Annotated in this window: 54 protein-coding genes (2 of these 54 running past the window's edge); 15 read left to right on the top strand and 39 right to left on the bottom strand. The window is 61.9% G+C overall.

Annotated elements, in window-relative coordinates; genetic code table 11:
• Window positions 1-23 carry the beginning of a tonB-system energizer ExbB gene (gene exbB / locus IB267_RS00900; RefSeq protein WP_246810524.1) on the bottom strand. It extends 1060 nt beyond the left edge of the window, so only the first 23 of its 1083 coding nucleotides appear in the window; the start codon lies at window positions 21-23; its stop codon lies off the left edge, out of view.
• A gap of 183 nt (window positions 24-206) precedes the next feature.
• Window positions 207-2681, bottom strand: a complete 2475-nt coding sequence (locus IB267_RS00895; protein ID WP_246810523.1) for a ComEC/Rec2 family competence protein — start codon at window positions 2679-2681, stop codon at window positions 207-209.
• 315 nt (window positions 2682-2996) lie between these two features.
• On the opposite strand from IB267_RS00895, the gene gltA reads away from it, so the two are divergent.
• Window positions 2997-4286, top strand: coding sequence for a citrate synthase (gltA, locus tag IB267_RS00890; protein ID WP_034796688.1), 1290 nt, complete (start codon window positions 2997-2999; stop codon window positions 4284-4286).
• 197 nt (window positions 4287-4483) lie between these two features.
• On the opposite strand, the gene lpxB is transcribed toward gltA, so the two are convergent.
• The 6 genes from lpxB to bamA are packed head-to-tail and all read right to left on the bottom strand — an operon-like array spanning window position 4484 to window position 11265.
• Window positions 4484-5659 carry a lipid-A-disaccharide synthase gene (gene lpxB, locus IB267_RS00885; protein WP_192446045.1) on the bottom strand — a complete coding sequence of 392 codons (1176 nt, stop codon included), beginning with the start codon at window positions 5657-5659 and terminating at the stop codon, window positions 4484-4486.
• Window positions 5656-6543: an LpxI family protein gene (locus tag IB267_RS00880; RefSeq protein WP_192446044.1), complete on the bottom strand. Its 888-nt coding sequence runs from the start codon at window positions 6541-6543 to the stop codon at window positions 5656-5658. Before IB267_RS00880 ends, lpxB begins: the two co-directional genes overlap by 4 nt.
• A gap of 5 nt (window positions 6544-6548) precedes the next feature.
• Complete coding sequence (gene lpxA, locus IB267_RS00875) at window positions 6549-7364, bottom strand: acyl-ACP--UDP-N-acetylglucosamine O-acyltransferase (protein WP_192447140.1); 816 nt, start codon at window positions 7362-7364, stop codon at window positions 6549-6551.
• Window positions 7361-7825, bottom strand: coding sequence for a 3-hydroxyacyl-ACP dehydratase FabZ (fabZ, locus tag IB267_RS00870; protein WP_034796695.1), 465 nt, complete (start codon window positions 7823-7825; stop codon window positions 7361-7363). The genes lpxA and fabZ overlap by 4 nt, the downstream gene beginning before the upstream one ends.
• On the bottom strand, window positions 7818-8885 hold the full coding sequence (gene lpxD, locus IB267_RS00865; protein ID WP_192446043.1) for a UDP-3-O-(3-hydroxymyristoyl)glucosamine N-acyltransferase: 1068 nt from the start codon (window positions 8883-8885) through the stop codon (window positions 7818-7820). Before lpxD ends, fabZ begins: the two co-directional genes overlap by 8 nt.
• A 46-nt stretch (window positions 8886-8931) precedes the next feature.
• Window positions 8932-11265: an outer membrane protein assembly factor BamA gene (gene bamA, locus IB267_RS00860; protein ID WP_192446042.1), complete on the bottom strand. Its 2334-nt coding sequence runs from the start codon at window positions 11263-11265 to the stop codon at window positions 8932-8934.
• Between bamA and IB267_RS00855 the strand changes: the two genes are divergently transcribed.
• Window positions 11207-11431 carry a hypothetical protein gene (locus IB267_RS00855; protein WP_192447221.1) on the top strand — a complete coding sequence of 75 codons (225 nt, stop codon included), beginning with the start codon at window positions 11207-11209 and terminating at the stop codon, window positions 11429-11431. The genes bamA and IB267_RS00855 overlap by 59 nt on opposite strands.
• Before the next feature lie 84 nt (window positions 11432-11515).
• Here the strand turns inward: IB267_RS00855 and rseP are convergent, their stop codons facing one another.
• The 8 genes from rseP to IB267_RS00815 all read right to left on the bottom strand — a co-directional run bounded on the left by rseP (window position 11516) and on the right by IB267_RS00815 (window position 18778).
• The gene (gene rseP, locus IB267_RS00850; RefSeq protein WP_192446041.1) at window positions 11516-12649 is read right to left on the bottom strand and encodes an RIP metalloprotease RseP; all 1134 of its coding nucleotides are present in this window, start codon (window positions 12647-12649) and stop codon (window positions 11516-11518) included.
• A gap of 31 nt (window positions 12650-12680) precedes the next feature.
• Window positions 12681-13514 carry a phosphatidate cytidylyltransferase gene (locus tag IB267_RS00845; RefSeq protein WP_192446040.1) on the bottom strand — a complete coding sequence of 278 codons (834 nt, stop codon included), beginning with the start codon at window positions 13512-13514 and terminating at the stop codon, window positions 12681-12683.
• Window positions 13514-14257, bottom strand: a complete 744-nt coding sequence (locus IB267_RS00840) for an isoprenyl transferase (protein WP_192446039.1) — start codon at window positions 14255-14257, stop codon at window positions 13514-13516. Before IB267_RS00840 ends, IB267_RS00845 begins: the two co-directional genes overlap by 1 nt.
• A gap of 37 nt (window positions 14258-14294) precedes the next feature.
• Complete coding sequence (gene frr, locus IB267_RS00835) at window positions 14295-14855, bottom strand: ribosome recycling factor (RefSeq protein ID WP_034796704.1); 561 nt, start codon at window positions 14853-14855, stop codon at window positions 14295-14297.
• A 53-nt stretch (window positions 14856-14908) separates the two neighbouring features.
• The gene (pyrH, locus tag IB267_RS00830) at window positions 14909-15631 is read right to left on the bottom strand and encodes a UMP kinase (protein ID WP_043622205.1); all 723 of its coding nucleotides are present in this window, start codon (window positions 15629-15631) and stop codon (window positions 14909-14911) included.
• 192 nt (window positions 15632-15823) lie between these two features.
• Window positions 15824-16747 (bottom strand): translation elongation factor Ts, encoded by a 924-nt coding sequence (gene tsf, locus IB267_RS00825; RefSeq protein ID WP_043622170.1) that lies wholly within the window; start codon window positions 16745-16747, stop codon window positions 15824-15826.
• Between the two features lie 253 nt (window positions 16748-17000).
• Window positions 17001-17768, bottom strand: coding sequence for a 30S ribosomal protein S2 (rpsB, locus tag IB267_RS00820; RefSeq protein ID WP_043622167.1), 768 nt, complete (start codon window positions 17766-17768; stop codon window positions 17001-17003).
• 182 nt (window positions 17769-17950) lie between these two features.
• Window positions 17951-18778: a cell envelope integrity EipB family protein gene (locus IB267_RS00815; RefSeq protein ID WP_192446038.1), complete on the bottom strand. Its 828-nt coding sequence runs from the start codon at window positions 18776-18778 to the stop codon at window positions 17951-17953.
• A gap of 144 nt (window positions 18779-18922) precedes the next feature.
• Here IB267_RS00815 and IB267_RS00810 point away from each other — a divergent pair, with 144 nt between their 5' ends.
• From IB267_RS00810 to IB267_RS00795, 4 genes are read left to right on the top strand one after another with little or no spacing between them, the layout of a single operon-like run.
• Window positions 18923-19390, top strand: coding sequence for a RidA family protein (locus tag IB267_RS00810; protein WP_043622203.1), 468 nt, complete (start codon window positions 18923-18925; stop codon window positions 19388-19390).
• A 13-nt stretch (window positions 19391-19403) separates the two neighbouring features.
• On the top strand, window positions 19404-20129 hold the full coding sequence (locus IB267_RS00805) for a glycerophosphodiester phosphodiesterase (RefSeq protein WP_192446037.1): 726 nt from the start codon (window positions 19404-19406) through the stop codon (window positions 20127-20129).
• Between the two features lie 4 nt (window positions 20130-20133).
• Entirely contained in the window at window positions 20134-21321 is a 1188-nt protein-coding gene (locus tag IB267_RS00800) for a GNAT family N-acetyltransferase (protein WP_192447139.1), read from the top strand.
• Window positions 21322-21364: 43 nt separating this feature from the next.
• On the top strand, window positions 21365-21781 hold the full coding sequence (locus tag IB267_RS00795; protein WP_043622157.1) for an HIT family protein: 417 nt from the start codon (window positions 21365-21367) through the stop codon (window positions 21779-21781).
• Window positions 21782-21867: 86 nt separating this feature from the next.
• On the opposite strand, the gene IB267_RS00790 is transcribed toward IB267_RS00795, so the two are convergent.
• The 8 genes from IB267_RS00790 to IB267_RS00755 all read right to left on the bottom strand — a co-directional run bounded on the left by IB267_RS00790 (window position 21868) and on the right by IB267_RS00755 (window position 28895).
• Window positions 21868-22212, bottom strand: coding sequence for an AzlD domain-containing protein (locus tag IB267_RS00790; RefSeq protein WP_192446036.1), 345 nt, complete (start codon window positions 22210-22212; stop codon window positions 21868-21870).
• Window positions 22209-22946 carry an AzlC family ABC transporter permease gene (locus IB267_RS00785; RefSeq protein WP_192446035.1) on the bottom strand — a complete coding sequence of 246 codons (738 nt, stop codon included), beginning with the start codon at window positions 22944-22946 and terminating at the stop codon, window positions 22209-22211. Before IB267_RS00785 ends, IB267_RS00790 begins: the two co-directional genes overlap by 4 nt.
• Window positions 22947-23136: 190 nt before the next feature.
• Window positions 23137-25653 carry an ATP-dependent Clp protease ATP-binding subunit ClpA gene (gene clpA / locus IB267_RS00780; RefSeq protein ID WP_192446034.1) on the bottom strand — a complete coding sequence of 839 codons (2517 nt, stop codon included), beginning with the start codon at window positions 25651-25653 and terminating at the stop codon, window positions 23137-23139.
• Window positions 25654-25662: 9 nt separating this feature from the next.
• Window positions 25663-26016 (bottom strand): ATP-dependent Clp protease adapter ClpS, encoded by a 354-nt coding sequence (clpS, locus tag IB267_RS00775; protein ID WP_043622145.1) that lies wholly within the window; start codon window positions 26014-26016, stop codon window positions 25663-25665.
• 238 nt (window positions 26017-26254) lie between these two features.
• Window positions 26255-26611 (bottom strand): phasin family protein, encoded by a 357-nt coding sequence (locus IB267_RS00770; RefSeq protein ID WP_192446033.1) that lies wholly within the window; start codon window positions 26609-26611, stop codon window positions 26255-26257.
• A gap of 279 nt (window positions 26612-26890) precedes the next feature.
• Complete coding sequence (locus IB267_RS00765; RefSeq protein WP_034796738.1) at window positions 26891-27094, bottom strand: DUF3126 family protein; 204 nt, start codon at window positions 27092-27094, stop codon at window positions 26891-26893.
• Between the two features lie 99 nt (window positions 27095-27193).
• Window positions 27194-28021: a serine O-acetyltransferase gene (gene cysE, locus IB267_RS00760; RefSeq protein WP_192446032.1), complete on the bottom strand. Its 828-nt coding sequence runs from the start codon at window positions 28019-28021 to the stop codon at window positions 27194-27196.
• Window positions 28022-28109: 88 nt separating this feature from the next.
• The gene (locus IB267_RS00755) at window positions 28110-28895 is read right to left on the bottom strand and encodes an alpha/beta fold hydrolase (protein WP_192446031.1); all 786 of its coding nucleotides are present in this window, start codon (window positions 28893-28895) and stop codon (window positions 28110-28112) included.
• A 174-nt stretch (window positions 28896-29069) separates the two neighbouring features.
• Between IB267_RS00755 and IB267_RS00750 the strand changes: the two genes are divergently transcribed.
• Both IB267_RS00750 and IB267_RS00745 read left to right on the top strand, forming a co-directional pair.
• The gene (locus tag IB267_RS00750; protein WP_043622135.1) at window positions 29070-29315 is read left to right on the top strand and encodes a zinc-finger domain-containing protein; all 246 of its coding nucleotides are present in this window, start codon (window positions 29070-29072) and stop codon (window positions 29313-29315) included.
• Between the two features lie 9 nt (window positions 29316-29324).
• Entirely contained in the window at window positions 29325-30491 is a 1167-nt protein-coding gene (locus IB267_RS00745) for an FAD-dependent monooxygenase (RefSeq protein ID WP_192446030.1), read from the top strand.
• A gap of 99 nt (window positions 30492-30590) precedes the next feature.
• Here the strand turns inward: IB267_RS00745 and IB267_RS00740 are convergent, their stop codons facing one another.
• Window positions 30591-31781, bottom strand: a complete 1191-nt coding sequence (locus IB267_RS00740) for a cystathionine beta-lyase (RefSeq protein WP_192446029.1) — start codon at window positions 31779-31781, stop codon at window positions 30591-30593.
• Between the two features lie 340 nt (window positions 31782-32121).
• On the opposite strand from IB267_RS00740, the gene IB267_RS00735 reads away from it, so the two are divergent.
• The 4 genes from IB267_RS00735 (at window position 32122) to IB267_RS00720 (ending at window position 36389) form a co-directional block, all read left to right on the top strand.
• Window positions 32122-33147, top strand: a complete 1026-nt coding sequence (locus IB267_RS00735; protein WP_034796750.1) for an amino acid ABC transporter substrate-binding protein — start codon at window positions 32122-32124, stop codon at window positions 33145-33147.
• Window positions 33148-33239: 92 nt separating this feature from the next.
• The gene (locus IB267_RS00730) at window positions 33240-34433 is read left to right on the top strand and encodes an amino acid ABC transporter permease (protein ID WP_034796751.1); all 1194 of its coding nucleotides are present in this window, start codon (window positions 33240-33242) and stop codon (window positions 34431-34433) included.
• A gap of 4 nt (window positions 34434-34437) precedes the next feature.
• Window positions 34438-35595, top strand: a complete 1158-nt coding sequence (locus IB267_RS00725; RefSeq protein WP_034796753.1) for an amino acid ABC transporter permease — start codon at window positions 34438-34440, stop codon at window positions 35593-35595.
• 17 nt (window positions 35596-35612) lie between these two features.
• The gene (locus IB267_RS00720; protein ID WP_064816988.1) at window positions 35613-36389 is read left to right on the top strand and encodes an amino acid ABC transporter ATP-binding protein; all 777 of its coding nucleotides are present in this window, start codon (window positions 35613-35615) and stop codon (window positions 36387-36389) included.
• Between the two features lie 72 nt (window positions 36390-36461).
• On the opposite strand, the gene IB267_RS00715 is transcribed toward IB267_RS00720, so the two are convergent.
• The 5 genes from IB267_RS00715 to IB267_RS00695 all read right to left on the bottom strand — a co-directional run bounded on the left by IB267_RS00715 (window position 36462) and on the right by IB267_RS00695 (window position 44982).
• The gene (locus IB267_RS00715) at window positions 36462-37991 is read right to left on the bottom strand and encodes a caspase family protein (RefSeq protein ID WP_192446028.1); all 1530 of its coding nucleotides are present in this window, start codon (window positions 37989-37991) and stop codon (window positions 36462-36464) included.
• Window positions 37988-39541 carry a caspase family protein gene (locus IB267_RS00710; protein ID WP_192446027.1) on the bottom strand — a complete coding sequence of 518 codons (1554 nt, stop codon included), beginning with the start codon at window positions 39539-39541 and terminating at the stop codon, window positions 37988-37990. Before IB267_RS00710 ends, IB267_RS00715 begins: the two co-directional genes overlap by 4 nt.
• Complete coding sequence (locus tag IB267_RS00705; RefSeq protein WP_192446026.1) at window positions 39538-40437, bottom strand: OmpA family protein; 900 nt, start codon at window positions 40435-40437, stop codon at window positions 39538-39540. Before IB267_RS00705 ends, IB267_RS00710 begins: the two co-directional genes overlap by 4 nt.
• 10 nt (window positions 40438-40447) lie before the next feature.
• Window positions 40448-43612, bottom strand: a complete 3165-nt coding sequence (locus IB267_RS00700) for a c-type cytochrome (RefSeq protein WP_192446025.1) — start codon at window positions 43610-43612, stop codon at window positions 40448-40450.
• A gap of 110 nt (window positions 43613-43722) precedes the next feature.
• Window positions 43723-44982, bottom strand: coding sequence for a ferric reductase-like transmembrane domain-containing protein (locus IB267_RS00695; protein WP_192446024.1), 1260 nt, complete (start codon window positions 44980-44982; stop codon window positions 43723-43725).
• A 369-nt stretch (window positions 44983-45351) separates the two neighbouring features.
• Between IB267_RS00695 and IB267_RS00690 the strand changes: the two genes are divergently transcribed.
• A complete protein-coding gene (locus tag IB267_RS00690) occupies window positions 45352-45969 on the top strand; it encodes a GntR family transcriptional regulator (RefSeq protein WP_192446023.1) in 618 nt (205 codons plus the stop codon).
• A 69-nt stretch (window positions 45970-46038) separates the two neighbouring features.
• Here IB267_RS00690 and IB267_RS00685 read toward each other — a convergent pair whose 3' ends face one another.
• From IB267_RS00685 to cysG, 6 genes are all read right to left on the bottom strand, one after another.
• On the bottom strand, window positions 46039-47559 hold the full coding sequence (locus IB267_RS00685) for an acetyl-CoA hydrolase/transferase family protein (RefSeq protein WP_192446022.1): 1521 nt from the start codon (window positions 47557-47559) through the stop codon (window positions 46039-46041).
• A 258-nt stretch (window positions 47560-47817) separates the two neighbouring features.
• Window positions 47818-48630 carry a ferredoxin--NADP reductase gene (locus IB267_RS00680; RefSeq protein ID WP_034795721.1) on the bottom strand — a complete coding sequence of 271 codons (813 nt, stop codon included), beginning with the start codon at window positions 48628-48630 and terminating at the stop codon, window positions 47818-47820.
• A gap of 147 nt (window positions 48631-48777) precedes the next feature.
• Entirely contained in the window at window positions 48778-49278 is a 501-nt protein-coding gene (locus tag IB267_RS00675) for a DUF934 domain-containing protein (RefSeq protein ID WP_192446021.1), read from the bottom strand.
• Between the two features lie 17 nt (window positions 49279-49295).
• Window positions 49296-50966 (bottom strand): nitrite/sulfite reductase, encoded by a 1671-nt coding sequence (locus IB267_RS00670; protein WP_192446020.1) that lies wholly within the window; start codon window positions 50964-50966, stop codon window positions 49296-49298.
• Window positions 50967-50980: 14 nt separating this feature from the next.
• Window positions 50981-51295, bottom strand: coding sequence for a DUF2849 domain-containing protein (locus IB267_RS00665; RefSeq protein WP_192446019.1), 315 nt, complete (start codon window positions 51293-51295; stop codon window positions 50981-50983).
• Between the two features lie 10 nt (window positions 51296-51305).
• Window positions 51306-52766 carry a siroheme synthase CysG gene (gene cysG, locus IB267_RS00660; protein WP_192446018.1) on the bottom strand — a complete coding sequence of 487 codons (1461 nt, stop codon included), beginning with the start codon at window positions 52764-52766 and terminating at the stop codon, window positions 51306-51308.
• Window positions 52767-52996: 230 nt separating this feature from the next.
• Between cysG and IB267_RS00655 the strand changes: the two genes are divergently transcribed.
• Both IB267_RS00655 and mazG read left to right on the top strand, forming a co-directional pair.
• Window positions 52997-53584, top strand: a complete 588-nt coding sequence (locus IB267_RS00655) for a deaminase (protein WP_192446017.1) — start codon at window positions 52997-52999, stop codon at window positions 53582-53584.
• 5 nt (window positions 53585-53589) lie between these two features.
• Window positions 53590-54423, top strand: a complete 834-nt coding sequence (gene mazG, locus IB267_RS00650) for a nucleoside triphosphate pyrophosphohydrolase (protein ID WP_192446016.1) — start codon at window positions 53590-53592, stop codon at window positions 54421-54423.
• A gap of 80 nt (window positions 54424-54503) precedes the next feature.
• On the opposite strand, the gene hflX is transcribed toward mazG, so the two are convergent.
• The 3 genes from hflX to IB267_RS00635 form a co-directional block, all read right to left on the bottom strand.
• A complete protein-coding gene (hflX, locus tag IB267_RS00645; protein WP_192447138.1) occupies window positions 54504-55829 on the bottom strand; it encodes a GTPase HflX in 1326 nt (441 codons plus the stop codon).
• Window positions 55830-55907: 78 nt separating this feature from the next.
• Window positions 55908-56150: an RNA chaperone Hfq gene (hfq, locus tag IB267_RS00640; protein ID WP_003535434.1), complete on the bottom strand. Its 243-nt coding sequence runs from the start codon at window positions 56148-56150 to the stop codon at window positions 55908-55910.
• Between the two features lie 109 nt (window positions 56151-56259).
• Window positions 56260-56595, bottom strand: the 3' portion of a protein-coding gene (locus IB267_RS00635; protein ID WP_192446015.1) for a D-amino-acid transaminase. 528 nt of this gene lie beyond the right edge of the window; the window shows 336 of its 864 coding nt (coding positions 529-864); its start codon lies off the right edge, out of view — the gene reads right to left on this strand; it ends in the stop codon at window positions 56260-56262.

Here is a 56595-nt window from a genome sequence, read left to right as displayed (position 1 = left end):
GTCGATCGGGCTCGTCTCGGCATCTCGTTCCTCACGTACTGGTCCATTTCGTCGTGTCGGGGCGAAGGGTTTGCCGTCATCCGCCACCACCCTTGCGCGCTTCCGAGGCTGTTTACGCAACGGAAAACCGAATGACAAGGATTTGTGGAGTTTATCAATCAAGAATAATTTCGCAACCGTCCATTGCCCAGGCTGGACCGACGTTTTCAGGGCGTCGGCTGGTCTTCGACGAAGGCGCCGCTGCGCCAATCATAGGTGCGATGCCGCTCCCAGGGACGGGCAAGCGTCGTGAAAGCCGGCTGGAATTGCATGACGGGTGAACTGAGCCCCTCCTGCTGTTCCGCCCGGATTTCGATTGCGCCGGTGCGGCGCAGCGTACCGACATCGACGATGCGGGCTCCGCGCACGGCGCACGCTTCGGTATCGACACGCACGGCGACCACGATCAGGTCCGCCTGATCACACAGGGCGGGAAAGAGGCGCGGATTTTCGAGAGTGACGATCGTCCAGCCGACCGCACTGCGCGCGGCGCACCATTGCTTGTCGCGGCAGACGAAACTGCCTGCCTTGCTTGCCGCGATCGCCGATGAAAAATCGGCGCGGATCGCGGCAGCCTTCTCTCCCTCAATCGGCGGCGCTCTTCTGACCGCCTGTTCCATAGCCGGATAAAGACCGTCGGCCGCAGGCGGAAGCGTGGCCGGCCGCTCATGTTTCGCGACGATGAGCGCCCGTTGCCATTGCGAGAATATGAAGTCCGGCGGACGCGGCCGGTTCGTTGCGATGGCATCATCCGTGACCAAGCCGACGAGACGGCCGTCCTCGGCGATCACAATATCGGGCCGGCTGCCGCCTTCGAATACCAGGCTGAGAAAGCCTGCGCAGATCAGCACGATGCCAGAGATTGCGAGCCAACTGCGCAGGACGCAAAGAAAGACACCGCCGATCGCGATCAGCACGAAGCCGATGGGGCCGATGCGGCCGGTCACGACCTCGCCGTCGAGCGACGTCACGAACCGCGCGACGTCGAGCATCCGATCGAGACCCCACGCCATCGCCATCAAAGGCAGATGCTCGAGCCCGAACGGCATCAGCAGCATGGCGAACAGCCCGAACGGCATGATCACGATGCTGATCAGCGGCATGGTGAGAATGTTTGCGATGAGGCCATAGGCCGGCAGCCTATGGAAGTAGGCGATCGAATAGACTGACGTTGCCAGACCGCCGATAAGCGAGGTGATCAGGATGCCCGCGGCGACGCCGGTGATGAGGCGCCCCTTGCTGCGGCTGCCGGGCGCTTCGGCCTTGCCCGTGCGCCGTTCGCGCCAGCGCCCGTAGCCGGCAACCAGCGCCAGTGTGGCGGCGAAGGACATCTGGAAGCCTGGCCCGGCCACGGCCGAGGGCATGAGCACGACGATGACGATTGCAGCGAGCGCGACGTTGCGCAGGCTGATCGACATGCGATCGAAGAACACCGCGACCAGCATGATCGAGATCATGATCCAGGCGCGCAGTGCCGATACGGCGCCGCCCGAGATGAGAATGTAGAAGCAGACCATCAGCAGCGCGCCGGCCGCCGCGACCTTCTTGATCGGCACGCGGTGCGCGAGCCCCGGCACCATGCTGAGAGCGGTGCGCGCGCCGATCAGAAAGGTGCCGGCTGCCAGCGCCATGTTGAGGCCGGAGATCGCCAGCACGTGCGCCAACCCAGCCTGTCGCAGCACCTCGACGGTCTCTCGGCTGATTGCCCTTTCCTCTGCGGTGACCAGTGCCGCCGCAAGCGCGCCAGTGTCGCCGCCGATCGACGAGCGGATCCTCTCGCCGACCGTTTCCCGCATCGCGGCCATCGTCTTTTTCGTCGCCGAAAGCAGCGCGGCCACAGTGCCACCCTCTTCGCTCGCGACCTTCTCGGATAGCTTCGGCGCGCCGTAGAAAAACCCGACGGCGCCAATTCCCTTGAAATAACTGTCGAAGGCGAAATCGTTCAGGCCGGGCAGCGCCGGGCCTGAGGGCGGAGACAGGCGCGCCCTGCCCTCGATCAGAGCGCCGAGCGGAAACGGCTCTCCGGAGCCCCGCGTCACCAGCGTCGCCTTCAGCGGCTGACGGCGCAGTTTTGGCCGGCTCGTTTCCTCGATTTCCAGCCCGTAACGCCACCGGCCGCGATCATCCTGCTCGCGTGAAAAGACCGTGCCCCGCAGGTTCGTGGTGACCGGAGCGTCGAGAACAACCGTGTCGGTGCGCCATGTCTCGATCGCGACCAGCAGCATGCCAGCGATGAACAGCGTCACGGCAACCAGCGGAGGACCCACGGGCGCCAGTTTCCACCGACAGACCAACGCTGCCATTCCAAAAATGCACAGCAGCACTGCAAGATTGGCAATCCGGATATCGAAGGGCAGCGCCAGCCAGGCGAGTACACCGAAGATCAAGAACACCGGGATCAACACAAAACCGTGACCGAATGCCCTTTCCTCTTCGATCGCTGCGAGGAACGCCGGGTTGACGGCGGCAGGCCGGAAACGGGCTGCGCGGCTCGCAATTGCCCGCCACGACGGCCGGAGAAACGGGGGTAGTCGCCCTGTTGCAGGCACGGTCGCCGCGATTACGGCGGCATCGGAACCGGGCACCCCGAAGCTGCCGCGTTCGACGTCGAGCGACGCTTGCCGCATTTCCGTTTCGCTCATTGCGCCCGCACTTTAGCCCCTGACTTCGCGGCCGATCATGCAACCAACGTCTCGCAACCGCAACCGAGGCGCTATCTGCCGAAAAAAGCGGCAAACCTATATAGAATGGTACCGCACCATCATCGGACGAGCTTATTGATCTCTTTGGACTTATTGCCGTAACATGCCATTATTGCGTCGCCATATGCACATTTTCGCATCGCACAATTTGCCTTTCGTACAGCTTGGCAGTCGAAAATAAATCATATAGCAAATTCGCAACGTTCATTGTCGTGGCACGTCTGTGTGCCACGTTGCCATAAGACGGAGGGTCCGATGACTGATAAAACCGCGGTTGTAACACTCGATGGAAAGTCGGCGGATCTTCCGGTGCGATCTGGGTCCATCGGCCCTGACGTCGTGGACATCGGCTCGCTCTACAAGCAGACGAAGATGTTCACTTACGACCCGGGCTTCACGTCGACGGCGTCGTGCGAATCCAAGATCACCTATATCGACGGCGACGAAGGTGTGCTGCTGCACCGCGGCTACCCGATCGAACAGCTTGCCGAGCACGGCGACTTCCTCGAAGTCTGCTACCTGCTGCTCTACGGTGAACTGCCGACCAAGGCGCAGAAGGCTGATTTCGACTACCGCGTCACGCACCACACCATGGTGCACGAGCAGATGTCGCGCTTCTTCACCGGCTTCCGCCGCGACGCACACCCGATGGCCGTCATGTGCGGATGCGTCGGCGCGCTCTCGGCCTTCTACCACGACTCGACCGACATTACCGATCCGCACCAGCGCATGGTTGCCTCGCTGCGCATGATCGCCAAGATGCCGACGATCGCGGCCATGGCCTATAAGTACCACATCGGCCAGCCCTTCGTTTACCCGAAGAACGACCTCGACTACGCCTCGAACTTCCTGCGCATGTGCTTTGCCGTTCCGTGCGAAGAATATGTCGTCAATCCGGTTCTGTCGCGCGCCATGGATCGTATCTTCATCCTGCACGCCGATCACGAACAGAACGCTTCGACCTCGACCGTTCGCCTCGCGGGCTCGTCGGGCGCCAACCCGTTCGCCTGCATCGCGGCCGGCATCGCCTGCCTCTGGGGCCCGGCGCACGGCGGCGCCAACGAAGCGGCGCTCAACATGCTTGCGGAAATCGGCACGGCCGACCGCATTCCGGAATTCATCGCCCGCGCCAAGGACAAGAACGACCCGTTCCGCCTGATGGGCTTCGGTCACCGCGTCTACAAGAACTACGACCCGCGCGCCAAGATCATGCAGAAGACCACGCATGAAGTGCTCGCCGAGCTCGGCCACAAGGACGATCCGCTCCTCGAAGTGGCGATGGAACTCGAGCGCATTGCGCTGACCGACGAGTACTTCATCGAGAAGAAGCTCTACCCGAACATCGACTTCTACTCCGGCATCACGCTGAAGGCGCTGGGCTTCCCCACCACCATGTTCACCGTTCTCTTCGCGCTCGCCCGCACCGTCGGCTGGATCGCCCAGTGGAACGAGATGATCGAAGATCCGGAACAGCGCATCGGCCGCCCGCGCCAGCTCTATGTCGGCGCTCCGCAGCGCGACTACGTGCCGGTCTCCAAGCGCTGAGACCGACAAAAGCATAGACAACAAAGGCCCGGTCAGCGATGACCGGGCCTTTTTTTCAGCGCTGGATCGACGGTTGCGACCGGTAGTGATCGGCCGCTATGAGCAGCAACACAATACTGCCCGAGCGCACGCTGCGCGCCAGGCGTCATCGTCAGTAAAGCGTCGATGAAGATTGCGCCCTCAGGCAGCGGTAGATCTTACGACTTCCTCTTGTCGAGGTAGCCGAGAACGACCTTGGCTGCCATGTCGCCCGGCGGATGGTCGGTCGCCATGCGCTGCTGCACAAGCGCGTAGCCGTCGAGCATCGAGGCCCGCTGCGCCGTTGCGCCGGAAAGCCGCTCCATCCAGCGCGTCAAAGCACCGGGACGGATCGATTCGCCGAAATATTCCGGGACGATCGGGAAATCCGCGATCAGGTTGGGCAATGCACCGCTCCAGATGCGGATGCGCTTGTGCAGGAATTTTACCAGGAAATCAGGCGCATAGGTCGAAACGACGGGCACGCCGGCCAAAGCGAGTTCCAGAATGACCGTACCCGAAGCTGCGATCGCGGCATCGGCCCGATCGAACGCCGCCCATTTGTCGGCCGCACCGACGGAAATCTCCGGCTGGATGGTCCAGGATGCGGTAATTTCCCGCACCAGTTTCTCCTGGCGCGGCACGGTCGGAAGCACGAAGCGGACGCCCGGATGGCGGGCAGCGAGTTCCTCGACCGTCGCGCGGAAGATAGGCAGCAGGCGACCGACTTCGCTCGAGCGCGAGCCCGGCAGCAGAAGGCAGGTCGAAACACGCCCGTCCTTGGCTCCTGCAAGGCGCGGCTGGCGGCTTGCGCGAACGGCAAGCACATTAGCGTCGCTTGCAAGCCGATGGCCGACATAGGTGGTCGGAGGCCCTTGCAACCGCTCCATCGCCTCCGGCTCGAAAGGCAATACGGCAAGCACGTGATCGACGTAGCTGCGCATGCGCGGCGCACGCTCAGGCTTCCAGGCCCAGACGCTCGGGCAGACGTAGTTGATGACGGGCAGGTCCGGCAATGCAGCACGGACTTTTCGCGCCACGCGGTGGGTGAAATCCGGGCTGTCAATGATCAGAAGCGCGTCGGGTCGGGCTGCAATGATGGCCTTTGCCGTCTGGCGGATGCGCATGATCAGCTTCGGTAGACGGGCGAGCACCTGGGTGAAACCCATGATCGACAGTTCGGAATAGTCGAACAGCGAGCGCAGCCCCTCGGCCTCCAGGGCCTCGCCGCCGACACCGACGAGTTCGACGTCGGAATGGCTTTGCGCCCGAAGCGCGCGAACGAGATCGGCGCCCAGAAGGTCTCCGGAAACTTCACCGGCGATCACAGCGAGCTTGTACCGTGGCGCAATCATCGCCTGTTGCCTCCGGATGCGCGCTCCACTCCGGCGACGAACAGCCCCGCTCGATCGGCGACACTGATCACGTCGTTCCGTTCCAGTACCAGCGCCCGCCCGGCTTCCACAGCAACGCCAGCAAGACCAGCTCGCTCGGCAAGGGCGATGGTGGATGGACCGATCGACGGGAGGTCGGCACGCAGGTCCTGTCCGGGCTTGCAAAGCTTGACGAGTACGCCGCGCCGGCGGGAGGAAACGCGCCCCTCCGCCTTCAACACGGCGACACGCTCCAGCATGGCGTCCGTGCCCTCGGCACCCTCGAGCGCGACGACACGCCCGCCGACCGCAACCGCCCCCTGCCCCACGTCGAGCGCGCCGAGCGCATTGGCCGCAGCAATACCCGCTTCTATGTCGCGTTGGTCGTCAGCGTCAGGGTTCACAGCACCGATGGGGCCTGAGTCGGCCAGGAGATTGGGAACCACCTCGTGCACGCCGATGACATGCGCGCCGCTTGCCTCGATCAGCTGCATCGCCATGCGCAGGACCGCATCGTCCCCGCCCGAGACAAGCGTCTTTAGAACTGACGGTATCTTTGCGAGGGTCCGCAATGTCGGGCGGATATCGCGCCATTCCGGCCGGCGCCGAACCCACCCGGACAAGACGACGCGGTCTATGCCCTCTTCCTTGAATGTCCGGCTGATATTGGCGAAATCGCCGATCGCCAGAACCGAGTGGTCGAAGTCGATCCAATCGGCTTCTTCGGCTTCACGCGTGAGTGCGATGATGTAGGGATCTTCGCCGCGCGCACGAACTGCTTCGGCGACATGGTGGGGCAGCGCGCCGCCACCAGCGATGATTGCGAGCCGGCCGCCAGTCGCCGCGCGGCTCGCAGCAGAAGACATCACGGTCAGGCCTTGCCGCGTTGCGGCGACGACAGTGCGCGGTCGCTCTCGGCGCCGATGAAGTCGAGGATTTCCATGACCGGCGCGCAATCCATATAGTCTTCGCGAATCGCTGCGGCATTGGCCCGGATCGATTCCGGCCCCTCGAAAATCTGCTTGTAGGCGCGGCGAACCACATGGATCGTTGCACGATCGATGCCAGCCCGGCTCATGCCGACAACGTTCAGGCCGCTGAGCAGGCCGGGATTGCCGTTGAGCATGCCATAGGGAATGACGTCGTAGCTGACAGCCGACAGACCGCCGACAAAGGCCTGGCGGCCGACGCGGGTGAACTGGTGCACCGCGCAGCCGCCGCCGAGAATAACACGGTCCTCGACCGTGACATGCCCCGCCAACATCACATTGTTGGACAGGATAATGTTGTTGCCGAGGCGGCAATCATGCGCCACGTGCGAGTTGGCGAGAAAGAGATTGTTATCGCCGACAACCGTCTTGCCGCCGTGCTCGACGGTTCCGGTGTTCATCGTCACGCCTTCGCGGATCGTGCAATTGGTACCGATCAGAAGTTCGGTATCGACAGCACTGTGATGAACACTCTGGGAATCGCCACCGACCACCGCGTTCGGGAAGATCTTTGTCCCCTTGCCGACCGTCGTCCGGCCGATCACTACGGCATGGCTGAGAATCTCGATATCGTCGCCCAGAACGACTTTCGGCCCGATGTAGCAAAACGGGCCGATCTTGACGTTCTCGCCGATTACAGCCCCGCTCTCGACGACCGAGGACGGGTGGATCTTCGCAGATGCTGCAATCATGTTCAGGCGTCTTCCTTGCTGACTATCATCGCGCCGATATCAGCTTCTGCGACAAGTTGCCCGTCAACTTTTGCGTCACAGTGAAATTTCCAGATATTGCCGCGCTGCTTCTGCTTCACGACATGGAATTCGACGCGATCGCCAGGTACGACCGGCTTGCGGAAACGGGCATTATCGATGGTCATGAAGTAGACCAGGTTTGTGCCGGTTCCCACCTTGCGGGCGCAGATCGCGCCAGCCGTCTGCGCCATGCCCTCGACGAGCAGGACGCCCGGCATGATCGGCTGCTCGGGGAAGTGACCGGTGAAATGCGGCTCGTTCGCCGAGACATTCTTGATACCGATCGCCGAATTGTCGCCGTCGATCTCGATGATGCGATCGACGAGCAGGAATGGGTAGCGATGGGGCAGCAGCTTCAGGATTTCCTGAATATCCGCCGTGCCGAGAACCGTTGCTGCTTCACTCATTCGCGCCGCCCTTCTTCTTTTTCTGTCTTTCCTCTGCCCGCATAGCCATTTCCGCGACGTCGCGCAGGAAATCACGCATCGGGCGCGCCGGAATACCACCGTACCGTTCGCCGGCAGGAACATCGGCGGCCACGCCGCTCATAGCGGCGATCTGGACGCCGTCACCAACCGTGATGTGGCCATTGACGCCGCTACCGCCGCCAATCATGACGCCATCGCCGATCTTCGTGCTACCGGCGATGCCGACCCCACTGACGATGCCGCAATAGCGACCGATACGGACGTTGTGACCGATCTGAACGAGGTTGTCGATCTTGGTGCCCTCGCCGATCACCGTGTCGTCCATCGTGCCACGGTCGATCGTCGTATTCGCGCCGATCTCGACGTGATCCTGGATGATCACTCGCCCGACCTGGACGATCTTGATCATCCCGCCTTTCGGGCCCGGCGCATAGCCGAAGCCATCCTGGCCAATGCGAGCACCTGGATGGATGATGACGCTGTTGCCGACGAGCGCGCAGAGCACGCTTGCCCCCGCAGATATCGTGCAATCGCGGCCGATGCGCACGCCCGGGCCGATCACCGCGCCGGCTGCAATGCGCGTGCCGCGGCCGATCTCGGCGCCGGCCCCAACGACTGCCGTCGGTTCAACTTCGACATCGTCTTCAAGCCGCGCGGTCGGGTCCACGAACGCGCTGGGCGCAATCCCGCTCAGGCTCGTATTGCGTGCCGGACGCATCGCAATCTCGTGCAACAACGTACCGGCAAGCGCAAAGGCCGTATGCGGCCGCGCTGTCAAAAGGACGGGAATATGGGCGGGGACGAGAGACGAAATCGTCTTGTCGCAAATGATCGCCGATGCCTCACAGGTCTCGAGCTCGGCGCGGCTCTTGCGAGACAACATATAGCAGACGTCACCGGGCTTTGCCCGATAGACCGGCGCCACGGAGCGGACAGCGCGGTCAGCGACCGCGACATCCACCAATTCCGCTCCAATTCGATCCGCCAGGTCACCCAGGCGGATCCCATCGTGGGGCGGAAAAAACCAGTTCTGTTCCATATACACTCCAGAACGATCTTTTCTGGCAGTTCTGGACTGCTTCTTATCAGAACGACGAGGAAATGCCGAACTTCAGGTTCTGAACCTTGTCGAAATCTTCCTTGGCGATCGGCCATGCGTAGTCGACACGCAGCGGACCGAAGGGCGAAGCCCAGATCAGACCAACACCGACCGATGCACGCAGCGACGAGTTGTTACCCTGCACGGTCTCGCCCGGGGCCATCTTGACCTGGTTGCTGTAGAGCGTGCCCGCATCAGCGAAGACCGCACCACGGAAGCCGCTGTCACGCGGGATACCCGGAAGCGGGAACGTCGCCTCGGCCGAAGCCGTGAAGTAGGTCGTACCGCCGAGCGCATCGCCCGTTGCCTTGTCCCGCGGACCGATACCGTTACGCTCGAAGCCGCGGATGTCGCTGGTGCCAAGCTGGAACTGGTCGAAAACCTGGAGATCGCTGCCGGTTTCGAAGATATGGCCGGCGCTACCGCCGAGCGACGCGATGATGTCGGCTTCGTCGTTGACCGTATAGTACCATTTGGCCTTACCGGTCATCTTGTAGAAGTCGGAGTCGCCACCGAGGCCAGCGAATTCATGCGTGAAGGTCGCAAGAATACCGTCATGCGGCAGCTGCGCATCGTCGAGCGTATTGTAGGTGATCGACTGCGACACCGACGAACGGACCCAGTTGCCACCCTCGACCGCACGAACGTAAGGCGACGACAGCTTCGCAACGTTACCGCTGTAGTCGAACTGCGTGAAGTTGTAGCGCAGCGTCGTCGACAGGTTCTCGGTGATCGGCGCGGTCACGCGCAGGCTGAAGCCCTGATCTTCGTAGCTGTAGTTGTCGTCATCGAAGTCGTTTTCGTTCTTGAAGACGTCGAAGCCTGCGGCCAGACGATAGCCAAGGAAATACGGCTCCGTGAACGAAACGTTGTACGTGCGGCTTTCGTCGCCACGACCCGCCGCAACACGGATGTACTGGCCACGACCCAGGAAGTTCTTTTCTTCGATCGAAGCTTCGACGAGGAAGCCACCGCCACTACCTGCAGAGTAACCTGCACCGATACCGAACGAACCGGTCGACTGGTCCTGCACATCGACGATCACGACAACACGGTCAGCGGCGCTGCCCGGAGCGGTCGAAACGTTGACGCTCGAGAAGTAGCCGAGAGCCTCGAGACGACGCTTGGCACGCGCAACCATTTCCTGGTTGAAGGCGTCGCCTTCACCCATGTCGAACTCGCGACGGATGACGTAATCGCGGGTACGGGTATTGCCGCGGATTTCGATACGCTCGACATAAGCACGTTCGCCCTGATCGACGAGGTAGTCGACCGAGATCGTGTGGTTGCCGAGATCGCGATTGCCGCGCGGCGTGACGCGAGCGAACGGGTAACCGGCCGAAGCGACGCGCTTCGAGATTTCGGTCATCGTCGCCTGGACGTCCTTGGCCTTGTAGACCGAACCCTCACGGCTCACGACGAGCCCCTTCAGTTCTTCGGCATTGACACCCTCAACGGTCGATTCGACGTTAACCGAACCAAAGTCGTAGCGCGGGCCTTCTTCGACGGTGATCGTCACCGTGTACTCGTTGGTCGCCTCATTCAGGGCCGCATCCGAGGAAACGACCTGGAAGTCGGCGTAACCGCGGTTGTAGTAGAACTGACGCAGCAACTCTTCGTCCGCACGCAGCTTGTCGGGATTGTAGACGTCCTTCCGCGTAATGAAGGAGAAAATGCCCGATTCCTTCGTCGCAATGACCGACTGCAGACGGCCGTCGCTGTAGGCTTCGTTGCCGACGAAGTTGATCTGCGAAATCTTGGTGCGCTCGCCTTCGTTGATGACGAATGCGAGGTTGACGCGACCTTCGGCGACCGGAACGACCTGCGTCGTCACCGTGATATCGCTACGACCGATCGCAGCATAGGCGTCCTTGATCGACTGGATGTCCGTCTCGACCGTCGCTTCGCTGTAAGGACCGAGCGGCTGCGTGCGCACGACGCCCTGCAGCTTGTCGTCCTTGATCTTGCGGTTGCCGTTGAAGACGACCTGGTTGACGAGCTGATTCTCGCTGACGCTGACGACCAGCGTGCCGCCAGAAACGTTGATGCTGACGTCGGAGAAGTAGCCGGTCGCATACAGGCGCTTCACGGAAGCGTCGATGTCGGTGTTGTTGAAGCTCTTGCCCGGGACGATCGTGATGTTCGCACGAACCGTCTCAGCGCTGACGCGCGTGGCGCCCCGCACTTCGACGCGGCTGATGGTGGCGGCCTCTGCAACGGACGTGCCTGCGAGCAACCCAACACCAGCGCCGGATACAACAATGCTTGTTGACAGCGCAGCCGCCGACACCGCGTTCAAAAACCTTGAACCAGCTTTCATGTTCAAATCTTACCTTTTCCAAACGTCGCGCGGCAGTTTCGTGCCGACTCCGGTCACGGTTGCCGTTTTAACCGCTTTTCCCATACAAGCAAGCCAGCTCGTTAATTTCTGTTTACTTCAATTCGAACCGTGGCTTAACGGCCACTACAGCCTCGATTTATCGTAAACAAAACCTTTCGTCGCAAGCCGTTGAAAACCAATCGTTCACAGTATCCGTCGAAATCCCCCTCGCCGTTTCCCCGGCCGAACGCTAGCCGAAGAACATCGATATGTCGTTCCAGGTGGCAAAGACCATGAGCATCAGCACCATGGCAAAGCCGATCCGATAGGCGACATCCTGCGCGGCCGGGCCCACCGGCCTTCCGCGCAAGGCCTCAACCGCATAGAACATCAAGTGGCCGCCATCAAGCACCGGAACGGGCATGAGGTTAAGCAATCCTATGGAAACAGACAGGATCGCGGCAATATTCAGCAAAAATGGAATTCCAAGCGTCGCCATCTGCCCCGAAACCTTGGCGACGCGGATCGGTCCACCGATCTGATCGGCCTTCATCCGCCCGGTCACGACATTGGAGAGATAGTCGAAGGTGCCGGTGACGACATGCCAGCTTTGCAGGACGCCCTGCCCGACGGCCTCGATCGGACCGTAGCTGACCGTACGGAAGTTACCGGCTTCCTGGTCGGTCAGGATACCAATGACGCCGATTTCCATCTTGTTGCCGAACTGGTCCGTGAGCTCGGTGCGCTGCGGCACCATGGACAGATCGAGCATCGCGCCGTTGCGTTCGATACGAATCGAAATCGGCATTTCCGGACGGACGCTGACATAGCGGCGGACGTCGTCGAAGGTGACGACCGGCGTGTTGTCGATCGAAATCAGACGGTCTCCAGGCACGACGCCGGCCTGCGCAGCCGCACTGTTTTCGTTCACCCGCGCAACCACCGGATCGGCGACCTGACGCCCGTAGACGGAAAACAGAACGGCAAAGATGGCGATGGCGAGAATGAAGTTTGCGATCGGACCGGCAGCGACCGTTGCCGCGCGCTTCCACAATTTGGCGCCGAGGAAGGTCTGGCTGCGCTCTTCCGGCGCCAGTGCCTCCAGGCGCTTGTAGTCCGGCACGCTCGCCGCATCCTCGTCGCCGTAGAACTTGACGTAACCGCCAAGGGGAATCGCCGCCAGTTTCCACCGCGTTCCGTGCCGGTCGGTCCAGCCGACGAGTTCGGGGCCAAAGCCGATCGAAAAAGCGAGGATGCGGATACCCGACCAGCGGCCGACGAGGTAGTGGCCCATCTCGTGTACGAAGACCAGCAACGTCAGCACCAGAAGAAATGGGATGACGTAGCCGGTCAGAATCTGAAGGGCATCAAACAGATATGTCATGAACGTTCCTCAAGCACCCATGGGCCTAAGCTCAAAGGCTATACAGGACTGATCCGAAAGCGATCTGGCGCCCATCGCTGACGAAATACTGAACCATGACCAGAATCAACGCCGCGACGCACGCGAAAATCAATCCATCGACCCGATCCATAACGCCGCCATGCCCCGGAATGAGACGGCTGGAATCCTTTACCCCAAAACGGCGCTTGATGAAGGATTCGAACAAGTCTCCCACTTGGCTGGCGACGGAAAGCACCAGCGCAATGATCGGAATTCGGAGATCTTGCAGCGAAAAATAAGCCATAAAGACGGCAACACCGGCGAGGATGCCGCAAATTGTGCCACCGATGGCGCCCGACCACGTCTTGCCGGGCGATATGCGCGGGGCAAGCTTCGGTCCCCCAATCGCGCGGCCGGTAAAATAGGCGAAGATGTCGGTCGCCCAGACGACGGCGAAGACGAACAGCGTCGCCATCAGGCCGAGATCGTCGGCGCCGCGAAGGGCGGCAAGCGAAATGCCGGTCAGTCCGGCATAGGCGATGCCGCCCGGAAGCCACCAACTGGTCTTTTGCAGGGCTACCCAAAGGACGGTGAGCGCGACGAAGGCGGCCAGGACCGGAAGGCTGTAGCCGATGTATCCGGTCACGATCAGGCCGGCGATGATGACAATGGCCAGCCAACCAACGGCGTTGCCCTGGAAATCCCCTTCCTGGAGGCCAGTGATCGTCGACCACTCGTAATACACCAGCAGCGCAATCAGCGCCGAGAGAAGCTGGAATGCCAGGCCGCCGAACCAGGTCGCCGCCAGTGTCACCGCTGCGAGGACCACGCCCGAAGCGATACGAAGCTTGAGTTCAGTCTGCATCAGGAACCAACCGCCAGCGTGGGCTCGGTGACGCCGCCGAAGCGGCGCTCGCGGCAGGCGTATTTTTCAAGAGCCGCCAGGAACGTCTCTCGGGTAAAGTCCGGCCACAGTTCCGGAACGAAGATCAATTCCGAGTAGGCGCCCTGCCACAGAAGGAAATTCGAGAGACGCTCTTCGCCACTGGTCCGGATGATCAGGTCCGGATCCGGGATGTCCGATGTGTCGAGCGTCGCCGAGATACGTTCAGCGGTGATGTCCTCGGGCCGCAACCGTCCTTCGGCGACTTCCGTCGCCAGACGGCGCATGGCCCGTGTCATCTCGTCCCGCGCGCCGTAGTTGAAGGCGATAACAAGGGTGATGCCGGTATTTGCCCGCGTCGTCTCCTCCGCCTCCACCAGCAACGGTAGAATGTCACCCCTGAGGTTGGAGCGGTCGCCGATGACGCGGATGCGCACATTCTCGCGGTGAAGGTCGGCAAGATCCCGGCGGATGAAGGTCTTGAGCAACCCCATGAGATCGCTGACTTCCGCCGCCGGCCTGCTCCAGTTTTCCGAGGAAAAGGCAAAAAGCGTGAGGTAGCGGATCCCTAGCTCGCCCGCCGTCTTGACGGCGGCGCGAACGGTCTCGACACCCTTGCGGTGCCCCATCGTGCGCGGCAGCCCACGCGCGTTCGCCCAACGTCCGTTGCCATCCATGATGATGGCAACATGTTCCGGAACGGTCGTGGAAGTGAGGTTTTGCATAAGGCGTCCGCGAAAGGAGACTCAGATCACGAGCAGATCAGACCTGCATGATTTCCTTTTCCTTCTCGACGAGCAAGCGGTCGATATCGGAAATCGTTTCGTCGGTCATCTTTTGCACGCGCTCGGACTGAGAACGGCTGATATCCTGGCCGATGTCGCCATCCTTTTCGGCTTTTTTCAGGTCGTCCATGCCATCGCGACGCACGTGACGCACGGCGACCTTCGCTTTTTCGGCGTAGTCATGTGCCACTTTGACGAGCGACTTGCGGCGCTCCTCGTTGAGCTCCGGCAGCGGAATGCGCAGGTTCTGACCGTCGATGATCGGATTGAGGCCGAGGTTCGATTCGCGAATGCCGCGATCGACGGCGCCGACCATCTGCTTGTCCCAGACCGAGACGGACAGCATGCGCGGCTCGGGAACCGTGATGTTCGCCACCTGGTTGAGCGGCACGCGCGAGCCATAGGCTTCGACGGTCACCGGATCGAGAACGTTCGCCGACGCGCGGCCGGTACGGAGCGACGCGATATCGCTCTTGAATGCGGAAATGGCGCCATCCATGCGACGCTTCAGTTCCTTCAGGTCAACACCTTCACTCATGGTGGAAACTCCCGTTCTATCATGCGCCGGCCGCAAGGCCGTTCTGCAGCTTCTTAGTTGTCTGTGACGATGGTCGCGCGACCGCCGCCGGTCAATATTTCCGCAAAGCCACCCTTCTCGTGAATGGAGAAGACAACGATCGGAATGGCATTTTCGCGTGCAAGCGCGACGGCGGCAACATCCATGACCGCGAGGCCCTTCTCGAGGACTTCGCTATGCGTCAGGCGGTCGAAGCGGGTCGCAGTCGGATCCTTCTTCGGGTCCGCGGAATAGATGCCATCGACCTGCGTGCCCTTGAAGATCGCCTGCGCGCCCATTTCGGCGGCGCGAAGGGCGGCGGCAGAATCGGTCGTGAAGAAGGGGTTGCCGGTGCCGCCGGCAAAGATCACGACGCGGCCGAGGGAAAGATGGTAGAGCGTTGCACGCTGCGAGAAGCTCTCGCAGATTTCCGGCATCGCGATGGCCGAGAGCACCACCGTGTCGATGTCGAGCTTTCGCAGCGACGTTGCGAGCGCCAGCGCATTGATCACGGTTGCCAGCATGCCCATGTGGTCGCCGGTCACCCGGTCGCCACCCTTGGAAGCGACGGCCACGCCGCGGAAGATGTTGCCGCCACCGACAACCACGCCCACTTCGACGCCCATGGCGCGAGCCTCAGCGATATCTGCGGCGATCCGGTCGGCGACCGCGACATCGATGCCGAAGCCCTGGCTGCCCATCAGGGCTTCGCCGGAGGCTTTGAGTAGAACGCGTTTGTAGAGTGGCTCGGCCGGCATCGTCGCTCCTGAACAGATCGGCGCGCGTGCGCACGAAGGCGGCGCACAGCGCATAAGGACACATTGCGCTCCATGGTTTCAACCGCAACGGCGTATTTTCCGGCGGGTCCAGCGCATTGACGAAGCCGGATACACGAAGGGCACCGCGTTGTCACGCGATGCCCCGAGGTTTTCCCAATATGGGTGAAGAAATCAGCCCTTGGCGACGGCTGCAACTTCTGCAGCGAAGTCGGACTCTTCCTTCTCGACGCCTTCGCCGAGCAGCAGGCGAGCCATGCCGGTAACTTCGATCGGTGCGCCAGCGAGCTTTTCAGCGTCCTTGACGGCCTGACCGACAGTGATTTCCGGGTTCATGACGAAGGCCTGCGACAGCAGAGCGACTTCTTCGAAGAACTTGCGCATGCGGCCTTCGACCATCTTTTCGATGATGTTGTCCGGCTTGCCCGAGGCGCGCGACTGTTCGATGAAGACGTTGCGCTCGCGCTCGGCGACAGCGGCGTCGACTTCGTCGGCGCGGATCGCGAGCGGGTTGGTCGCAGCGATGTGCATGGCGACCTGACGGCCGACCGAGTACAGCACTTCCTTGTCGCCGACCGACTTCAGCGCGACGAGAACGCCGAGCTTGCCGATGCCGTCGCCGGCAGCGTTGTGGATGTAGGTTGCAACAACGCCGTCTTCGACCTTGAGCAGAGCTGCGCGGCGCAGCGTCATGTTCTCGCCGATGGTGGCAATCGCATCCTTGATGGTCTCATCGACCGACTTGCCGGTTGCCGGGTAGTTTGCAGCGGCGATGGCTTCAACCGAGCCGTCGGTGGTCAGCGCTACATTGGCAACGCCGCGGACGAGTTCCTGGAAGGCTTCGTTGCGGGCAACGAAGTCGGTTTCGGAGTTGATTTCGACGACGACGGCCTTGACGCCACCGCTGACAATACCGATGAGGCCTTCAGCAGCCGTGCGGCCCGACTTCTTGTCGGCCTTGGCGATGCCCTTGGCGCGCAGCCAGTCGATCGCAGCTTCCATGTCGCCGTTGGTTTCGGCGAGCGCCTTCTTGCAGTCCATCATGCCTGCGCCGGTCTTTTCGCGCAGTTCCTTCACCATTGCTGCAGTTACACTCATCTTATTGCCTCTTTGTCTGTTGGTTGGCGCGCTGCCCTTGAGGGCGCGGTACCAGGAGGTGTGGCAGGGAATGGCTTTTCATTGTGACACCGTGATGACTGCATCGTCGCGGGCATTGTGCGGATCCAAGGATCCGAACGGATCGGCGCCACCCCTGGCTGAAAAGAACAAGGCCGTTTTGACTTTCATCACAAACGGCCTTGTCCCGACATTTCATTGGGGGCGGCAGAGTTTATCTGCCGCCAAGGCCCGATCAGGCGTCGGAGGCCTCGTCGAGCGCCGGCTCAACCGGAGCTTCGGCGGATGCGCCGAGGTCACGGCCCGATGCGCCCTGCTGGCGTGCGATGCCGTCGATGGCAGCGCGTGCGATGAGGTCGCAGTAGAGAGCGATGGCGCGCGAAGCGTCGTCGTTGCCCGGGATCGGATAGTCGATCTGGTCCGGATCGCAGTTCGAGTCGATGACTGCGACAACCGGGATGCCGAGGCGCTTGGCTTCGTCGATCGCGATCGATTCCTTGTTGGTGTCGATGATGAACATCAGGTCCGGCGTGCCGCCCATGTCGCGGATACCGCCGAGAGCGCGGTTCAGCTTTTCGCGTTCGCGCTCAAGGTTCAGGCGCTCCTTCTTGGTGAAGCCCGAAGCTTCCGAAGCGAGGATTTCGTCGAGCTTGCGCAGGCGCTGGATCGAGTTCGAAATCGTCTTCCAGTTGGTCATCATGCCGCCGAGCCAGCGAGCGTTGACGTAGTACTGGGCCGAACGCTTGGCAGCGTCAGCGATGATTTCGGACGCCTGGCGCTTGGTGCCGACGAACAGTACGCGGCCGCCGTTGGCAACGGTGTCGCTGACGATCTGCAGGGCGCGCGACAGCATCGGCACGGTCTGTGCGAGGTCGATGATGTGAACGTTGTTGCGATCGCCGAAAATGTACGGCTTCATCTTCGGGTTCCAGCGGTGCGTCTGGTGGCCGAAGTGAACGCCAGCTTCCAGAAGCTGACGCATGCTAAAATCAGGCAATGCCATGCCTTTTCTCCTTTTCCGGTTTAACCTCCGCGAAGCGTCGAGCATGTCTTTCGACCGGCCCACCGGCGGAACGATCCGGATTTCTCCCGGAACATCCCAAGCTTCACGTGTGGAATGGGCAGCCCCATAACGGTAACCGCCCGATAAATCAAGCCGCAAACGCCGCTTTTTACCGCAATCGGCTATTTGCAGTCCTCGGATTTGAACACTTCGAGGTCCGCAAGCTTGCCGCTCAGGACGAAATCGCCGTAGTCCATCGTCAGGTCGCGGGTGATCCCGTTCTCGTAGAGCTTGAACGACATGCGGTAGATCGGCAGCGCGTCGCCGCTCTTGTCGTCGTTGAAGTAGGAGATGGTCACCGGCCAGTAATTGTCGCCGCTGAGCTTGCCCGCCTTGCCGGCATCCGGCTCGTCCGCCGAGGGTTTGCGAGACTTGCCAACGAAGGTCGAGGTGATCAGGGTCTTGTCGCCCGAATCGGAGCCGTCGAAGATGCGTGCCTCAAAGAGGCTCTCGCCCTTCTTCGCCCGCGAGATCACTTCCATCATGTGCGCGGTCGGAAACCGGCTCGCCGCGAGTTCTATTTCGCGCTTGTCGGGCGCGGTCAGTTCGACCTTGACGCCCGCCTTATCCTCATGCGCCGTCCCGCGCACTTCCTTGTCCAACTTCTCGTCGGTGAAGGAGCGGGTCAGGAAGCGGAAATTGCCGTTCTTCAGGTCCTCGTAGGTGGTCGTCTGCTGATCGGTCAGGCGCACTTCCTCGCCGGTATCGACCTGGGTGACGAAACGGAAGCTGACGGTATAACCGGCGCAGGCCGAGCCATTGAACTCGTAGACCATGCGACCATACATGCCGGCGATACCGGAACGATCCGACGCATCCTTGAGTTCGAGATCATAGACGGCACGGTGCGGCACAAGGGCGTTTGCGTAGGCCGCCGTTGCGCCCGATAGTGTCATGACGGCGAAACAGGCGCTGCCCAAAGTGACGAGACCGAAGCCTTTATGAAACATCCGTTTCCTCCTGTTGGACTCGCCGGCAATGCTATAAACAAGCGTTCGGCAGAAGCGAGGCGGCGTTCGCAGGAAAAGCCGGCGCCCGCCGCGATCCGGCCTGAATGCAGGATTTTAACACAAAAGACAACAATGGAGCTTTCCATGTCGGCAGAGATCGAAGCGCGCCTCAAGGACCTCGGAGTGACCCTTCCCCAGGCTGCGACCCCGGTTGCAAACTACGTGCCCTACGTCATCAGCGGCTCGATGCTCTACATCTCCGGACAGCTTCCGATGGAAGACGGCAAGGTCGCCGTGACCGGCATCGTCGGCAAGGATGTGGACGTTGCCCGCGCACAGCGCGCCGCCGAACTCTGCTCGATCAACATCCTCGCCCAGGCCAAGGCAGCACTCGGCGGCGATCTCGGGCGCATCCGCCGCCTGGTGAAGATCAACGGCTTCGTCGCCTCGACCCCGGAATTCGTCGAGCAGCACCTCGTCATCAACGGCGCGTCCAACCTGCTCGCCACCGTGCTCGGTGAAGCCGGCAAGCATGCGCGCGCCGCCGTCGGCATGGCTTCCCTTCCCTTCAACGCCGCCGTCGAGATCGACGCCGTCATCGAAATCGCCTGACAGAGTGCCCGACATGGCTGACATTTCCTGGCTGAAGGCCCAACCGATTGCCCATCGCGGCTATCACGACATGAACAAGCAGGTGTGGGAGAACACACTTTCGGCTTTCTCCCGCGCCGTCGACGCCGGCTTCGCGATCGAATGCGACCTGCAATATACCGCAGACAGCATTCCGGTTGTCTTCCACGATGACGACACGCAGCGCCTTTGCGGTATCAAGGGCGACGTTCGTTCGCGCACTGCCGGCGAACTCGGCCTGATGGCGATCGGCGGCACGAAGGACAAGGTTCCGACGCTGACGCAGATGCTGCGCCTGGTTGCCGGCAAGGTGCCGCTCGTCATCGAACTCAAGGGCCGCAAGGGCGACGATGAAGGCTTTGCCGCTGCCGTGCTCGAAACGCTCGAAGGCTACAAGGGTCACGTTGCCCTGATGAGCTTCGACCATTGGCTGCTCAAGGACCTGAAGGCGCTCGACGCGCCCTACCCGCTGGGCCTCACCGCGGAAGGCGCCAATCCGGAGACCTTCTTCGTGCACGAAGAAGCCATGCAGCTCGGGCTCGATTTCATCTCCTATCACTACGGCCACCTGCCGAACTCGTTCATCACCAAGGAACGGACGCTCGGCAAGACGATCATCACCTGGACCGTGCGCGACCGGCAGGCCGAAGCCTACACGTTTGCCCATGCGGATCAGATGACCTTCGAGGGTTTCGACCCGCGGGAGACCCTGGTTTCCTAACGTGATGTCAGACGCTGTCACCCTCCGCATCGCGCAATCCTTCACCGATTTACCGGCGGCACGCTGGAACGTGCTGTCCGGTGCATCGAAGGCGTTTCCCGGCGGCGTCTACAATCCCTTCCTCTCGCATGCCTATCTTTCGGCGCTCGAGGAGTCCGGGTCGGCGACGGCCAAGACCGGCTGGCTCGGCCAGCATCTGTTGCTCGAAGGCGGCGATGGCCAATTGCGCGGCGGCCTCGTCTGCTATCTGAAGAGCCACAGCCAGGGCGAATACGTTTTCGACCACGGCTGGGCCGACGCCTTTGAGCGCGCCGGCGGCCGCTACTACCCGAAACTGCAAAGCTCCATCCCGTTTACGCCTGCGACCGGACCACGGCTGCTTACGGCACCGGATGAAAACACGAGCGCCGTTCAGGATGCGCTTGCGGCGGGCTTGAAGGAGCTTGCCCGCAGACACGATGTCTCATCGGCCCATGTGACTTTCGTGCCCGAAGCCGAGATCCCTGCGCTTGAGCGCGCCGGGTTTCTGCACCGCACAGACCAGCAATTCCACTTCACCAATGAAGGCTATGGCTCCCACGCCGATTTTCTGGAGACCCTTGCCTCACGCAAGCGCAAGGCGCTGAAGAAGGAGCGCAGGGCTGCGCTCGAAAACGGCATTTCGATCGACTGGCTGACCGGCAGCGACCTGACGGAAGCGATCTGGGACGAGTTTTTCGCCTTCTACATGGACACCGGCGGACGTAAATGGGGCCGCCCCTATCTGACGCGCGCCTTCTATTCGTTGATCGGCGAGCGCATGGCTGACGATATCCTGCTGGTGATGGCGCGCCGCAACGGCCGCTACATCGCCGGCGCGATCAACTTCATCGGCGGCGATGCGCTCTACGGTCGCCACTGGGGCTGCATCGAGGATCACCCGTTCCTGCATTTCGAGGTCTGCTATCACCAGGCGATCGATTTCGCGATCGCCAAGGGGCTGAAGCGAGTCGAGGCCGGCGCCCAGGGTGAGCACAAGCTTGCGCGCGGCTACATGCCCGTTACCACCCATTCCGCCCATTTCATCACGCATCCGGGGCTCGCCCGCGCCGTCGGCGACTATCTTCAGCGCGAGCGCAGGGATGTGGAGGAAACCGGCGAAATTCTTGCAGAGCATGGACCTTTCCGCAAAGGTGAACGGCAGGACGACTGAACCGCTTTTCGTGAAAGCCGGCTTCATTACACGAGGAAGAACAATGAGCTACGACGACAACAACATCTTCGCCAAGATCCTGCGCGGCGAAATTCCCTCGCATCGCGTCTATGAAGACGACGCAACGATCGCCTTCATGGATGTCATGCCGCAGGCCGAAGGTCACCTGCTCGTGGTGCCGAAATCCCCCTCACGCAACCTGCTCGACGCCGATGCCGCAACGCTGCCGGCGCTGATTGCTACCGTGCAGAAACTGGCCGTTGCCGCCAAGGAAGCTTTCGACGCCGATGGCGTGACGATCATGCAGTTCAACGAAGCGCCGGCCGGACAGTCGGTCTTCCATCTGCATTTCCACGTCATTCCGCGGCAAGCAGGCGTGCCGCTGAAGCCGCATTCCGGCACGATGGAAGACGGCGCCATCCTCGCGGCCAACGCGGAAAAGGTACGGCAGGCGCTTTAATCCCGCTCACATCGTCCACGCTGGGAACCAGGAGCCGGCGACGCCGGCTCTTTAACAGACGGTCAGGTGAAAGACCTCGCCCCGGCCTAAAAACCCAACCACCACAGGCCCAGCGCCAACGCGGCAATCGATGACGCGATCCCGATTGCCGGCTTTCGTCCAAACAGGAAGAAGGCGGCAGCCCCAAACCCGACGGCACCGGCGCGCAGCCAGAGCGGGGATTGTTCGAGTACACCGGTCGGATAGAGAATGAGCTTTGCGATGACCGCTGCGACCAGCGCGGTGGCGACAGCCCTCACCCAGTTCAGTGCCTCGGAATCATCGCGCAGCTTGTTGCCGGTAATGACACCCAGCCAGCGCCAGATGTCGGTCGCCAGCCAGCCGGCAATCGCGATGAAGACATAGGCCCACCACCCATCCTGCCAGGTCATGCTCCCACCTCCTTGCGGCGGCGCCAGAAGCGCTCGATGAGCCAGGCGAGCGTGCCGCCGACAAGGCCGGCCAGCAGAATGTCGAATTCCGGAAACAGCCAGTAGAACAGCGGCCCGCCGGCAAGGCCGAAGAGCAACGCCACGTAGACGACGGGATGGCGCGCCGAATGCCAGATCGACGCGAGGAAGTAGACCGGCGTCAGGAAGAAAAGGCAGCCGGCGACGATTGGCGGAAAATCAGCGACGAAGTGGTAGACGACGGCGACGAGCAACATATTTGCCGCCACCAGAGTGATGCCGAAGCCGGCGAAAAAGGCGACGCGCCGCTCACGCGGCACCTGCGGCACCTTCTCCATCGCGAACACCCAGGCGGTGATCGCGACAAAATGCGACAGGAAGAGCAGAAGCCAAGTCGGCGTGCGTGACCCGCGCAATTCCGGTATCAGCGCGGCGACCATCGGCATCAATCGGACGGACGACAGCGAGACCGCGAGGAAGGCGGTCGCGAGACCCGCGCCACTCATCATCGAGCTCACGAGAATGACCTTGGCCGGGAGCGCCCAGACCATGCCGACCATGAAGACCACTTGCTCGACCGGGATGCCGGCCTGGGCCGTCAGCGAACAGAAGCCGACAAAGGACAGCATCAGAATGAAGGCCGGCAGGCTGAAGATGCCGCGCATGCCTTTCCCGAACCAGGCGAGCGAAGATTGCTCGTCTTCTTCTCTCTTCATCGGCGATTCCGGATTGTTTCCAACTCGACCACGACGATCCAGGATCGAATCGTCCGGGATCAGTAAAGCCGAATATAGGCTATCGGACCGGCCCGCGGGCGAAAAACCACGCTGGGGTTCCTATTTCGTCCTCAAAGAAAAACGGCGCCGGATGGTTTGCATCCGGCGCCGTCGAACGTGTCTTGCGGGGTTACTTCTTGCGCGGCACCTTCGGCACCGTGCGGCCCTTTCTGGGAGCCGCGTCGCCTGCCCCGGATTCGTCATCCGTTGACGCCTTGGCGGCAGCCTTCTTCGGCTTGGACTTCGGCGCGGACTCGGCGCCCACCTCTTCCTTGTCTTCGGCCTTCTTCGGCTTTGCCGCCTTCATTGCCGGGCGGGATACTTCCGCCTTCGGCTTGATCGGCGTTGTCTCCGGAACTGCATCGAGCAACAGGCCCTTGGTGCCATCGGCCTTGGTACCGATCGTCACCTTGACGACGCCGCCCTTCTTCAGCTTGCCAAAGAGGATTTCATCGGCGAGCGGCTTCTTGATGTTTTCCTGGATGACGCGGGCGAGCGGCCGCGCGCCCATCTTCTCGTCGTAGCCCTTCTCGGCCAGCCAGGCGATGGCCTCCGGCGCGAGGTCGAAAGTGACGTTGCGCTCAGCGAGCTGGGTTTCCAACTGCATGACGAACTTCTGCACCACCTGGTGGATGACCGGGGTCGGCAGCGAAGCAAACGGAATGACCGCGTCCAGACGGTTGCGGAATTCCGGCGTGAACAGGCGGTTCAGCGCCTCTTCATCTTCGCCCGTACGCTTGGAAGAACCGAAGCCGATGGCGGCCCGGGCCATTTCCGATGCGCCGGCATTGGTCGTCATGATCAGGATAACGTTGCGGAAGTCGATCTTCTTGCCGTTGTGGTCGGTCAGCGAACCATGGTCCATGACCTGCAACAGAATGTTGAACAGGTCCGGATGCGCCTTCTCGATTTCGTCAAGCAGAAGCACGCAATGCGGATGCTGGTCGACGCCATCGGTCAGGAGGCCGCCCTGGTCGAAGCCGACATAGCCGGGAGGTGCACCGAGCAGACGCGAAACCGTGTGCCGCTCCATGTATTCCGACATGTCGAAGCGCAGGAGCTCGACCCCGAGAGAGGTCGCAAGCTGCTTGGCGACTTCCGTCTTGCCGACGCCGGTTGGGCCGGAGAAGACGTAGCAGCCGATCGGCTTGTTCGGTTCGCGCAGGCCGGCACGGGCCAGCTTGATCGACGACGCGAGCGCCTCGATCGCCAGGTCCTGGCCATAGACGACCGAGCGCAGTTCCCGCTCGAGGTTGGCAAGCACCGCCTCGTCGTCCTTGGAGACCGTCTTTGGCGGAATGCGCGCCATCGTCGCGATCGTCGCCTCGATCTCCTTCTCGGTGATCAGCTTGCGACGCTTGCTGGCGGGCAGCAGCATCTGTGCGGCACCGGATTCATCGATCACGTCGATCGCCTTGTCCGGCAGTTTACGGTCGTTGATGTAGCGGGCCGACAGTTCGACGGCCGCCTTGATCGCCTCGTTCGAGTATTTCAGGTGGTGATACTCTTCGAAGTAAGGCTTCAGGCCCTTCATGATCTCGATCGCGTCGGCAATCGTCGGCTCGTTCACGTCGATCTTCTGGAAGCGGCGGACAAGCGCCCGGTCCTTCTCGAAGAACTGACGATATTCCTTGTAGGTCGTCGAGCCGATGCAGCGGATCGCGCCGGAAGACAGTGCCGGCTTCAACAGGTTTGACGCATCCATGGCGCCGCCGGAGGTGGCACCGGCGCCGATGACCGTATGGATCTCGTCGATGAACAGCACGGCGCCCGGATAGTCCTCGAGTTCCTTGACCACCTGCTTCAGGCGCTCTTCGAAATCACCACGATAGCGCGTACCGGCAAGCAGCGTGCCCATGTCGAGCGAGAAGATCGTCGCATCCTGCAACGCTTCCGGCACCTTCTTTTCGATGATGCGCTTGGCAAGGCCTTCGGCGATCGCCGTCTTGCCGACGCCGGGGTCACCGACATAGAGCGGATTGTTCTTCGAGCGGCGGCACAGCACCTGGATGGTGCGGTTCACCTCGGCGTGACGGCCGATCAGCGGATCGATCTTGCCGGACTTCGCCTTCTCATTGAGGTTGACGCAATAGGCGGTCAGCGCGTCCTGCTGCTTCTTGGCGCTTGCCTCTTCGTTGTCGCGCGCGGGCTTCTGCTCGCTCTCGTGATCGTCGGAGCCGCGCACCGGGCGGGCTTCGGAGCTGCCGGGCCGCTTGCCGATACCGTGCGAGATGAAGTTGACCGCGTCGTAGCGGGTCATCTCCTGCTCCTGCAGGAAATAGGCAGCGTGGCTTTCGCGCTCGGCGAAGATCGCGACCAGCACGTTGGCGCCGGTCACTTCCTCGCGGCCGGACGATTGGACGTGAATGACCGCCCGCTGGATCACGCGCTGGAACCCGGCCGTCGGCTTGGAATCTTCGTCGTAGCCGGTCACCAGGTTCGACAGTTCGTTGTCGACGTAATCGGTTACGGTCTTGCGCAGCGTCTCAAGATTGACGTTGCAGGCGCCCATCACGGCCGCCGCGTCGGCATCGTCGATCAATGCCAGAAGCAGATGCTCGAGCGTAGCGTATTCGTGGTGGCGCTCGTTGGCAAAAGTCAGTGCCTGGTGCAGCGCCTTTTCGAGGCTGGGCGAAAATGTTGGCACGTTAGTTCCTCATTTCTTTTCCATGACGCATTGCAACGGATGCTGATGCTGCCGGGCGAAATCCATCACTTGCGTCACCTTGGTTTCGGCGACCTCATAGGTGAAGACGCCGCACTCTCCCACGCCGTGATTGTGGACGTGAAGCATGATGCGGGTCGCCTCTTCCGGGTTCTTTTGAAAGAAGCGCTCCAGAATATGGATGACAAATTCCATCGGCGTGTAATCGTCATTCAAAAGCAGAACACGATACAAACTCGGCTTTTTGGTCTTCGGCTTGGTACGCGTGATGACGGACGTGCTGCGGTTGTTGCCGTTCCCCTCATCATCGCTACCTTGCTGCATCCGGACCGGCATGGCGATCATTCTTGTCAGTTCCTTGTCCAGCAGCGACCCATCGAACTCGGCCGCAGCCTGCTTGCCCTTTATCTAATGGTTCGTTTTCAGATTTTAAGACCGAACCAACACACTGCAATCATAATCGCACGTTGACCGGCAAGATTGATCAACTTTCTTTGGGCTGCGCACAGCTTATGCGAAAACAAAAAGGCCGGCCGCAAGCGTTGCGACCGGCCTTTTATTGGGAAATTGTTCTAGCCGGTGATCAGGCTGCTGCAGCGGCTGCCTTGACTGCTGCCGTTGCCTTGGCAACCGGCGCTTCGTAGGGCTTGTAGGCGTCCTTGGCGAGGTCGGCATACATTTCGCCGATCTTCGTTGCTTCGGCGACGAAGCCTTCGTAGCTCGACTTCACGAAGTTGGTCTGCAGTTCGAATGCAGCCTCGACGCTCTTGACGCTGGTCAGCTTTTCGACATGCGCGACGCCGTCCTCGAACGACTTCTTCGAAAAGTCGGCGGCTTCGGTCGCAATAGCCTGGAGACCCTTGGTCCAGGCGGAATAGCTCTTCACAGCCACGTCAATGGCTTCCTTGCTCTTCTTGTTTGCATCGTCGAAGTTGAACATCCGGTGTCTCCTTGGTGACGGCCTGATCTGGAGGCTTCAGTTTATGTGCACTGCACAAAAAGTCAAGACGAGTGTGCGATGCAATAAAATACAACAGATGCAACAACTTGATGAAATATCGGCGTCCGGCAGGAAATTTCTTGCCGCGTTCACTACAGCCCCAAGATGAGCAATAGCGAGCAATTGCCCAGAGAGACATCAACCTCCCGCACAAAACAATAAACCCCAAAAATCCCAGGGATTTTCGGGGTTTATACTGAAAGCGTCCGACGCTGGACCTTAGAGGTCGATGTCGAGGATCGCCATGGAGAAGTTGTAGGAAAGCTCGCCGTCTTCCTCGTCGCGGAAGACCACACCGAGGAACTCGTCACCGAGATAGACTTCAGCGGACTCGTCCTTCTTCGGGCGAGCCTTGACGACCATCTGCTGATTGAAGGTGCGCTTGAAATAGGCTTCAAGCTTGCGGATTTCTTCGGGCTTCAAAACACGTCTCCGTAGCCGTTTAAACTGTGCGGCGCTTCTCGCACGCTGCATTGGCGGGTGTAAACCCCTCGAAAGAGGCTACGCACCGGTTCCCGCATGTCAGATATCGAAGCTGGCAAGGATCTGGTCCATCTGGCGCGACGGCTCGGAACAACCAGCCTCGCCCACCACCTTTGCCGGCACGCCGGCCACGGTCGATTTCGGCGGCACCGGTTTCAGCACGACCGAACCGGCAGCAACGCGCGAGCAGTGCCCGATATGGATATTGCCGAGGATTTTCGCTCCGGCGCCGATCAGGACGCCATCTGCGATCTTCGGATGGCGATCGCTGCCCTCCTTGCCCGTGCCGCCAAGCGTCACGCCGTGCAGGATCGAGACGTTATCGCCGATGACGGCCGTCTCGCCGACAACGAGGCCGGTCGCATGGTCAAGGAAGATGCCGCGGCCGATGCGGGCAGCGGGGTTGATGTCCGTCTGGAACACGCTGGACGCGCGGCTCTGCAGGTAGAAGGCGAAATCCTTGCGGCCGCGCTTCAACAGCCAATGGGCAAGGCGATGCGTCTGGATCGCGTGGAACCCCTTGAAATAGAGCACTGGCTCGAGGAATCGGGTGCAGGCGGGGTCGCGGTCGTAGACGGCCTGGATATCGACACGCAGGATGGTGCCCCATTCCGGCCAGTCCTCGAGCATTTCAGAAAAGGTCTGGCGCAAAAGGTTCGCCTGCAGATCCGGGTGATCCAGCCTTTCGCAGATGCGGTAGATCACGCTTTCTTCGAGGGAATGCTGGTTGACCACAGTGGAATAGAGGAAGGCCGCGAGCATGGGGTCTTGCTCGGCGGCGACCCGGGCTTCTTCGCGCAGGCTATTCCAGATCGGGTCCATAACTTTCAGCGCTTCTGCCTGGCGAAGTTCGGTCTTGGCGACCATCGTCGCTCTCCTTCCTTGTCCGTGCCTGCCATTACTATAGGGGAAATCAGGCGTGACTTAAATGGCGTCTGGCGGCGACAACGATACGCTAGATGCGATCGATCTCCGTCAGAAATTCGAGCACCCCTTTCTTGAAAACCCGATCGCCGACGGCGAGCATATGGTCGCGGCCGGGAATGTCGAGCGCCCGCGCATGCGGCATCAACGCGGCAAGTTCTTCGGCCGATCCGGCGATGTCATCGGTCGTCCCGACGCCGATCAGCGTCGGCTGCTCGATGCGCGCCATATCCTGTGCCGTCAGCAGATCCCGCGAGGTCGAGATACATGCCGCAAGCGCCTGCCGGTCACTCTTGGTCTGGTCGGCAAAGGCGCGGAACATGCGCCCGCGCGCATGGGTCACGTCGTCAAGCGACGGCGCCACCAGAGCGTCGGCAATCGGATCCCAATCCCCTACCCCCGACACCATGCCGATGCCGAGGCCGCCGAAGACCAGCGAGCGCACGCGGTCAGGATGCGCGAGCGCCAGGAAGGCCGAAATGCGCGCACCCATCGAATAGCCTATGACATGGGCCTCGGCGATCCCGAGATGCCCGAGCAATGCAGCAGCGTCCCCCGCCATCTGCTGCGGGCGATAGAGTTCCGGGTCGTAGGGCTTGCTGCTCTTGCCGTGGCCGCGATTGTCGAGCGCGATGACGCGGTAGCCGGCATCGCCCAGCGTCTTCAGCCAGCCCGGAAACACCCAGTTGACGTTGGCGCTGGAGGCAAAGCCATGGATGAGCACAATGGGCGCGCCGGACGGGTCGCCTTCATCGAAGAAGGCGATCTCCAGACCGTCATGATTGAAACGGGAAAACGGCGGCGGGGTGAGATCCATCTATTCATCCTCGGGCATATCGATCCGGCGCAACCTAGTTCGTCACTTTGGCGGGCGAAACCCCGCACCGGCAAAAACCACAACTGCGGCAGCTTTGCCGCTACACATTTCCGGCAAAGCTGACTATGGTGCCGCCAAATTTGACCTTCAGACTTGCATTCATCGGAGCATGACATGGCCGGCCACAGCATCCCGCATTTCCAGAATGACGGCGGACATCAGGCAATCGAAATCGGCGTCAAGGAATTCATGTGCACCGGCGCATCCGTTCCCTACGATCACCCGCACATCTTCATCGACATGGGTGACGACAGCGAGAAGGTCTGCTCCTACTGCTCCACCCTCTACCGCTACAATCCGAAGCTGAAGGCGACCGAAACCAATCCCCCCGGCTGCCTCTTCGCCCATAAAGCTGCCTGATAAGCGGCGATGTCGCGCCCCGTCGCGATCATCGGCGCCGGCATCGGCGGCCTCACGGCTGCCCTGTGCCTCGCCCGGCGCGGCTTCGAAGTCGACATCATCGAACGGGCAACGGCGCTGACCGAGGTCGGCGCCGGCCTGCAGCTCTCGCCGAACGCCTCCCGTATCCTCATCGAGCTCGGCCTGCTGGCGCAGCTTGAGAGTGTGTGGACGGAGCCAGAGCGCATCGGGCTCGTTGACGGCCGCTCTCTGCGCGCGCTTGCCAGCGTACCGGCCGGGACCTTCGCGCGCCGCCGCTGGCATGCGCCCTATGCCGTTCTCCACCGCGCCAGCCTTCAGAGAATCCTGTTTCAGGCTGTTCAATCCGAACTGCGCTGCCGTCTCCACCTCGGATGCCAGATCGACAAGCCCGGGGACCAGGCGATCGCGGCAGTGACGGGGCGCATGCCGGACGTCGTCATCGGCGCCGACGGCATCTGGTCGCGGCTGCGCGAGACCGTGCCCGCCGCCGGCCGTGTCCGGTTCTCGGGCAATATCGCCTGGCGCATGACGCTTGCAGGCGACGTTGCCGCGGGCGTGCTCAACCGCGGTGAGGTCACCGCCTTCCTCGGCCCGCGCGCCCACCTCGTTGCCTATCCTCTGCGGGAAGTCGGCGGTTTCAATCTCGTCGCCATCATCGAGGGCAAGGAGACCGACGCGATCTGGGTCGGCAAGGATTCGGACGCGCGGCGCCAGGATTGCCTCAACGCCTTTTCCGATTGGAGCCCAGGCATCCGCTCGCTTCTCGATAAGGCCGTGGCGCCCACCTACTGGCCGCTCTGCACCGTCGACGACGGCGCCTGGCATGATGGTCAAAAAACAGTGCTGATCGGCGACGCGGCCCATGCGATGACGCCCTTTGCGGCGCAAGGTGCGGCCATGGCCATCGAGGACGCATCCGCGCTTGCGGCTTGCCTGTCTGAAAACCTCAGCGTCGCGGATTCCTTGCGGAAATTCGAGGCGCTTCGCAGGCCACGCATCGCGCGCGTCCGCCGCCGTGCGGCCTTCAACCATTTCGCCTATCACGCCCGCGGCCCGGTGCGTATCGGCCGCGACATGGTGTTGAAGCTCAAGGGGCCCGACGCGCTGGCAGCCGACCTCGACTGGCTCTACGGCTACGGGGCGCCGGAACGCTAGGAAGCCGCAGCCCGCTGCAATTTGGCCCGGCTCACCCGGCGAACCTCCCCCAGAAAAGCAAAACGCCGCGGATAACCGCGGCGCCCGTTCCTGTGCTTGTCAGACTGCGTTTGCCGCAGCCAGCCCCGCTTCGATGTCGCGGCGGATGTCCGGCACATCCTCAAGGCCGATCTGCAGCCGGAGAACCGGTCCCTCCGTCGGCGCCAGCGCAACCTTGCGATCGCCGAGACCGACGTGGACTGCGAGGCTTTCGAAGCCGCCCCAGGAATAGCCAAGCCCGAAGAGCCTGAGCGCATCGAGGAAGGCGTGCGCCTTGGCCTTGAAGCGGTCCGGGCTCTCCGCCTTCAGCACGAAGGAGAAGATGCCGCTCGCGCCGGTGAAATCGCGCTTCCAGAGCTCGTGGCCGGGGAAGCTCGGCAGCGCCGGATGCAGCACGCGGGCCACTTCGTCGCGTGTTTCCAGCCACTTCGCCAGTGTCAGTGCGCTCTCCTGGTGCCGCTCCAGGCGGATGCCCATGGTGCGAAGGCCACGCAGGATCTGGTAGCTGTCATCGGGCGAGACGCAGACGCCGAGCGTCACCATCGCCTCCGTCAGGGCCGGCCAGTGCTCGGCATTGGCCGAGACGGTACCGAAGAGCACGTCCGAATGGCCGGACGGATATTTGGTCGCCGCATGGATCGACACGTCGACGCCATGGTCGAGCGGCTTGAAGTAGACCGGCGTCGCCCAGGTATTGTCCATGGTGACGATGCAGCCATGGCGATGGGCGGCATCGGCGATGGCGCGGATGTCCTGCATTTCAAAGGTGTTCGAGCCCGGCGCTTCGGTGTGTACCAAGCGCGTGTTCGGGCGGATCATGCTCTCGATCGCAGCGCCGATCATCGGATCGTAGTATTCGACTGTGACGCCAAGGCGCTTCAGCATCGTGTCGCAGAAATGGCGCGTCGGGAAGTAGACCGAATCGACGATCAAGGCGTGGTCGCCGGCCGAGAGATAGGCGAGGAATGGCACCGTGACCGCCGCCAGCCCCGACGGTACGAGGATCGTTCCGGCGGACCCTTCGAGTTCGTTGATCGCGTCGCAGAGCGCGTCCGTGGTCGGCGTCCCGCGCGTGCCGTAAGTGTACTTCTGCGCCCGCGTCTCCATGGTCTTGGCGTTCGGGAACAGCACCGTGGAGGCGTGCACGACCGGCGGATTGACGAAGCCGAAGTAATCGGAGGGGTTGTTGCCGCTATGGGCGAGACGCGTGTTGATGCCTGCCTTGCCGTTCACATTGCCACTGTCTGCCATTGCTCATTCCGCTTCTAGATTTCGAATGCAAAACTCTTCGAACGAGCCACAATCGCGGTCAAGTGGCAAAAATCATGAAGCGTCGTTTTGACCGTCGCGAGGCCACTTCTGGCGAATTTTCCGCCAGAGCGCGCTCCACACCCCCAAGATCTGCCTAACTTTCTGGCTTGTTTCGAGTTTTTCACATGCAAAACCAGAAAATCGGCGGCCTCTCTTGACCCTCATGGAAATTGAGCATGAGATAGCCGACACTCGCGCCAGGAGGGTGGCGGAGGCTCACCGCGCTAGGAGACGCGACGGTGCAGACGGGAACTAACGACAACAGAAAAAGGTTCTAAAAATGGCAAAAAGAATTCTGACAGCTCTCGTTGGCGCTGCTGTCATGGGGATTGGCACACAGGCGGCTTCGGGCGCTACTCTTGATGACGTCAAAGCCAAGGGCTTTGTCCAGTGCGGCGTGAACACCGGTCTCGCCGGCTTCGCAGCGCCGGATGCTTCGGGCAACTGGAGCGGTTTCGACGTAGACTACTGCAAGGCAATCGCCGCCGCGATCTTCGCGGATGGCAGCAAGGTGAAGTACACCCCGACCTCCGCCAAGGAACGCTTCCCGGCGCTGCAGTCGGGCGAAGTCGACGTCCTTGCCCGTAACACCACCTGGACGATCAACCGCGACACCGCGCTCGGCTTCAACTTCCGCCCGGTCAACTACTATGACGGCCAGGGCTTCATGGTTCGCAAGGGCCTGAACGTGAAATCTGCGCTGGAGCTTTCGGGCGCCGCTGTCTGCGTGCAGACCGGCACCACCACCGAACTCAATCTCGCCGACTACTTCAAGTCGAACAACCTGCAGTACAATCCGGTCGTTTTCGAAAAGCTTGAAGAAGTCAACGCCGCCTATGACGCCGGCCGTTGCGACGTCTACACGACCGACCAGTCCGGCCTTTATTCGCTGCGTCTGACGCTGTCGAAGCCGGACGATCACATGATCCTGCCGGAAATCATCTCGAAGGAGCCGCTCGGCCCGGCCGTGCGCCAGGGTGACGACCAGTGGTTCGATATCGTCAGCTGGGTTCACTACGCGCTGATCCAGGCTGAAGAGTTCGGCGTCACCCAGGCCAACGTCGAAGAAATGAAGAAGTCCACCAACCCGGACGTTCAGCGCTTCCTCGGCGTCGAAGCTGACTCGAAGATCGGCACCGACCTCGGCCTCACCAACGAATGGGCCGTGAACGTGATCAAGGCCGTCGGAAACTACGGCGAAGTCTTCGACCGCAACATCGGCGCTGGCAGCCCGCTCAAGATCGAGCGCGGCCTCAACGCGCTGTGGAACAAGGGCGGCATCCAGTACGCTCCTCCGGTCCGCTAAAGCGAACCGAAAATACCGGGGAAGCGGACAACTGCTTCCCCATCCCAACGATAAAAACACCCAAAAGGGTGAAAAGGGGAAAGAGGCATTGCATGGCGATTGGCGTCACAACTACGCCTGAAAAATCGAAACCGTCGGGGTCGATCATCAACGACCCGCAGGTCCGCGGCATCTTTTATCAGGTTATTACCGTCGTCCTACTCGGGGCCTTCGTCTATTGGGTGGCCGACAACACGATCGAGAATCTCAAACGGGCGAACATCGCTTCCGGTTACGGCTTCCTCAATGGACGCGCCGGTTTTGACGTCGGGCAGTCACTGATCGCCTATACCAGCGATTCCACCTATCAGCGCGCACTTGTCGTCGGCCTGCTCAACACATTGCTGGTCGCCGTCTGCGGTATTTTCACCGCCACCATCATCGGCTTTGCAGTCGGGATCGGCCGCCTGTCGCACAACTGGCTGATCGCCAAGCTGTCGCTCGCCTATGTCGAGATCTTCCGCAACATCCCGCCGCTGCTGGTCATCTTCTTCTGGTACAGCGGCGTCCTGGCGATCCTGCCGCAGCCGCGTGAATCGGCAGCACTGCCGCTCAACATGTTCCTCAACAACCGCGGCCTTGCCTTTCCCAAGCCGATCTTTGGCGACGGTTCGCTGTACACGGTTCTAGCCTTTGTCCTCGCGATCGTCGCCAGCTTCCTCCTGTCACGCTATGCGCGCAAGAAGCAGGAGGCCACCGGACAGCGTTTCCCGGTTCTTTGGGCGTCGCTCGGCCTGATCATCGGTCTGCCGTTGTTGGTCTTCCTTGCCACGGGATCGCCGATCACCTTCGACGTCCCCGTCGCCGGCAAATTCAACCTCACCGGCGGCTCGGTCATCGGACCGGAATTCCTGTCGCTGTTCCTGGCGCTCTCGTTCTACACGGCCGCCTTCATAGCCGAGATCGTGCGTGCCGGCATCCGCGGCGTATCCAAGGGGCAGACGGAAGCCGCGCACGCGCTCGGTGTACGCCCCGGCCTGACGACACGACTGGTGGTGGTTCCGCAAGCGCTCCGGATCATCATTCCGCCGCTCACCAGCCAGTATTTGAACCTTACCAAGAACTCGTCGCTCGCCGTTGCGATCGGTTACGCGGATCTTGTCGCCGTCGGTGGCACAATCCTCAACCAGACAGGACAATCGATCGAGATCGTCACGATCTGGATCGTCGTCTACTTGTCGCTGAGCCTTGCGACGTCGCTGTTCATGAACTGGTTCAATGCCCGCATGGCCCTGGTGGAGAGATAAGATCATGAACACACACCAGGCAACTTTTGTCCGTACCTCAATGATCGAAGGGTCCGCCCCGCCGGTCGCCGAAGGTGGCATCGTCCATTGGCTGCGCGAAAACCTGTTCGCGACGCCAAAGGATGCGGTGCTCACCATCGTCAGCCTGCTTGCGCTTGCGTGGCTCGTGCCTCCGGCCATCCAGTGGCTCTTCATCGACGCCGCCTGGACCGGCGGCGGCCGTGGCGTTTGCGCCACGGTTGCTCAAGGAGGCTCGCAGCCGGATGGCTGGAGCGGTGCGTGCTGGGCCTTCGTCAACGCAAAACTCGACCAATTCGCCTACGGCCGCTACCCGCTCGATGAGCGTTGGAGACCGACGCTGGTCGGCATCCTCTTCGTGCTTTTCCTCATTCCGATGTTGATCCCGAAGGCTCCCTTCAAGGGCATCAACGCCATCCTGCTCTTCGCCGTGCTGCCGATCATTTCCTTGATCCTGCTTCCCGGCGGCTGGTTCGGACTGACCTACGTCGAGACGCCGCTCTGGGGCGGTCTGATGGTGACGCTCATCCTTTCGTTCGTCGGTATTGCCGTGTCGTTGCCACTCGGGATTCTTCTGGCACTGGGGCGGCGATCGCATATGCCTGTGATCAAGATGCTCTGCACCGCCTTCATCGAACTGGTGCGCGGCATCCCTCTGATCACCGTGCTCTTCATGGCGAGCGTCATGCTGCCACTGTTCTTGCCGCAGGGCGTCACCTTCGACAAGTTCCTGCGTGCACTGATCGGCGTGTCGTTCTTCGCCTCGGCCTACATGGCCGAAGTGGTGCGCGGCGGCCTCCAGGCTATCCCGAAGGGGCAGTATGAGGGCGCGGATTCCCTCGGTCTCAGCTTCTGGCAGAAGATGAACCTCATTGTGCTGCCACAGGCGCTGAAGCTTGTGATTCCGGGCATCGTCAACACCTTCATCGGCCTCTTCAAGGACACGTCACTGGTGTCGATCATCGGCATGTTCGACCTGCTCGGCATCGTCCGCTTCAACTTCACGGACGCCAACTGGGCCTCTTCGGTGACGCCGATCTCAGGGCTAATTTTCGCTGGCTTCATATTCTGGCTTTTCTGCTTTGGTATGTCGCGCTATTCAGGTTTCATGGAACGCGTGCTCGACACGGCCCATAAACGATAAAATGAGGGGAGGATCGCATGGCAAACGCAGCCACTGCTTCCAAAATGACTGTTTCCGCAACGGATGTTGCGGTCGAAATCACTGGAATGAACAAGTGGTACGGGGACTTCCACGTCCTTCGTGACATCAACCTGAAGGTTATGAAGGGCGAGCGCATCGTCATTGCCGGCCCGTCGGGCTCCGGCAAGTCGACGATGATCCGCTGCATCAATCGCCTCGAAGAGCACCAGAAGGGCAAGATCGTCGTCGACGGCATCGAGCTCACCAACGATCTGAAGAAGATCGACGAAGTGCGCCGCGAAGTCGGCATGGTATTCCAGCACTTCAACCTCTTCCCGCACCTGACGATCCTCGAAAACTGCACGCTTGCGCCGATCTGGGTGCGCAAGATGCCGAAGAAGCAGGCCGAAGAAATCGCGATGCACTTCCTGAAGCGCGTCAAAATCCCCGAACAGGCCAACAAGTATCCGGGCCAGCTTTCGGGCGGCCAGCAGCAGCGCGTGGCGATCGCCCGTTCGCTGTGCATGAAGCCGAAGATCCTGCTCTTCGATGAGCCGACCTCGGCGCTCGACCCGGAAATGGTCAAGGAAGTGCTCGACACCATGGTGTCGCTCGCCGAAGAAGGCATGACCATGCTGTGCGTGACCCATGAAATGGGCTTCGCACGCCAGGTGGCCAACCGCGTGATCTTCATGGACCAGGGCCAGATCGTCGAGCAGAACTCGCCGGCCGAGTTCTTCGACAATCCGCAGCACGAGCGCACCAAGCTTTTCCTCAGCCAGATCCTGCACTAGGATCGGCCGAGACGACACGAAAAGAAGCCCGCCTCATCGAGGCGGGTTTTTTCGTCCTAGCCGTTCTCGATCCTACTCGACGCGATAGCGCAGGGTGCCAACCGACCAGTGGATGCCGCGCGTGTCGAGATCCTCTGTCCAGTTCTTCTGCAGCCGCGCGACGATCTCGCTAAAGGTCTCGCGCGCATCGACCTCCACCTTGAGGCCCCGCGACATTGGCGCAAGATCGCTCAGGTCGACCGCATCGCTGACGACAAGCGCAACGAAAATGCCGTCCCCCTCACCCGATGCCTCGAAATCGAAGCCGTAATATTCATCCGGCAAGGTCAGCGGCACGCCCGGCGCCAGCGTCGTGATCTTTTGCGCAAACTCGTTGGGAAATATCTGTGTTGCCTTGCCCTGGCCGCTGACATCGAAAAGCAGGAGATTGCCGGCCGTGCGGCTGTTGACCGTCAGTTTGAAGACCTCACCGGCCTTCATGGTGGTCGGCCTATCGATCGAGAGCATGACATCGCCGGCTTCGCTCTTGCCGATGATATCACCGATGGCATCGATGGCGTTGACCGCCTGATAGACCGGCACCGCCGCATCCGGGGTGTTCGCGTTCTGGTCCGCGCCCTGCCCGTTGCCATCCGCATCGCGCTTTTCCGGCACCATCGCGCTGTCGCCGAGCGCCTCGGGCTTGCCGTCCAGTTGCGGGTCGAGATTGCCGCATTCTTCCTGCGAGGCGCAGTAGGACGCAGATTGCGCCTTTACATACTCCAGAAGCTCGGCGTTGCTCGTCAATCCGTTGCCATTGGCATCGGCAGCGTTGCCGGTCTGGCCGGCGACGAAGGCTGCGGTGAAAACACCATGCCGATCCGCAGTCGGAAGCCGGGCATCGTCCCAGGCGACCTGATAGGGCGCCGCCGCGCTCCAGGCGGTCACCCCGGCTTCCACGAGCTTCGTCTTGTCGACGAGGGCAAGATCGATCCGAAGGCCGCGGGTCAGCGCCTGCTCGACCGGCTTGGCATCGGGACGCGGGAGAAAGCGGGCGCCGTCGATAGGTTTCGCAATGTCCTCGGACAGCGACCGGGAGATCGTGCCGGAGTGACAGGCATCGATCACGACCGTCACCGCGCGCCCCTTCAGGCGCTCCAGCACCGCATCGATCTCGTCGTCGAGGACAGCGCCTTGCCAATCCGTTTCGCCGGCAGCGATGTCGGCAGGCGCAATCGCTTCATCCAGCCCATCCGCCTCATCGCCATCCGCATCCGTCACCTGCAGGCCGTGGCCTGAAAAATAGAGATAGACGCGATCGCCGGGCTTGGTCGCATCGACAAGCCAGCCGTTCATGGATGACAGGATTTCCGCTCTGGTCGCCTGCCCGTCCTTCAGCACGCGGATCGACGTACTGTCGAAGCCGAGCCGTTCCGTAAGCAGCTTTTGCATCGCGATGAGGTCGTTTGCCGGCCCCGGCAGCGAAAACTCCGCCGGCAGGTTCTGATAATTGCCGACCCCGATCAGCAAAGCCCGATCGCCGGCGACCACAGGAGCGGTGAGAAGCGTGAAACACGCAAGGATATGGAAGAACGACACCCACGATCTCAGGCTCGCGCTCATTGGCCCTGACCTCTCGTGTAAAGCGGTTGAACGGCAATCGTACTTTCGCTCCCCTCCAGGCGCGTTTCGAGCAAGCGCAGCAACGCCGCGGCATCGAGGTTCGAATTGGCGAAGGCGGCCGCGATCGCATCGACAGGCGCATTGGTCGCGATGGCGACCAGATGGTCCGCGCCGAAGGGTTTGACCACTTCCAGGTCACGCAGCTTGAAGGCATGGCTTTCGCTTCCGGCAATCTGCACGTCGAGCAGCTGCGCTTCACCTGTGTTGGCGAGGTTGAAGACCAGCATGTTGGCATAGCCGCCCTGCGGCGCCTCCACATTCAGGCGGTCGCCGGCAAAATAGATGTCCTTGACGGGTTTTAGCGAAACGGCCCCCGGGCTCTGCGCCGCCAGCGCCTTCAGAAAATCCACCAGGATGAATTTGTCGACCACGCCCTGGAGCCTTTCGGGCGCGACATGTTCGGCGGCGACGTCTCCGTTCGGCGTATAGAAGACCCCGGATGCTGCCTCCCACCGATAGGGCATGCCATCGCCGCCGATATTGGCAAGATCAGGCATCTCACCGACGACGCGCAATGGCAGCGTACCCGTCCATCCGGTTTCGCGTGGCGACTTCAGCGTCTGCTTCGTGCCACTCGCTGTTGGCGCCACGCCGAACTTGGCGCTGCGCGGCAGGGACAGCACGATCTCCTTGTCGGAGCGCGCCAACTGCGGCGTGAAGTTCGGCACCTGCAAGGCTTCCGATTGCAGCTTGACGTTGGAAAACACATAGTCTTCGAGTTCGACCCGCGAAATCCGACCGTCACCGTCGCGATCGGCGGCGCCTTCCAATGCACGGGCAAAGCTCCAGCTCAGGGCGCCGCGCGGCTCGCCGCCGATCACCACCTCCGGCGTCGGCTGGCTTTCGAGCGATGCGGCGAGGATCGTCACCTGCGACAGCTCCACATCCCTCACCTTGGCGCCGGACAGCGCCTCCTTCGACGGCGGCGGCACCTTGGCGCGCACCATCGGCGCCAGCCGCGTCTTGCCGGAGATCGAGCGGTTCATGCCGCCGGAATAGCAGCTGTCGGAGACGAACAGCACGTGAATGCCCTTGGCTTCCGCCTCCGCGAACCAGGCGCTGAGCTCATTATCCACGATGATTTCGCTCGCCGTCTCCTCGGCACGTGCCCGGTCGAAGCCCGGCAATTCCAGAAATTCGTCGAGCCCGTCTTCCTCGCTGCCGGCGACCAGCTCCGGCATCTGCGCACCGTGCCCGGCATAGGTGAAGACGATCGTATCGCCGCGCGTCGCTCCCGCGACCAAATCGATCCAGGCGGAGCGTATGGCCGCCTTCGTTGCCTGCTCATTGACGAACTGGCGGATCGGGCCGACGTCAGCCGCCTTCAGCGCCTGCGCCACATCGAGCGCATCCTTGACCGCGCCGTCGAGGCTCACTTCGTGCGGATAGACATCGACGCCGACAACAAGCGCCGAGGTCGCCGCGGTGGCGACGGATGCAGGCAAGGCGATCAAGCCTGTCGCCAACAGGATTTCGCGCGGCCCCTTCACTTGCCCACATCCACTTCCACCCGCCGGTCGAGCTGGTTCAGCATCATCTCGTCATAGGCACTCGGATCGTCCGGCTTGAACGGCTCCTCCTCGCCTTTGCCGACCACGGTCCAGGTGCCGGGATAGCCTGCATCGACAAGGTAATGCGCCAGGGCCTCGGCACGGGCGATCGACAAGACCATGTTCGCCTCTGGCGTGCCGACCGGGTCGGTGTGACCGATCAGGGTGATTGCGGGCGGCTTTGCCGACTTCAGGCATTCGAACAGATCCTTGGCCGACTCGAGGCCTTCAGGCGTGAACTCGGCCGTGCCGAAGACATAGCGCACCGGCGTCGCCTTCTTCCGGATCGAGACACCGCGATAGGAAAACTTGCAGGCGCCGCGCGCGGCGAGCTTGACCGGCTTGGTTGCGGCGAGCCGCATTTCCGAGGCCAGGCGATCCAGCCGCTCGATATGGGCCTTGTCCGGCGCCATCCAATCGGGCGTCAGCTCCTCGTTTGCCGCATCCTCCAGTGCCTGCTGATAGGCTGTCGCCGCGGCGTCGTAATCCTTGCGCTCGCGCTTGATATCGCCGAGCGCGTCGAGGATTTGCCAGGGGCCGCCGGCGTCGCGGCTTGCGGCCGTCAGCTCCGCTTCGAAGGTATCAAGCTTGGCGCCCTGCCCCACCGCGGCCGCAATGCGGTTGAAGGTTGCGAGCGCCACGACGCGCCGGGTCAGCGCGATCTCGGTCGCCGAGCAGCCCTTCATGTTTATGGGATCGGCCGCCACCTTGGTGCCGGCCTCGTCGGCGCGGTTCAACGCCTCCGAAGCCAGACGAAGGCCGTTGCAGGCCATGGCCGGCGCGGTGAAGACCGCCAAAGCGGCCGAAGCGAGGAGAAATGCCCGTAGCTGAACCATGGCTCGCCCATCAATCCTTGATCTCGAACGTCACCATCTGAACACTGCTGGCACCGGCATCGCCCTGCGCCCGCTTGGCCAGGTTGATCGCCAGCCCCCGCGTCGGCGGCAACCGCGACGTCGCGACATACTGCCGTGCCTTTTCCACCGTCAGCCTCTGGTCGCCGAGGCCGCCGGCGCGACAGAAGGCCAGCATCGTTTCGGCCGGCGCCGGCGTGTCGAAGGTCAGCGTGCCTGTGCCCGGCTGCGGGATCAGGCGCCGCTCGCCCGGCTTAAGCGTGGTGTTGCCGATCATGACGTCGGGGATGACCTCGACATTGCCGTTCTCCTCGACATAGAGGATCTGCAGTTCGCAGGCCTGGTTGGCAGTGAGTTCGAAGGAAAGCTCGTCGCCGACCTTCGCTGTCGTCGACTTCACGTTCAGTGCCAGTTCGAGCTTGTGGTCAGCCCCCGCATCGTCCTTGCGATAGTCCGGCACGGCGGCGGCGATCGACTGCGGCCTGGCGTCCGCCATCGGCTCGGAACCGGCAACGTTGATCGCCGTCGTGTCGAGCGGACGCCGCTGGGTGAGCGGCGCCATCAGCAACGCATATTGCTGCTCGACCTCGTTGCGCGGAATGGTGCCGCCGGCTTCCAGCGTCGTCACCCAGTCGAGCCCGAGGCGCAGGACATCGGTGTTTGTAACCCGCTTGATCGCCTCGGAGAATTGCTTAGGCGTCATGTCGAACTCGGCCGCCAGGGCATCGAAATCGAGTTCGTCCTCGTACTTGTCGGCGAAGTAGGTGATGATCTCGGCCTCGCCCGGCGCGTGCTTGCTCTGGAGGCCGCCATCGGGCGTCGGCTCGGTGACGCCGAGCACCTTCAGCGCGTTGACGAAGCGCTCCCGGTCCCTGCGATAGGTTTCGTCCAGTTCCTCCTGCTTCACATACATCGCAAGCAGTACATCCTGCTGGTCCTTGCTGAAGAGCGTCGATGTCTCGATCTGCTCGCGCAACTGATCACGCTTCGAAAGGATACCGTCGGCGTGGCAATCGACGCAGGACCGCGCATTGATGATCTCGACACCTTTGCCGATCGGTCGCTTACGGAACGACACGATCGTCGTCGGCCCGACGTCGAGCTGCTTTCCAGCTGATGTCGAGAGGTAGTAGCCCTGCAGGCCGTTCGGCAACGAGAAGATCATCTCGCCACCGTCATGCTCGAACGGCACGAGGCCCGCATCGAGCGGCGCCAACTCCCTCGGCCCGTGCGGGAAACGCTTCAGCACCTGCTTGCCGACGTCGCCGCCAAAATCATAGGACTTCCAGTAGTAGCCGCCGAACGGCATGTCGTGCCGCTCGAGCATGCGGTTGTGGTCGGAAACCCCGGACGATCCGTCGGCAAACCCGGCGCGCAGCACGTCGCGCCTGCGAATGTTGCCGGCGACGTCGATCTTGAAGCGCCTTTCGAGTTCGGCGATCTGGGTCGGCAACTTCATCAGACGGTTGTAGATCTCCGGCCGCGCGCCGTTGCTCATGAACCAGTCGACCCGCATGATCGGCAGTTGCGTCGCCGTTTTCTTGGAGAGCGCCGAAAGCGACGCGTCGCTGTCGGGATCGATCCCATAGAAGTAGCGCTTGATCAGGAAGTCATAGTCCGCCGTATCCCATTGCAGTTCGCGCAGATCGACGCGCACCAGCAAGCCGTTGGTGCCGTCGACCTCTGTCGGCAACACCAGTTTCGGCCCGTAGGAAAGCGAATTCAGAAGCTTCTTGAAGCCGCCGGCAAGCACGTCCATCCGTTTCATGAAGGTCTGGTCGTCCTCGCAGCCCATCATGCCGTTGTACTGGTCGCGGTAGGAGAAGTAGCGCATGTAAGGGCGGTCGAGGGCGCTGACCGTCTCGATGTCCTTCAGCGCCGCGTCGACGAACTCGCCATAACCCAACATCGGGCGGGCGCGCGCCGGTTTCGCGGCGACCGTCTGCGGCAAGCTCTTTTCGTTCAGAGCGTTGATCCAGTCCTCCAGGACCTTGATCTCCTCGGCAGAGGGCCGCTTGCCGAGCGGCATGCGGCCGCTGACGACAGTCGCGTAGAGCCGTGACTTCGAGGCGTCACCGGGGGTGACGAAGTTTGCGTCGGCGGCAATCGAAGCGAGGTCGCCTGCCGGGTAGCTGCCTTGCGAACTCTCGCCCGGTCCGTGGCAATTGCGGCAATATCTGCCGATGAAGGCATCGGCCTGCTGCGCCAGCGCCGCATTGCCGCCGCCCAGCGCTTCGGTCGCCGTGCTCTCCTTGCAGACGGCCGTGACCGATTGCGCCACCGGCGCCGGCGCCTTTACCTCGCGATCGGCAAGGAAGGCATAGATCGCACGGCGATCGTCGTCCGAAAGAACGCCCAGCCCCCTGGCGATACGCCGCATCACCGGATCGCTGATCGGCGCGCCCGAGAGCTTCTTGCCTTCCTCGATCAAGCCCTTGGTGAAAACGTCGGGCGAGGCAAGACCGGCCATCTTCGCCTTGCTGATGTCGGGCGCGACCGCGCCGCTCAGATCTTTTTCGCCCTCATAAGCGCGCTCCAGGTCGAGCCCGTAGGTCGTGGTGCGCGGCGTGTGGCAATCGCCGCAGCCGCCGACATTCTCGACCAGATAGCGACCGCGCTCGGCTTGCGTCTCCTCGCGCGGCTGGTAGGCCGGCACCGTGAAGTGACTGCGCTTCCAGAGCGTGATCGTCGTCTGGCGACTGAAGGGGAAGGCTATCTCATGCTCTTTGGACGCCGCATCCGCCTGGGGCAACGTCTCGATGTAGGCCTTGATGTCGAGCGCATCCTCCGGCTTCATGCCGCCATAGGAGGTGTAGGGCATGACCGGATAGAGGTTGTTGCCCTCCCGGTCGAGACCGACCAGCACGGCGTTCAAAAACTGCGCGTTGGTCCAGCCGCCGATGCCATCGGCGTGTGGCGATATGTTCGGCGCATAGAAGGTGCCGATCGCCGTCTTCATCTCCATGCCGCCCGATAGCAGTTCGGTGTTGTCGCCGGAGCCGTGGCAGGCGCCGCAGCCTGCGGCGTTGAACATGTACTTGCCGTTGTCGACATTGGCCTTGTAGGTGGAGAAGGCATCTTCCGCGAAGGCATCGCGCGCCGAGGCGCTAGCGGGACAGAGCGAGACGGCGACCAGCGCCGCGAATGAAGCGGCCAAAGATCCACGGATAAACCCGGACAAGAACGAGGCGCCTTCTCGCTTTCTCTGCAGACCGCGCATGAAACCCACTCCCTAAAACAATAGAATCGCTACTGAAATCTGCTGCACTATCGAAACTGAAATTGCTCGAATTCAACCCGCTTCGGCCGCTTGCCGAGATCTTTCAGGCCCTTGACGATCGCCTCCCTGAGGGGTGGCGGACCGCAGAACCAGAGATCGGCGTCCGCCGGATCGATCGCGCTGCCGCTCGCAAGCTTGGCCGCGTCCAAGCGCCCGTCCACGGAGCTGTCGTGCAGGACAAACGTGAAGTTTCCGAGCTTTCCGGCCTGCCCCTCGAAGGTTTCCAGGCCGATCGCCTCGCGCCGATCGCGCACGCAATAGACCATGTGGATGTCCTGCCCTTCTTGGCCCGTCAGATGCCGCGCCATCGCCAGGAACGGCGTGACGCCGATGCCGCCGGCGAGCCAGATCTGCTTCTTGCCGCCACGGCGGTGGTTGAAGCGGCCATAACCGCCCTCGAGCTTCAGCCGGTCACCGACAGCGATGCCGTCGCGCAGGGCCTGGGTGTAATCGCCAAGCGGCTTGATCGCGAAGCGCACGATGCCGTCAGGTTCGATACCGGCAATCGTGAACGGATGCGGCTCACGCAGCCCCGGCTTCAGCACTCGCAGAAAACCGAACTGCCCGGGCTTGGCGCGCAGGGCACGCCGCAGCGGCCGCGCCGCAATCACCGTCGCCCCGTCCTCGCGGGCGACATCGAAGACTTCGTAGCCGCGGGTTCGCAGCCAGGGCAGCAGCTGGGTATAGGCATAGCTGAGGATGCCAAGCGTCGCGAACATGTTGAGATAGACAGCCAGAAGCGCGGTGCCGTCATAGGGACGCTTGATGAACATCTGATGGAAGGCGACCATGATGAAAAACAGGCCGATGAAGCGGTGCGTATACCGCCACAGATGGTACGGAATCTCGATCTTCGTCCGCGGGATGATCTTGACGATGCTGAGAACGAGCAGAACGACGAAACCGTAAAACGCGTACTCTCCGGCGGATGCGGCAAGCTGGTTCAGCCCGCTCGTCAGCGCCAGGCCCTTGAAGTCGGGTTTCAGGAAATAATGCACGAGGATGAGGCACAGCACCGAAATGCCGATCCTGCGGTGAAAGTGATAGACGCGGTCGAGGCCACCAAAGAGCGCTTCTACGAACGGCGGGCGCGCGGCCATGAACTGGGCGACCGCCATGCCGACGAAGGCGGCAGAGGAGGCCATCAGCGAAAACGTCGTCAATGCATTGGTGTGACTGACTGCGGGTACGGCCAGCAGCGCCGCAAATGCCATTAAGGACCAGACCAGAAACGCGCCCACTTGCATCTTGCGCCCCTCAACGCCGATGGCTGACGGTTGTTGCCCAACCTTGTGCCTGTTGCCTTCGATCGCCTACGACCAAGGAAACAGCAACCAGGTTCTTGCCGCAACGGCCTTCACACCTCTTTCGTGTGCGGGCCTTGTTGGGAGAGTGGCAAGCACCTTTCGGTTCGTCAACACGATTCCGATTGGAAACGTCCTATGAGGTTCGCTTATTCATGCCTTTGAAATTCGTATTTTTTAAGCATTCACTTATTTTATCGTGCGCGTCGGAAAACCGCCGCTTGTGACAGGCGTAAATCCGGACAATCTGGGCGCTTGCCTGGCTGCAGGAATTCGTGCAAGCTGCTGATATATCAGCACCAAAGGAACGGCATGTCACCGCAATCCCAGGCTCACCTCGCCTACCTCGCGCTCGAACGCCTGATCGTCACGTTGAAGCTCGAGCCCGGCGCCCTGGTCACCGAGAGACAGCTGATCGAACTTGCCCGGCTTGGGCGAACACCGGTTCGCGAGGCGATCCAGAAGCTGGCCTGGCAGGGTCTCATGGATATCCGTCCCCGCGTCGGCTTGCAAATCACCACGATCCGGCCGGACGACCAGGTGCATGTCATGCAGACGCGCCAGAAGCTGGAGCCGCTTGCGGCCGCTCTGGTCGCAGCGCACGCAAGCGCCGAAGACAGAAGTGCGATGAAAGCCTGCGGTGCGGAGATGGCCGCCTGCCTCGAGGCAGGCGATATGGAGGGCTTTCTCGTCGCCGACAAAGTGTTCGACGAACTGATGGAAGAAGCCTGCCCGAACCGGTTCCTGACTGCAGCGCTTGCGCCGCTGCAGACACATGCCCGCCGCATCTGGTTTGCTTCGTCCTCGCCCGAAAAGATGGCCGGCTCGGTCCGCCGCCACGTCACGGTGATCGATGCGATCGAGCGGGCCGATGCGGAAAGTGCGTCGGCCGCGATGGCGGAGCTGATGAGCTATCTGTCGGACGCCTGAGAAGGTGTCACCTTCACCAAAAGAAACCACGTCAAACAATTGCTTTCACAGTGGTTTCGTCGAAGCACTTCAGGCCGCCGGGATCATGCTGCCGGTCTTCAGCCGACGTACATGCCAGTCGAAAGACTCTTCCAGAATGTGCGGCGTCTGTCCACCGCGGGTGGCGACTGCGCGGCTAAAGTAATCCGACAGGAGCGCCCGATAGGCCGGGTGGCAACAGTTCTCGATGATGGCCGGTGCGCGCTCGCGCGGCGCCAGGCCGCGCAGATCCGCAAGGCCGTGTTCGGTCACCAGGATATCGACGTCGTGCTCCGTGTGGTCGACATGGGAGACCATCGGCACGACGGATGAAACCGCCCCGCCCTTGGCTACCGACTTGGCAACGAAGATCGACAGGAAGGCGTTGCGGGCGAAATCGCCGGAGCCGCCGATACCGTTCATCATGTCGGTGCCGCCGACATGGGTCGAGTTGACGTTGCCGTAGATATCGAATTCGAGCGCCGTGTTGATGCCGATGACGCCCAGGCGACGGATAATCTCCGGGTGGTTGCTCACCTCCTGCGGACGGAGCACCAATTTGTCCTTGTAGGCGCCGATGTTGCGGAACACCCGATCGGCCCAGGCGCTGGAGAGCGTCATCGACGAGGCCGAGGCAAAGCTCAGCTTGCCCGCTTCGAAAAGCTCGAAGGTGCTGTCCTGCAGCACCTCGCTATACATGCGCAGGTCATGGAACGGGCTGTCGACGAGGCCGCTCAGCACCGAATTGGCGATGACGCCGATGCCGGCCTGCAGCGGATTGAGCGTCATGTCGAGCCGCCCCTTGCGTACCTCTTCCTCAAGGAAGCCGATCAGATGCCCCGCGATCGCCGTCGTTTCCGCATCCGGCGGCGAGATCCGCGCGGCGCTGTCCTCCTTCTCGGTGACGACGATGGCAACGATCTTCTCGGGATCGACGGGGATGTAGGGTGAACCGGCGCGGCTGTCGCAGGCGACGACCGGGATTGGCGTGCGGCTCGGGCGCTTCGCCGGAATGAAGATATCGTGCAGGCCTTCGAGTTCGGGACTATGGCTGAGATTGAGTTCGACGATTACCTTCTTCGCCAGGATCGCGAAGCTTGCGGAATTGCCGACCGAGGTCGACGGAACGATGCCGCCGTCTTCGGTGATCGCCACCGCCTCGACCACCGCATAGTCGATGGGACTGATCTGGCCGGAGCGCAACTGCTCCACGGTCTCCGACAGATGCTGGTCGATGAACATCACCTCGCCGCGGTTGATCGCAGCGCGCAGAACCGGGTCCGACTGGAATGGCAGACGCCGGGCAAGAACTCCCGCCTCCGTCAGGGTCTTGTCGATGTCATGACCGAGCGAGGCGCCCGTCATCAGCTTGATGCGAAACTTCTCCCGAGCGGCCCGTTCGGCCATGGCAAGCGGCACGGCCTTCGCGTCGCCGGCCTTGGTGAAGCCGCTCATGCCGATGGTCATGCCGTCCTTGATCAGCGCGGCCGCTTCTTCCGGCGTGGCGATGCGATCACGCAGCGGTTTGCAGCGGATCCTGGCTTCCAGGTCGGTTGGTGAAACATGGCTCATCGGGCACTCCCAGAAATGGCCCACGAGGCTCATATCAGGACGGCGCGGGCTTGGTTCGTCGTGCGCCTATTTTCGCATGTCTGCGTGCGCACGCTATGAAGATTTGCAGGAGCACGATAGCCGCTGGGACCGCAGGGCGGTACGCAGAATGGGAAAGGCGGAGCTACCGCCGACGCATAGCTCGATGGCATTTCGCCTTAAACGACGAGGGGCGCACCCTTGGCGCGCCCCTCGAACGATAAATTGCACAAAAAAGGGTCAGCCGACGAAGGCGCGTTCGATCACGAATTCGGCCGGCTTGTTGTTGGCGCCTTCGGTGAGACCTGCGGCCTCGAGGATTTCCTTGGTGTCCTTCAGCATCGCGGTCGAGCCGCAGATCATGCCGCGATCGACAGCCGGATCGAGCGGCGGCAGGCCGAGATCGGAGAAGAACTTGCCGTTGACCATCAGGTCGGTGATGCGGCCCTTGAACGGGAAGTCCTCGCGGGTCACGGTCGCATAGTGGCGCAGCTTGTCGCCGACGATCTCGTTCAGGAATTCGTGGTTGCGGATTTCCTCGACCAGATCGAAGCCGTATTTCAGCTCGGCGACGTCGCGGCAGGTATGGGTGAGGATGACTTCCTCGAATTTTTCATAGGTCTCGGGATCACGGATCAGGCTTGCGAAGGGTGCAATGCCGGTGCCGGTCGAGAACATGTAGAGACGGCGGCCGGGAACCAGCGCGTCGAGCACCAGCGTACCAGTCGGCTTCTTGCGCATCAGCACCTTGTCGCCGGGCTTGATCCCCTGCAGGTGCGAGGTCAGCGGGCCATCCGGCACCTTGATCGAGAAGAATTCGAGTTCTTCGTCCCAGGCGGGGCTGGCGATCGAATAGGCGCGATAGACCGGCTTGTCGCCGACCATCAGGCCGATCATCGCGAATTCGCCCGAGCGGAAGCGGAATTCGGCAGGGCGGGTCATGCGGAAGCGGAAGAGTCGATCCGTATAGTGTTCAACGCTGGTAACCGTCTCGACGTAGACGCCCGCCGGTGCCTGGATCGCGAAATCTTCCGTTTTTGCCGGAGCATTCATCTTAGCTACAAGTCCTGTAATGATGACCCTGTTTATCAACAATGACCGGATATTCCAAGCCACGCACAATGGGAAGGAAATCCCTTCCAAATATAGTCGCTTTCGGAAATTTCGGCGTGCTTCACACTGTCGCGGCCTTCGGCAGTCTCAGGAGACCCGCCGCCAGCTGTAAGACTTCGCATCGGCGGACGGCTTCGCCGTCGGTTGATAGTGAACGGCGATGCCAGGAAGACGTCCTTCTGTCAGGCGCTTCAATGCCGTCGCATTGCTGACGGCAAAGCTGTCGACACCACAGCGCAGCATCAGCGGGATCTGGTCGATCAACACGTCACCGACCGCCCTCACCTCGCCGGTAAAACCAAGACGCGCACGCAGCAGCGACGCATGGCTGAAGGCGCGGCCATCATTGAACGCCGGGAACGCGACTGCCACCAACGCCAGGCGATCGAGGTGTGGTGCAAGCTTCGTCACGTCGTCGGCGGGCGCGATGACCACACCGAGACCGGTTTCGTCGCTGTCTGCGACCTTGACCAGGAAGGCGTCGAGACCGACGATCGCCTTCTCGTTCGAGCCTGCCTTGGTTTCCTCCGTCTCGATGATCCAGGGATCATCGCCCACGAAACCGGTTTCCTTCCAGATTTTCGTCATGTCTGTTCCTCGGAGCCTCAGGCAGCTTCCTGCGCGCTGCCGTAGAGCGCATCCTTGAAGGGTAGTGGGCCGACGCGGCGATAGGCTTCGAGGAAGGTCTCGTCCCTGTCGCGGCGCAGTCCCAGATAGGTGTCGACGATCGTCTCGACGGCGTCGGTCACTTTCTCAGGCTCGAAGCCGCGGCCGATGATCTCGCCGATCGAAGTGTTCTCATCGCCGGAGCCGCCAAGCGTGATCTGATAGAGTTCCGCACCCTTCTTTTCAACGCCAAGCAGGCCGATATGGCCGACATGGTGATGACCGCAGGCATTGATGCAGCCGGAGATCTTGATCTTCAGCTCGCCGATCTCGGCCTGACGCTCCGGCGCACCGAAGCGGGTGGAAATCTCCTGCGCCACCGGGATAGAGCGCGCATTGGCAAGCGCGCAGTAGTCCAGCCCAGGACAGGCGATGATGTCGGTAATCAGCCCGGCATTGGCGGTGGCAAGACCGGACGCGACCAGCGCGCGGTAGACCGGCTCGAGATCGGCCAGCGCCACATGCGGCAGGATCAGGTTCTGCTCGTGGCTGACGCGGATTTCGTCGAAGGCATATTCCTCGGCGATATCGGCAACGGCATCCATCTGCGCGTCACTGGCGTCGCCCGGAATGCCGCCGATCGGCTTCAGCGAGATCGTCACCATGCCGTAGTCCGGGTGCTTGTGCGGCTGCACGTTCTGCTGCACCCAGCGGGAAAATTCCGGATCGGTCTTCTTCCAGCGCGCGAGGCTCTCCCAGCCTTCGGCGCGGCTTTCGAGGGCCGGCGGCGCGAAATAGGCGGAGATCGCCTGGATGTCCGTCTCCGGCAGCTTCAGTTCGGTGTCCTTCAGCGCCGCGAATTCGACCTCGACCTGACGCGAGAGTTCTTCGGCACCGGTTTCGTGCACGAGGATCTTGATGCGGGCCTTGTACTTGTTGTCGCGGCGGCCGTGCAGGTTGTACACGCGCATGATCGCCGTGGTGTAGGAGAGCAGATCCTCTTCCGGCAGGAAGTCGCGGATCTTCTTGGCGATCATCGGCGTGCGGCCCTGGCCACCGCCGACATAGACGGCAAAGCCGATGCGGCCGTTTTCGTCCTTCTTCAGGTGCAGGCCGATGTCGTGAACCTGGATCGCCGCGCGGTCGCGCTCAGCGCCCGTGACGGCGATCTTGAACTTGCGCGGCAGGAACGAGAACTCCGGATGCACGCTCGACCACTGTCTCAGGATTTCGGCATAAGGCCTTGGATCAGCGACTTCATCGGCCGCTGCACCGGCGAAGTGATCGGCGGTGACGTTGCGAATGCAGTTGCCAGAGGTCTGGAGCGCGTGCATCTCGACGCTTGCGAGTTCCTGAAGGATATCCGGCGTGTCCGACAGACGCGGCCAGTTGTACTGGATGTTCTGGCGCGTGGTGAAGTGACCGTAGCCGCGGTCATACTTGCGCGCGATATGGGCGAGCATGCGCATCTGGCGGCTCGACAGCGTGCCATAGGGAATGGCGACGCGCAGCATGTAGGCGTGAAGCTGCAGATAGACGCCGTTCATCAGGCGCAGCGGCTTGAAGGCGTCTTCGGCGAGCTCACCGCTCAGGCGGCGCTCGACCTGATCGCGAAACTGTTCGACGCGGGAGGATACGAAGGCGTGGTCGAATTCATCGTAACGGTACATCGGGTATCGGTTCCTCAGGCAGCGTGTTTCGGGCTGGAAAGGCCATTGTAGCCGGCAGCATACGGGATCGACGGGCCCTCGGCGCGGATGCGCTCGCGCATGCGCAGCGGACGAAGCGTGCCGTTGACCTCTTCGACATCGACGACGTTCGCATCAACAACCTTGTTGTCGTCGAACGCCTGCTTGCCGGTGGCTTCGAGCGCCGTCACGGCCTCGGCATGGCGGGCGATGAAGGCGTCCTGAAGCTGCTCGACCCAGTTGCCCGCGGCATCCAGCCAGACGGAGATGCCGTCCGAAAGTCGATTTGCCGTCAAAACCTTGCTCACCATGACCTCTTCCTCAGTTCAAAATCTGTTCGTTGCGCCCGAAGGCGGCTTCAACGTTTTTCTTCTCGCCACGCACCTTGCCTGCGACCAGCGGTTCGGACCGCTCGAAGTTGGCGCCGGCGACAGCATCGCCGATGATGACCATGACCGGACCTGCAAGCTCGCTGCGGTTTTCGAGATCCGGAAGGTCCTTCAGCGTACCGTGCAGCAGGCGGCGATCGGCGCGGCTGGCGTTCTCGATGACGGCAACCGTCGTTTCCGGCGGAAGGCCAGCCTGCATCAGACGACCGGCGACCGACGCGGCGACGGTGCGCCCCATGTAGACCGCGATCGTCGCTCCGGAGACCGCAAGCCGCGCCCAATCGGGCAGGACTTCACCGGTCAAATCATGGCCGGTCGTGAAGACCAGCGAGGAGGCAACACCGCGAAGCGTCAGCGGCAATTCAAAATCGGCAGCCGCGGCGAAGGCCGAAGTGATGCCCGGAACGATCTCGTAGCTGATGCCGGCTTCGCGTAGCGCCGCCATCTCTTCGCCGGCACGGCCATAGACCAGCGGATCACCGGACTTCAGACGGACGACGCGCTTGCCTTCAGCAGCCAGCGTCACCAGCAACTGGTTGATCTCATCCTGGGACTTCGTGTGGCAGCCCTTGCGCTTGCCGACCGACAAGCGCTCCGCATCGCGACGGCCCATGTCGACGATCGCCTGCGGCACCAACGCATCATAAACGATCGCGTCGGCTTCCATCATCACGCGCTGGGCGCGGAGCGTCAGCAGGTCTTCAGCGCCCGGACCGGCCCCGACGAGCCAGACGTGGCCTTTCGCCTTCTCAGGCGCATCGAGAAGACGCGAAGCCTCGCGGCGGGCGGCAGCCAGATCGCCGCCGGCGACCTTGTCGGCCACCGGGCCTTGGAAAAACCGGCGCCAGAACAGTCGGCGGGCAACGCCACGCGGCACCAGGCGATCGACCGTCTCGCGATAGCTTGCGGCAAGCGACGCGACGACGCCGAGCGAGGGGGAAAGCAGCTGATCGATCTGGGCGCGGATCATCTGCGCCAGAACCGGCCCCGCCCCTTCGGTACCGATGGCAACGGCAACCGGAGCACGATTGACGAGCGCCGGCGTGAAGAAATCGCAGAAATCGGGTTGGTCGACGGCATTGGCCGGGATCTTGCGTTCGCGCGCTGCGATGACGATGCGCTGGTCTTCGGCGGCATTGCCTGTCGCGGCAAAAACGAGGATGGCGCCGTCCAACTGCTCGGGAGCGAAGGCGGCGACGATATGTTCGATGGCGCGTTCACGAAGGTATTGCGCGAATTCCGCTTCCGGCGCGTCGGCGAAGACCACAATCGACGCTTCCGTGTTTAGCAGCAGCCGCACCTTGGCAAAGGCTTCGTCGCCATTGCCGAAAACCGCCACGCGCTTTTGCGCGACGCGAAAGAATGCGGGGAAAACGGCGAGCTGCTGCGGCATGGTTAGACGGTCGTTCCTTCTACAGGCTGCGGCGAATATCCCTTATGGCGCACGACAATTGAAGGAACAGAAATTTCAATGCCTTTCCAGGCACGTATTGTTTTGCTCGGCGCTGCACCATTTTGAGCAAATATCTCCGAGCCTGTTCAATCGCCGACCTTGGCGCGGCCATTGCGCCGCATGGGCAACGTCCGTTAAATGCGGTCAACGACCTGCCGGAGACCTGTGACATGACAAAACCAGAACTCGCCGAGCGGCTTTTGACCGTCATCGAAGAGGATATCCTGCCGCTCACCGAAAAGGGTGTCGCCGCCGGCAACAAGGTCTTCGGCGCGGCGATCCTGCGCAAGTCCGATCTATCTCTGGTGCTCGCCGAAACCAACAACGAGACGGAAAATCCGCTTTGGCATGGCGAAGTCCATACGTTGAAGCGTTTCTACGAGATGGCGGAAAAGCCGGATACGCGTGATCTCATCTTCCTGTCGACGCACGAGCCCTGCTCCATGTGCCTTTCGGCCATCACCTGGGCCGGCTTCGACAATTTCTATTACTTCTTCAGCCACGAGGATTCGCGCGACGCCTTCGCGATCCCGCACGACCTGAAGATCCTGAAGGAAGTCTTCCGGCTGGAACCGGGTGGTTACGCTCAGGACAACGCCTTCTGGCATTCCGCCTCGATCGCTGCCCTTTCGAAGGATGCCGACGCTGAAACCCGCGATCGGCTCGCCGCCCAGGATGCCCGGATCCGCGCCCGATACCAGAGCCTTTCCGACAGCTACCAGTCGGGCAAGGACGAAAACGCCATTCCGCTGAACTGAGATCCATGGAACCTTCACACGACATAAAGCGCCTGCTCGACATCATGGCGGCGCTCCGCCAACCTGAAACCGGCTGCCCCTGGGACATCGTCCAGACCTTCGAGACCATCAAGCCCTATACGATCGAAGAGGCCTACGAGGTCGCCGACGCCATCGAGCGCGGCGATATGCACGACCTCTGCGACGAGCTCGGCGACCTGCTGCTGCAGGTGGTCTTCCATGCCCGCATGGCGGAGGAAGCCGGCGACTTCGCCTTTGGCGACGTCGTCGAAGCGGTTACCCGCAAGATGATCCGCCGCCATCCGCATGTCTTTGCCCGCTCCGACGCCGATACGCCCGAGGCGGTGAAGCTGCAATGGGATGAAATCAAGCAGGCCGAGAAGGCCGAGCGGCAGGAAAAGCGCGCCAAGCGCGGCCTGGCTCCGGACGCGGCCGCAAACCATCTGGGCTCGGTGCAGCGCTCATTTCCCGCACTCGTAGAAGCCCTGAAGCTGCAGGAGCGCGCTGCAAAGGTGGGTTTCGACTGGTCCGAACCGGAACCAATCCTCGACAAGATCGAGGAAGAAATCGGCGAGTTGCGCCAGGCGCTGCGCGAAAAGGACCGTGCCAAGGTCAGCGACGAACTGGGCGACCTGATCTTCGCCGTCGTCAATATCGGCCGCCATGTCGGCACCGATCCGGAGATGGCGCTTCGCGGCACCAACACCAAGTTCCGCCGCCGCTTCGCCCATATCGAGCGCGAGCTCGGCGCGGCCGGCGAGACGCTGGATGAGGCAACGCTGGAGCGGATGGAAGAGCTCTGGCAGGCGGCGAAGGCGATCGAACGGCAGCTGGGCTAGAACGAGCGGGACGCGCCCTCGCATGCGTCCCGTTACCCTAAGCCAAGGCCGACAGCCGCCGACCCCGGGGCAGCTATGGCTTACCAGTCTTCCGCGACCGGCTTCGGCCCATTTCCGAGGCGGCGCTCCAGCTCGGAGGCCTCGTTCTCGGTCAGCCTGAGATCAAGGCTCACCCGGCCATCTTCCAGGTCTTCACGACCATCGACGATCGCGTGCTGGTAGACCCAGGGCAGAAGCTGCAGCTGATCGATGCCGAGAACGACCGTGCATTCCGTCAGAACACCGGAAAGACGGCGTCCGATTTCGGCGAGCAGTTCGTCGACGCCGTCACCGGTGATCGCGGAAACGGCAACCGTGTTGTTGGACGTCGCCGCCTTGCCGCGCAATGCCTCGCGCGATTCGTCGTCGAGCCGGTCGATCTTGTTCCAGACCTCGATCAGGCGCTCGGAGGCTTCCTTCTCGTCGATGCCGAGATCGGAAAGGATTCTGAGAACATCGCTTGCCTGCGCCTGGTTGTCCGGGTCAGAAAGGTCGCGCACGTGCAGGATCAGATCTGCCTCCAGCACCTCTTCGAGGGTCGCGCGGAACGCGGCAACAAGGTGCGTCGGCAGGTCGGAAATGAAGCCGACAGTGTCGGAGAGGATGACCATGCGGCCATGCGGCAGCTTCAGGCGCCGAAGCGTCGGGTCGAGCGTCGCAAACAGCATGTCCTCGGCAAGAACCCCCGCCCCGGTCATGCGGTTGAACAGCGTCGATTTTCCGGCATTGGTGTAGCCGACGAGAGCGACGATCGGGTGCGGCACTTTCTTGCGCTTGGAGCGATGCAGCTGCCGTGTGCGGCGCACCTGCTCCAGCTCGCGCTCGAGCTTGACGATGCGATCCTGCAGCAAGCGCCGGTCCGCTTCGATCTGGGTTTCACCCGGACCGCCCATGAAGCCGCCACCGCCGCGCTGGCGCTCAAGGTGGGTCCAGCTTCGGACCAGGCGGCCCTTCTGATAGTTGAGGTGCGCGAGATCGACCTGCAGCGTGCCTTCCTTGGTGGAGGCGCGGCGACCGAAGATCTCGAGAATGAGGCCGGTGCGGTCGATGACCTTGGCGTTCCATTCCTTCTCGAGATTGCGCTGCTGCACCGGCGTCAGCGGATGGTCGACGATGACAAGGCCTGCATCGAGCTCGACGAGGATATGGCCGATCTCTTCGATCTTGCCGGTGCCGAGCAAGGTGCCGGGCTTCGGCTGCGCCACCGGAACGATGGCGCCGTGCACGACCTCAAGGTCGATCGCCATGGCGAGGCCAGTCGCCTCTTCGAGACGACTTTCGTCCGAGCGCGTCGTGGTGGTCGAGAGGATCTCTGCGGACTGCCGTCCGGTCTTTTTCAAGACCGGAACGATAACGACCGCGCGCATGTCGTCGCGGAGCTTCTCGAGCTCCGGAATGATCGACGACAATTTTGAATCACGCTTGGTAATGTGCCTAACGTCCCGTCAGGATGCGGCTTCTTCGTTCTCGAACATCTGCAGCGGCTGGCCGGGCATGATGGTCGAGATCGCGTGCTTGTAGACCAGTTGCGAGTGGCCATCGCGACGCAAAAGGACGCAGAAGTTGTCGAACGAGGTCACAACGCCGGTAAGCTTGACGCCGTTGATAAGAAAAATTGTCAATGAAATCTTTTGCTTGCGGACCGTGTTGAGAAAAAGATCCTGCAAGTTTTGAGAACGTTCCGCCATCGCGCCGCTTCTTTCTTATTTGCCGGCGTTTCGCGCCGGTGCATTTTTGTCAAATTCAGCAATCAGAGGCGCCACAAGTACCTTCCCCGACACCTCTTCAGAGTTGGTATCAAATCAATGTCTTTTCCGCAACGCCGAAAAAGGCTTCGCGAATATTCTGTGCTATGCTTCCCGGATGACCATTGCCGATCGGCTTGCCGTCGATCGAAATGACCGGAAAACAGATGCTGGTGGCAGCCGTGATGAAGACTTCGCGCGCCGCGAGCATCTCATCCACCGAGAACGCCCTCTCCTCGATTTTGACCTCGAGCGGCACCGCCACGTCCATCAAGGTGGTGCGGGTGATTCCCTTGAGGATGCCGTGTTCTGCCGGCCGCGTGCGCAGGTTTCCATCACGATCGACGATCCAGACATTGGTCGCCGCCCCCTCCTTCACCGTGCCGTC

The sequence above is a fragment of the Ensifer sp. ENS09 genome, assembly GCF_014852425.1.
Lineage (GTDB): Bacteria > Pseudomonadota > Alphaproteobacteria > Rhizobiales > Rhizobiaceae > Ensifer.
This window is presented reverse-complemented; position numbering and strand designations above follow the sequence as displayed.

What these genes read in the sequence shown, in the direction of transcription:
- IB267_RS00895 (WP_246810523.1), bottom strand. Translation starts at nt 2,681, where the DNA reads ATGAGCGAAACGGAAATGCGGCAAGCGTCGCTCGACGTCGAACGCGGC.
- gltA (WP_034796688.1), top strand. Translation starts at nt 2,997, where the DNA reads ATGACTGATAAAACCGCGGTTGTAACACTCGATGGAAAGTCGGCGGAT.
- lpxB (WP_192446045.1), bottom strand. Translation starts at nt 5,659, where the DNA reads ATGATTGCGCCACGGTACAAGCTCGCTGTGATCGCCGGTGAAGTTTCC.
- IB267_RS00880 (WP_192446044.1), bottom strand. Translation starts at nt 6,543, where the DNA reads ATGTCTTCTGCTGCGAGCCGCGCGGCGACTGGCGGCCGGCTCGCAATC.
- fabZ (WP_034796695.1), bottom strand. Translation starts at nt 7,825, where the DNA reads ATGAGTGAAGCAGCAACGGTTCTCGGCACGGCGGATATTCAGGAAATC.
- lpxD (WP_192446043.1), bottom strand. Translation starts at nt 8,885, where the DNA reads ATGGAACAGAACTGGTTTTTTCCGCCCCACGATGGGATCCGCCTGGGT.
- IB267_RS00855 (WP_192447221.1), top strand. Translation starts at nt 11,207, where the DNA reads ATGCTTGTTGACAGCGCAGCCGCCGACACCGCGTTCAAAAACCTTGAA.
- bamA (WP_192446042.1), bottom strand. Translation starts at nt 11,265, where the DNA reads ATGAAAGCTGGTTCAAGGTTTTTGAACGCGGTGTCGGCGGCTGCGCTG.
- rseP (WP_192446041.1), bottom strand. Translation starts at nt 12,649, where the DNA reads ATGACATATCTGTTTGATGCCCTTCAGATTCTGACCGGCTACGTCATC.
- IB267_RS00845 (WP_192446040.1), bottom strand. Translation starts at nt 13,514, where the DNA reads ATGCAGACTGAACTCAAGCTTCGTATCGCTTCGGGCGTGGTCCTCGCA.
- IB267_RS00840 (WP_192446039.1), bottom strand. Translation starts at nt 14,257, where the DNA reads ATGCAAAACCTCACTTCCACGACCGTTCCGGAACATGTTGCCATCATC.
- frr (WP_034796704.1), bottom strand. Translation starts at nt 14,855, where the DNA reads ATGAGTGAAGGTGTTGACCTGAAGGAACTGAAGCGTCGCATGGATGGC.
- pyrH (WP_043622205.1), bottom strand. Translation starts at nt 15,631, where the DNA reads ATGCCGGCCGAGCCACTCTACAAACGCGTTCTACTCAAAGCCTCCGGC.
- tsf (WP_043622170.1), bottom strand. Translation starts at nt 16,747, where the DNA reads ATGAGTGTAACTGCAGCAATGGTGAAGGAACTGCGCGAAAAGACCGGC.
- rpsB (WP_043622167.1), bottom strand. Translation starts at nt 17,768, where the DNA reads ATGGCATTGCCTGATTTTAGCATGCGTCAGCTTCTGGAAGCTGGCGTT.
- IB267_RS00815 (WP_192446038.1), bottom strand. Translation starts at nt 18,778, where the DNA reads ATGTTTCATAAAGGCTTCGGTCTCGTCACTTTGGGCAGCGCCTGTTTC.
- IB267_RS00810 (WP_043622203.1), top strand. Translation starts at nt 18,923, where the DNA reads ATGTCGGCAGAGATCGAAGCGCGCCTCAAGGACCTCGGAGTGACCCTT.
- IB267_RS00805 (WP_192446037.1), top strand. Translation starts at nt 19,404, where the DNA reads ATGGCTGACATTTCCTGGCTGAAGGCCCAACCGATTGCCCATCGCGGC.
- IB267_RS00800 (WP_192447139.1), top strand. Translation starts at nt 20,134, where the DNA reads ATGTCAGACGCTGTCACCCTCCGCATCGCGCAATCCTTCACCGATTTA.
- IB267_RS00795 (WP_043622157.1), top strand. Translation starts at nt 21,365, where the DNA reads ATGAGCTACGACGACAACAACATCTTCGCCAAGATCCTGCGCGGCGAA.
- IB267_RS00790 (WP_192446036.1), bottom strand. Translation starts at nt 22,212, where the DNA reads ATGACCTGGCAGGATGGGTGGTGGGCCTATGTCTTCATCGCGATTGCC.
- IB267_RS00785 (WP_192446035.1), bottom strand. Translation starts at nt 22,946, where the DNA reads ATGAAGAGAGAAGAAGACGAGCAATCTTCGCTCGCCTGGTTCGGGAAA.
- clpS (WP_043622145.1), bottom strand. Translation starts at nt 26,016, where the DNA reads ATGATCGCCATGCCGGTCCGGATGCAGCAAGGTAGCGATGATGAGGGG.
- IB267_RS00770 (WP_192446033.1), bottom strand. Translation starts at nt 26,611, where the DNA reads ATGTTCAACTTCGACGATGCAAACAAGAAGAGCAAGGAAGCCATTGAC.
- cysE (WP_192446032.1), bottom strand. Translation starts at nt 28,021, where the DNA reads ATGGTCGCCAAGACCGAACTTCGCCAGGCAGAAGCGCTGAAAGTTATG.
- IB267_RS00755 (WP_192446031.1), bottom strand. Translation starts at nt 28,895, where the DNA reads ATGGATCTCACCCCGCCGCCGTTTTCCCGTTTCAATCATGACGGTCTG.
- IB267_RS00750 (WP_043622135.1), top strand. Translation starts at nt 29,070, where the DNA reads ATGGCCGGCCACAGCATCCCGCATTTCCAGAATGACGGCGGACATCAG.
- IB267_RS00745 (WP_192446030.1), top strand. Translation starts at nt 29,325, where the DNA reads ATGTCGCGCCCCGTCGCGATCATCGGCGCCGGCATCGGCGGCCTCACG.
- IB267_RS00740 (WP_192446029.1), bottom strand. Translation starts at nt 31,781, where the DNA reads ATGGCAGACAGTGGCAATGTGAACGGCAAGGCAGGCATCAACACGCGT.
- IB267_RS00735 (WP_034796750.1), top strand. Translation starts at nt 32,122, where the DNA reads ATGGCAAAAAGAATTCTGACAGCTCTCGTTGGCGCTGCTGTCATGGGG.
- IB267_RS00730 (WP_034796751.1), top strand. Translation starts at nt 33,240, where the DNA reads ATGGCGATTGGCGTCACAACTACGCCTGAAAAATCGAAACCGTCGGGG.
- IB267_RS00725 (WP_034796753.1), top strand. Translation starts at nt 34,438, where the DNA reads ATGAACACACACCAGGCAACTTTTGTCCGTACCTCAATGATCGAAGGG.
- IB267_RS00720 (WP_064816988.1), top strand. Translation starts at nt 35,613, where the DNA reads ATGGCAAACGCAGCCACTGCTTCCAAAATGACTGTTTCCGCAACGGAT.
- IB267_RS00715 (WP_192446028.1), bottom strand. Translation starts at nt 37,991, where the DNA reads ATGAGCGCGAGCCTGAGATCGTGGGTGTCGTTCTTCCATATCCTTGCG.
- IB267_RS00705 (WP_192446026.1), bottom strand. Translation starts at nt 40,437, where the DNA reads ATGGTTCAGCTACGGGCATTTCTCCTCGCTTCGGCCGCTTTGGCGGTC.
- IB267_RS00695 (WP_192446024.1), bottom strand. Translation starts at nt 44,982, where the DNA reads ATGCAAGTGGGCGCGTTTCTGGTCTGGTCCTTAATGGCATTTGCGGCG.
- IB267_RS00690 (WP_192446023.1), top strand. Translation starts at nt 45,352, where the DNA reads ATGTCACCGCAATCCCAGGCTCACCTCGCCTACCTCGCGCTCGAACGC.
- IB267_RS00685 (WP_192446022.1), bottom strand. Translation starts at nt 47,559, where the DNA reads ATGAGCCATGTTTCACCAACCGACCTGGAAGCCAGGATCCGCTGCAAA.
- IB267_RS00680 (WP_034795721.1), bottom strand. Translation starts at nt 48,630, where the DNA reads ATGAATGCTCCGGCAAAAACGGAAGATTTCGCGATCCAGGCACCGGCG.
- IB267_RS00675 (WP_192446021.1), bottom strand. Translation starts at nt 49,278, where the DNA reads ATGACGAAAATCTGGAAGGAAACCGGTTTCGTGGGCGATGATCCCTGG.
- IB267_RS00670 (WP_192446020.1), bottom strand. Translation starts at nt 50,966, where the DNA reads ATGTACCGTTACGATGAATTCGACCACGCCTTCGTATCCTCCCGCGTC.
- IB267_RS00665 (WP_192446019.1), bottom strand. Translation starts at nt 51,295, where the DNA reads ATGGTGAGCAAGGTTTTGACGGCAAATCGACTTTCGGACGGCATCTCC.
- cysG (WP_192446018.1), bottom strand. Translation starts at nt 52,766, where the DNA reads ATGCCGCAGCAGCTCGCCGTTTTCCCCGCATTCTTTCGCGTCGCGCAA.
- IB267_RS00655 (WP_192446017.1), top strand. Translation starts at nt 52,997, where the DNA reads ATGACAAAACCAGAACTCGCCGAGCGGCTTTTGACCGTCATCGAAGAG.
- mazG (WP_192446016.1), top strand. Translation starts at nt 53,590, where the DNA reads ATGGAACCTTCACACGACATAAAGCGCCTGCTCGACATCATGGCGGCG.
- hflX (WP_192447138.1), bottom strand. Translation starts at nt 55,829, where the DNA reads ATGCGCGCGGTCGTTATCGTTCCGGTCTTGAAAAAGACCGGACGGCAG.
- hfq (WP_003535434.1), bottom strand. Translation starts at nt 56,150, where the DNA reads ATGGCGGAACGTTCTCAAAACTTGCAGGATCTTTTTCTCAACACGGTC.